At 61.5% G+C, this 57,249-nt stretch carries 53 protein-coding genes and 1 pseudogene (1 of these 54 only partly in view); 32 read left to right on the top strand and 22 right to left on the bottom strand.

Annotation, left to right across the window (positions count from 1 at the left end):
- Nucleotides 1–2,171 carry the 3' portion of a malate synthase G gene (locus AD670_RS09655; RefSeq protein WP_053131030.1) on the top strand. Its footprint begins 7 nt before the window's first position, so the window shows 2,171 of its 2,178 coding nt (coding positions 8–2,178); its start codon lies beyond the left edge, outside the window; its stop codon occupies nt 2,169–2,171.
- A 115-nt stretch (nt 2,172–2,286) separates the two neighbouring features.
- On the opposite strand, the gene AD670_RS09650 is transcribed toward AD670_RS09655, so the two are convergent.
- On the bottom strand, nt 2,287–2,733 hold the full coding sequence (locus AD670_RS09650) for a response regulator (RefSeq protein ID WP_053131027.1): 447 nt from the start codon (nt 2,731–2,733) through the stop codon (nt 2,287–2,289).
- A 246-nt stretch (nt 2,734–2,979) separates the two neighbouring features.
- On the opposite strand from AD670_RS09650, the gene AD670_RS09645 reads away from it, so the two are divergent.
- The 8 genes from AD670_RS09645 to AD670_RS09615 all read left to right on the top strand — a co-directional run bounded on the left by AD670_RS09645 (nt 2,980) and on the right by AD670_RS09615 (nt 11,834).
- Nucleotides 2,980–4,902, top strand: a complete 1,923-nt coding sequence (locus AD670_RS09645) for a putative nucleotidyltransferase substrate binding domain-containing protein (protein WP_172681461.1) — start codon at nt 2,980–2,982, stop codon at nt 4,900–4,902.
- Nucleotides 4,899–5,606: a PolC-type DNA polymerase III gene (locus AD670_RS09640; protein WP_053131021.1), complete on the top strand. Its 708-nt coding sequence runs from the start codon at nt 4,899–4,901 to the stop codon at nt 5,604–5,606. The genes AD670_RS09645 and AD670_RS09640 overlap by 4 nt, the downstream gene beginning before the upstream one ends.
- 100 nt (nt 5,607–5,706) lie before the next feature.
- A complete protein-coding gene (locus AD670_RS09635) occupies nt 5,707–6,225 on the top strand; it encodes an RNA polymerase sigma factor (protein ID WP_053131018.1) in 519 nt (172 codons plus the stop codon).
- On the top strand, nt 6,222–7,190 hold the full coding sequence (locus AD670_RS09630) for a FecR domain-containing protein (protein WP_053131015.1): 969 nt from the start codon (nt 6,222–6,224) through the stop codon (nt 7,188–7,190). Before AD670_RS09635 ends, AD670_RS09630 begins: the two co-directional genes overlap by 4 nt.
- A gap of 135 nt (nt 7,191–7,325) precedes the next feature.
- On the top strand, nt 7,326–9,764 hold the full coding sequence (locus AD670_RS09625) for a TonB-dependent siderophore receptor (protein WP_053131012.1): 2,439 nt from the start codon (nt 7,326–7,328) through the stop codon (nt 9,762–9,764).
- A 63-nt stretch (nt 9,765–9,827) separates the two neighbouring features.
- On the top strand, nt 9,828–10,931 hold the full coding sequence (locus tag AD670_RS09620) for a PepSY domain-containing protein (RefSeq protein WP_053131232.1): 1,104 nt from the start codon (nt 9,828–9,830) through the stop codon (nt 10,929–10,931).
- On the top strand, nt 10,928–11,098 hold the full coding sequence (locus AD670_RS31650; RefSeq protein WP_172681458.1) for a hypothetical protein: 171 nt from the start codon (nt 10,928–10,930) through the stop codon (nt 11,096–11,098). The genes AD670_RS09620 and AD670_RS31650 overlap by 4 nt, the downstream gene beginning before the upstream one ends.
- Nucleotides 11,099–11,204: 106 nt before the next feature.
- Nucleotides 11,205–11,834 (top strand): glutathione S-transferase, encoded by a 630-nt coding sequence (locus AD670_RS09615; RefSeq protein WP_053131009.1) that lies wholly within the window; start codon nt 11,205–11,207, stop codon nt 11,832–11,834.
- Nucleotides 11,835–12,014: 180 nt separating this feature from the next.
- Here AD670_RS09615 and creD read toward each other — a convergent pair whose 3' ends face one another.
- From creD to AD670_RS09595, 4 genes are read right to left on the bottom strand one after another with little or no spacing between them, the layout of a single operon-like run.
- Nucleotides 12,015–13,388: a cell envelope integrity protein CreD gene (creD, locus tag AD670_RS09610; protein ID WP_053131005.1), complete on the bottom strand. Its 1,374-nt coding sequence runs from the start codon at nt 13,386–13,388 to the stop codon at nt 12,015–12,017.
- 51 nt (nt 13,389–13,439) lie between these two features.
- Entirely contained in the window at nt 13,440–14,879 is a 1,440-nt protein-coding gene (creC, locus tag AD670_RS09605) for a two-component system sensor histidine kinase CreC (RefSeq protein ID WP_053131002.1), read from the bottom strand.
- Nucleotides 14,879–15,547 (bottom strand): two-component system response regulator CreB, encoded by a 669-nt coding sequence (gene creB, locus AD670_RS09600; protein ID WP_027605971.1) that lies wholly within the window; start codon nt 15,545–15,547, stop codon nt 14,879–14,881. Before creB ends, creC begins: the two co-directional genes overlap by 1 nt.
- 9 nt (nt 15,548–15,556) lie before the next feature.
- Complete coding sequence (locus AD670_RS09595) at nt 15,557–16,057, bottom strand: ATP-dependent zinc protease (protein ID WP_053131000.1); 501 nt, start codon at nt 16,055–16,057, stop codon at nt 15,557–15,559.
- 173 nt (nt 16,058–16,230) lie between these two features.
- Here AD670_RS09595 and AD670_RS09590 point away from each other — a divergent pair, with 173 nt between their 5' ends.
- A complete protein-coding gene (locus AD670_RS09590; RefSeq protein WP_053130997.1) occupies nt 16,231–17,118 on the top strand; it encodes an acyltransferase in 888 nt (295 codons plus the stop codon).
- Here AD670_RS09590 and AD670_RS09585 read toward each other — a convergent pair.
- Complete coding sequence (locus AD670_RS09585) at nt 17,115–17,687, bottom strand: DUF2780 domain-containing protein (RefSeq protein WP_053130995.1); 573 nt, start codon at nt 17,685–17,687, stop codon at nt 17,115–17,117. The two genes, AD670_RS09590 and AD670_RS09585, sit on opposite strands and share 4 nt — an antisense overlap.
- Nucleotides 17,688–17,837: 150 nt before the next feature.
- Here AD670_RS09585 and AD670_RS09580 point away from each other — a divergent pair, with 150 nt between their 5' ends.
- The 5 genes from AD670_RS09580 (at nt 17,838) to AD670_RS09560 (ending at nt 21,170) form a co-directional block, all read left to right on the top strand.
- Nucleotides 17,838–18,464, top strand: coding sequence for a sigma-70 family RNA polymerase sigma factor (locus AD670_RS09580; protein ID WP_053130993.1), 627 nt, complete (start codon nt 17,838–17,840; stop codon nt 18,462–18,464).
- Entirely contained in the window at nt 18,461–19,138 is a 678-nt protein-coding gene (locus AD670_RS09575) for an anti-sigma factor domain-containing protein (protein WP_053130992.1), read from the top strand. The genes AD670_RS09580 and AD670_RS09575 overlap by 4 nt, the downstream gene beginning before the upstream one ends.
- 135 nt (nt 19,139–19,273) lie before the next feature.
- Complete coding sequence (locus AD670_RS09570; RefSeq protein WP_053130989.1) at nt 19,274–19,687, top strand: DUF3757 domain-containing protein; 414 nt, start codon at nt 19,274–19,276, stop codon at nt 19,685–19,687.
- 148 nt (nt 19,688–19,835) lie between these two features.
- Nucleotides 19,836–20,810 carry a hypothetical protein gene (locus AD670_RS09565; protein WP_053130987.1) on the top strand — a complete coding sequence of 325 codons (975 nt, stop codon included), beginning with the start codon at nt 19,836–19,838 and terminating at the stop codon, nt 20,808–20,810.
- Nucleotides 20,811–21,170, top strand: coding sequence for a hypothetical protein (locus AD670_RS09560; protein WP_053130985.1), 360 nt, complete (start codon nt 20,811–20,813; stop codon nt 21,168–21,170).
- A gap of 42 nt (nt 21,171–21,212) precedes the next feature.
- On the opposite strand, the gene fdhA is transcribed toward AD670_RS09560, so the two are convergent.
- From fdhA to AD670_RS09520, 8 genes are all read right to left on the bottom strand, one after another.
- Entirely contained in the window at nt 21,213–22,412 is a 1,200-nt protein-coding gene (gene fdhA, locus AD670_RS09555; protein WP_053130983.1) for a formaldehyde dehydrogenase, glutathione-independent, read from the bottom strand.
- 120 nt (nt 22,413–22,532) lie between these two features.
- Nucleotides 22,533–23,390 (bottom strand): formyltetrahydrofolate deformylase, encoded by an 858-nt coding sequence (gene purU / locus AD670_RS09550; RefSeq protein ID WP_005792124.1) that lies wholly within the window; start codon nt 23,388–23,390, stop codon nt 22,533–22,535.
- Nucleotides 23,391–23,558: 168 nt separating this feature from the next.
- Nucleotides 23,559–24,191 (bottom strand): sarcosine oxidase subunit gamma, encoded by a 633-nt coding sequence (locus AD670_RS09545; protein WP_053130981.1) that lies wholly within the window; start codon nt 24,189–24,191, stop codon nt 23,559–23,561.
- 78 nt (nt 24,192–24,269) lie between these two features.
- Nucleotides 24,270–27,287: a sarcosine oxidase subunit alpha gene (locus tag AD670_RS09540; RefSeq protein ID WP_053130979.1), complete on the bottom strand. Its 3,018-nt coding sequence runs from the start codon at nt 27,285–27,287 to the stop codon at nt 24,270–24,272.
- Nucleotides 27,284–27,586: a sarcosine oxidase subunit delta gene (locus AD670_RS09535; protein WP_003194855.1), complete on the bottom strand. Its 303-nt coding sequence runs from the start codon at nt 27,584–27,586 to the stop codon at nt 27,284–27,286. The genes AD670_RS09540 and AD670_RS09535 overlap by 4 nt, the downstream gene beginning before the upstream one ends.
- A 15-nt stretch (nt 27,587–27,601) precedes the next feature.
- On the bottom strand, nt 27,602–28,852 hold the full coding sequence (locus AD670_RS09530; protein ID WP_010207084.1) for a sarcosine oxidase subunit beta: 1,251 nt from the start codon (nt 28,850–28,852) through the stop codon (nt 27,602–27,604).
- A 22-nt stretch (nt 28,853–28,874) separates the two neighbouring features.
- A complete protein-coding gene (gene glyA / locus AD670_RS09525) occupies nt 28,875–30,128 on the bottom strand; it encodes a serine hydroxymethyltransferase (RefSeq protein ID WP_053130977.1) in 1,254 nt (417 codons plus the stop codon).
- A 171-nt stretch (nt 30,129–30,299) separates the two neighbouring features.
- Nucleotides 30,300–31,028 (bottom strand): TraX family protein, encoded by a 729-nt coding sequence (locus tag AD670_RS09520; protein WP_053130975.1) that lies wholly within the window; start codon nt 31,026–31,028, stop codon nt 30,300–30,302.
- A 90-nt stretch (nt 31,029–31,118) separates the two neighbouring features.
- Here AD670_RS09520 and AD670_RS09515 point away from each other — a divergent pair, with 90 nt between their 5' ends.
- The gene (locus tag AD670_RS09515) at nt 31,119–32,159 is read left to right on the top strand and encodes a low specificity L-threonine aldolase (RefSeq protein WP_053130974.1); all 1,041 of its coding nucleotides are present in this window, start codon (nt 31,119–31,121) and stop codon (nt 32,157–32,159) included.
- 87 nt (nt 32,160–32,246) lie between these two features.
- Here the strand turns inward: AD670_RS09515 and gbcB are convergent, their stop codons facing one another.
- Nucleotides 32,247–33,347: a glycine-betaine demethylase subunit GbcB gene (gbcB, locus tag AD670_RS09510; protein ID WP_053130972.1), complete on the bottom strand. Its 1,101-nt coding sequence runs from the start codon at nt 33,345–33,347 to the stop codon at nt 32,247–32,249.
- Between the two features lie 283 nt (nt 33,348–33,630).
- Between gbcB and gbcA the strand changes: the two genes are divergently transcribed.
- The 14 genes from gbcA to AD670_RS09440 all read left to right on the top strand — a co-directional run bounded on the left by gbcA (nt 33,631) and on the right by AD670_RS09440 (nt 46,925).
- Nucleotides 33,631–34,926 (top strand): glycine-betaine demethylase subunit GbcA, encoded by a 1,296-nt coding sequence (gene gbcA / locus AD670_RS09505; RefSeq protein WP_053130970.1) that lies wholly within the window; start codon nt 33,631–33,633, stop codon nt 34,924–34,926.
- A 929-nt stretch (nt 34,927–35,855) separates the two neighbouring features.
- Entirely contained in the window at nt 35,856–36,350 is a 495-nt protein-coding gene (locus AD670_RS09500) for a prepilin-type N-terminal cleavage/methylation domain-containing protein (RefSeq protein WP_027605985.1), read from the top strand.
- On the top strand, nt 36,325–36,705 hold the full coding sequence (locus AD670_RS09495; RefSeq protein ID WP_053130968.1) for a type II secretion system protein: 381 nt from the start codon (nt 36,325–36,327) through the stop codon (nt 36,703–36,705). Before AD670_RS09500 ends, AD670_RS09495 begins: the two co-directional genes overlap by 26 nt.
- On the top strand, nt 36,692–37,207 hold the full coding sequence (locus AD670_RS09490; protein WP_172681457.1) for a type II secretion system protein: 516 nt from the start codon (nt 36,692–36,694) through the stop codon (nt 37,205–37,207). The genes AD670_RS09495 and AD670_RS09490 overlap by 14 nt, the downstream gene beginning before the upstream one ends.
- Nucleotides 37,208–37,269: 62 nt before the next feature.
- Entirely contained in the window at nt 37,270–38,772 is a 1,503-nt protein-coding gene (locus AD670_RS09485; RefSeq protein WP_053130963.1) for a lytic polysaccharide monooxygenase, read from the top strand.
- Between the two features lie 212 nt (nt 38,773–38,984).
- Complete coding sequence (gene gspG / locus AD670_RS09480) at nt 38,985–39,416, top strand: type II secretion system major pseudopilin GspG (RefSeq protein WP_053130961.1); 432 nt, start codon at nt 38,985–38,987, stop codon at nt 39,414–39,416.
- 1 nt (nt 39,417) lies between these two features.
- Nucleotides 39,418–39,882, top strand: coding sequence for a transglycosylase SLT domain-containing protein (locus tag AD670_RS09475; RefSeq protein WP_053130959.1), 465 nt, complete (start codon nt 39,418–39,420; stop codon nt 39,880–39,882).
- The gene (locus AD670_RS09470) at nt 39,879–41,063 is read left to right on the top strand and encodes a type II secretion system F family protein (protein ID WP_053130957.1); all 1,185 of its coding nucleotides are present in this window, start codon (nt 39,879–39,881) and stop codon (nt 41,061–41,063) included. The genes AD670_RS09475 and AD670_RS09470 overlap by 4 nt, the downstream gene beginning before the upstream one ends.
- Nucleotides 41,064–41,067: 4 nt before the next feature.
- Nucleotides 41,068–42,705 (top strand): GspE/PulE family protein, encoded by a 1,638-nt coding sequence (locus AD670_RS09465; protein ID WP_053130955.1) that lies wholly within the window; start codon nt 41,068–41,070, stop codon nt 42,703–42,705.
- On the top strand, nt 42,686–43,411 hold the full coding sequence (locus AD670_RS09460; RefSeq protein WP_256243888.1) for a hypothetical protein: 726 nt from the start codon (nt 42,686–42,688) through the stop codon (nt 43,409–43,411). Before AD670_RS09465 ends, AD670_RS09460 begins: the two co-directional genes overlap by 20 nt.
- Nucleotides 43,408–43,962: a hypothetical protein gene (locus tag AD670_RS09455; protein ID WP_053130953.1), complete on the top strand. Its 555-nt coding sequence runs from the start codon at nt 43,408–43,410 to the stop codon at nt 43,960–43,962. Before AD670_RS09460 ends, AD670_RS09455 begins: the two co-directional genes overlap by 4 nt.
- Nucleotides 43,963–43,968: 6 nt before the next feature.
- The gene (locus AD670_RS09450) at nt 43,969–44,505 is read left to right on the top strand and encodes a hypothetical protein (protein WP_053130951.1); all 537 of its coding nucleotides are present in this window, start codon (nt 43,969–43,971) and stop codon (nt 44,503–44,505) included.
- Complete coding sequence (locus tag AD670_RS09445) at nt 44,502–44,993, top strand: hypothetical protein (protein WP_053130949.1); 492 nt, start codon at nt 44,502–44,504, stop codon at nt 44,991–44,993. Before AD670_RS09450 ends, AD670_RS09445 begins: the two co-directional genes overlap by 4 nt.
- 18 nt (nt 44,994–45,011) lie before the next feature.
- Complete coding sequence (locus tag AD670_RS09440) at nt 45,012–46,925, top strand: secretin N-terminal domain-containing protein (RefSeq protein WP_053130948.1); 1,914 nt, start codon at nt 45,012–45,014, stop codon at nt 46,923–46,925.
- A gap of 37 nt (nt 46,926–46,962) precedes the next feature.
- On the opposite strand, the gene AD670_RS09435 is transcribed toward AD670_RS09440, so the two are convergent.
- The 6 genes from AD670_RS09435 to AD670_RS09410 form a co-directional block, all read right to left on the bottom strand.
- On the bottom strand, nt 46,963–47,733 hold the full coding sequence (locus tag AD670_RS09435) for an electron transfer flavoprotein subunit beta (protein ID WP_053130946.1): 771 nt from the start codon (nt 47,731–47,733) through the stop codon (nt 46,963–46,965).
- A 10-nt stretch (nt 47,734–47,743) separates the two neighbouring features.
- Nucleotides 47,744–48,964 (bottom strand): electron transfer flavoprotein subunit alpha/FixB family protein, encoded by a 1,221-nt coding sequence (locus AD670_RS09430; protein WP_053130944.1) that lies wholly within the window; start codon nt 48,962–48,964, stop codon nt 47,744–47,746.
- The gene (dgcB, locus tag AD670_RS09425; RefSeq protein ID WP_053130941.1) at nt 48,964–50,907 is read right to left on the bottom strand and encodes a dimethylglycine demethylation protein DgcB; all 1,944 of its coding nucleotides are present in this window, start codon (nt 50,905–50,907) and stop codon (nt 48,964–48,966) included. The genes AD670_RS09430 and dgcB overlap by 1 nt, the downstream gene beginning before the upstream one ends.
- A 92-nt stretch (nt 50,908–50,999) precedes the next feature.
- On the bottom strand, nt 51,000–53,060 hold the full coding sequence (gene dgcA, locus AD670_RS09420; RefSeq protein WP_053130936.1) for a dimethylglycine demethylation protein DgcA: 2,061 nt from the start codon (nt 53,058–53,060) through the stop codon (nt 51,000–51,002).
- Nucleotides 53,061–53,075: 15 nt separating this feature from the next.
- Entirely contained in the window at nt 53,076–53,606 is a 531-nt protein-coding gene (locus tag AD670_RS09415) for a DUF5943 domain-containing protein (RefSeq protein WP_010565965.1), read from the bottom strand.
- A gap of 52 nt (nt 53,607–53,658) precedes the next feature.
- Nucleotides 53,659–54,636 (bottom strand): dipeptidase, encoded by a 978-nt coding sequence (locus tag AD670_RS09410; RefSeq protein ID WP_010207105.1) that lies wholly within the window; start codon nt 54,634–54,636, stop codon nt 53,659–53,661.
- A gap of 219 nt (nt 54,637–54,855) precedes the next feature.
- On the opposite strand from AD670_RS09410, the gene AD670_RS09405 reads away from it, so the two are divergent.
- On the top strand, nt 54,856–55,257 hold the full coding sequence (locus AD670_RS09405) for a lysozyme inhibitor LprI family protein (protein WP_053130933.1): 402 nt from the start codon (nt 54,856–54,858) through the stop codon (nt 55,255–55,257).
- A 41-nt stretch (nt 55,258–55,298) separates the two neighbouring features.
- Nucleotides 55,299–55,714: pseudogene (locus tag AD670_RS09400) on the top strand (DUF3010 family protein).
- 124 nt (nt 55,715–55,838) lie between these two features.
- On the opposite strand, the gene AD670_RS09395 reads toward AD670_RS09400, so the two are convergent.
- Nucleotides 55,839–57,017 carry an AAA family ATPase gene (locus AD670_RS09395; protein WP_053130931.1) on the bottom strand — a complete coding sequence of 393 codons (1,179 nt, stop codon included), beginning with the start codon at nt 57,015–57,017 and terminating at the stop codon, nt 55,839–55,841.
- Nucleotides 57,018–57,249: the final 232 nt, after the last annotated feature.

The raw sequence follows: 57,249 nt of genomic DNA, 5'->3' as shown, positions 1-57,249 counted from the left end.
AACACGTTCAAGTCGGTGGCCTGCAGGTCGCCAAAGTCCTGTTCGACTTCGTGAACAACGAAGCCATTCCCGGTACCGGCATCACGGCCGACCAGTTCTGGGCCGGCGCCGACAAGGTCATCCACGACCTGGCGCCGAAGAACAAAGCCCTACTCGCCAAACGCGACGATTTCCAGGCGCGGATCGATACCTGGCACCAGACCCACGCCGGCCAGGCCCATGACCCGGTGGCCTACAAAGCCTTCCTGCAAGACATCGGATACCTGCTGCCAGAAGCCGCAGACTTCCAGGCCTCGACCCAAAACGTCGATGACGAGATCGCCCGCATGGCCGGCCCGCAGCTGGTGGTGCCGGTGATGAACGCCCGCTTCGCCCTCAACGCTTCCAATGCGCGTTGGGGCTCGCTGTACGACGCGCTGTATGGCACCGACGCCATCAGCGAAGCCGACGGCGCCGAGAAGGGCAAGGGCTACAACAAAGTGCGTGGCGACAAGGTCATTGCCTTCGCCCGTGCCTTCCTCGACGAAGCCGCGCCACTGAGCGCCGGCAGCCACGTCGATTCCACCGGCTACAAGATCGCCGACGGCAAGCTGATCGTCAGCCTCAAGGGCGGCAGCAACAGCGGCCTGCGCGACGACGCCCAGTTGATCGGTTTCCAGGGCCCTGCTGCCGAGCCGATCGCGATCCTGCTGAAACACAACGGCCTGCATTTCGAAATCCAGATCGACGCCAGCACCCCGGTCGGCCAGACCGATGCCGCCGGCGTCAAAGACGTGCTGATGGAAGCCGCGCTGACCACCATCATGGACTGTGAAGACTCCGTCGCCGCCGTCGACGCCGATGACAAAGTGGTGATCTACCGCAACTGGCTCGGCCTGATGAAGGGCGACCTGGCCGAAGAAGTGGCCAAGGGCGGCAAGACCTTCACCCGCACCATGAACGCCGACCGCGTCTACACCGGCGTCGACGGCCAGGACGTGACGCTGCACGGCCGTTCGCTGCTGTTCGTGCGTAACGTTGGCCACTTGATGACCATCGACGCGATCCTCGACAAAGACGGCAACGAAGTACCGGAAGGCATCCTCGACGGCCTGCTCACCAGCCTGGCGGCGATCCACAGCCTCAACGGCAACAACACGCGCAAGAACAGCCGCACCGGTTCGGTCTACATCGTGAAGCCGAAGATGCACGGCCCGGAAGAAGCCGCGTTCACCAACGAGCTGTTCGGCCGCATCGAAGACGTGCTGAACCTGCCGCGCAACACCCTCAAGGTCGGGATCATGGACGAGGAGCGCCGCACCACGGTCAACCTCAAGGCCTGCATCAAGGCCGCCAGCGAGCGCGTGGTGTTTATCAACACCGGCTTCCTCGACCGTACCGGTGACGAAATCCACACCTCCATGGAAGCCGGCGCGATGGTGCGCAAGGCGGCGATGAAGGCGGAAAAATGGATCGGCGCCTACGAGAACTGGAACGTCGATATCGGCTTGAGCACCGGCCTGCAAGGCCGTGCACAGATCGGTAAAGGCATGTGGGCGATGCCCGACCTGATGGCGGCGATGCTTGAGCAGAAAATCGCCCACCCACTGGCCGGCGCCAACACCGCTTGGGTGCCATCGCCAACGGCCGCCGCACTGCACGCGCTGCACTACCACAAGGTCGACGTGTTCGCGCGCCAGGCCGAACTGGCCAAGCGCGAGCGCGCGTCGGTAGACGACATCCTGACCATTCCTCTGGCCAGCAACACCGACTGGTCCGAGGAAGAAATCCGCAACGAACTGGACAACAACGCCCAGGGCATCCTCGGCTATGTCGTGCGCTGGATCGACCAAGGCGTGGGCTGCTCGAAAGTGCCGGACATCAACGACGTCGGCCTGATGGAAGACCGCGCCACCCTGCGCATCTCCAGCCAGCACATCGCCAACTGGTTGCGCCACGGCATCGTCACCGAAGCCCAGGTGATGGAAAGCCTCAAGCGCATGGCGCCGGTGGTGGACCGTCAGAATGCAGGGGATGCGTTGTACCGTCCGCTCGCGCCGGATTTCGACAGCAATATCGCGTTCCAGGCCGCGGTGGAGCTGGTGATTGAAGGGACCAAGCAGCCGAATGGCTATACCGAGCCGGTGTTGCACCGTCGGCGTCGGGAGTTCAAGGCTAAAAACGGCCTGTAAATGAAAAAGCCCTGATCGTGAGATCAGGGCTTTTTCTTTGGGGCGGTGCTGGATGTACGCGGTCAACTGTGGGAGGGGGCTTGCTCCCGATGAGGCGCGTACAGACACCGCAAAATCAGGAAGCCATCCCCAACTCGCGCTTGACCAGCTTCGCCAACTTCACGCTGTCGATCGGCTTCAACAGAAAATCCACCACGCTCAAATGCATCGCATCAATCACATCCGGCGCTTCGGCATCCCCCGACATGATGATGATGGGCAACGCGGCGCGAGTGGATTCGCGCACCTGCTTGATCAACTCCAGACCGCTGCTGGGTTTCATGCGCAGATCGGTGATCAGCAAACCGATGGAGCTGCTGGATTTCAACAAACTCCACGCGGCCTCACCACTTTCGGCAGTCATGCAGCGAATACCGTCCAACCCCAAGATCTCCGCCAACAGTTCCCGCGCGTCCTTGTCATCGTCAACAATCAACACGCGTTGTGGCGGTAAATCAGGCTCCAGCATCACGGCGCTCAGCGCCTCGCGCTCGGCATCACTCAAAATATCGTGGTCGGACATACGTTTCTCAGCAGTTTTCGTCAATCTCCCAGCACACTCGTCAGACATCTGCGGAAGGGCGATCAATGTGCACTTCGTCGGAAAGTTTGCCTAGTGGGCGTTCTACGGGGTTTGGACGATAGTCGTGTAAGGTTTTTCCTTAGTTATGCGGCATTTTCATCGACCTAGACTTACGTCCAATGGGCACCTGCCGCTCAGGAGTCGACCATGCAGGACGATAACGACAAAAAAATTGCGGTCATGGTTATGAGTAAAGCTGATGCCTTCGCCCAGGCGGGGAAAACTGCTGTATTGCAGAACATCCACGGCACCCTGCAGTTCCTGCAACGCTTCCCACCGTTCAACCAGATGGAACACGCGCACCTGGCGTTCCTGGTGGAACAGTGCCAGTTGCGCTTCTTCGGCCCCGGCGAGAGCATCCTCAAGCCCTCGGGCGGGCCGGTCGAACACTTTTACATCGTCAAGCAAGGCCGAGTCGTGGGTGAGCGCCCGGACTCAGCAGAAACCACCTTCGAAATCACCACCGGTGAGTGTTTTCCCCTCGCGGCGCTGTTAGGAGAGCGGGCCACCCGCACCGAACATAAAGCCGCCGAAGACACCTTCTGCCTGCAACTGAACAAGCCAGCCTTTATCAAGCTGTTCGCCCTCTCCAGCCCGTTCCGGGACTTCGCCTTGCGCGGCGTCAGCAGCCTGTTGGACCAGATCAACCAGCAAGTGCAGCAAAAAGCCGTGGAAACCCTCGGCACGCAATACTCCCTGAACACCCGTCTGGGCGAATTGGCCATGCGCCACCCGGTCACCTGCAGCCCGCAGACACCGCTACGCGAAGCGGTAACGCTGATGCATGAGCAGCAGGTGGGCAGCATTGTGATCGTCGACGAAGACAAGGCCCCCCTGGGCATTTTCACCCTGCGCGACCTGCGCCAGGTGGTGGCCGACGGCACCGGCGACTTCAGCCAGGGCATTGAAGGCCATATGACCCAGGCGCCGTTCTTTTTAACGCCGGACCACAGCGCCTTCGACGCCGCCATCGCCATGACCGAGCGGCATATCGCCCACGTCTGCCTGGTCAAGGACCAGCGCCTGTGCGGCGTGGTGTCCGAGCGCGACCTGTTTTCCCTGCAACGGGTCGACCTGGTGCACCTGGCCCGCACCATCCGCAATGCGCCACGGGTGGAGAACCTGGTAGCGCTGCGCGGCGAGATCGGCCAACTGGTGGAGCGCATGCTCGCCCATGGCGCGTCGTCGACCCAGATCACCCACATCATTACCCTGCTCAACGATCACACCGTGTGCCGGGTGATCGAGCTGACCCTGGCCGAAAAAGGCGACCCCGGCGTGCCGTTCAGTTGGCTGTGTTTCGGCAGCGAAGGCCGGCGCGAGCAGACGCTGTACACCGACCAGGACAACGGCATCCTGTTCGAAGCCAAGGACGCGGTGGAAGCCGCCGAGATTCGCGAGCGGTTGCTGCCCCTGGCGCAGCAGATCAACCAGAGCCTGGCGCTGTGCGGGTTCAGCCTGTGCAAAGGCAATATCATGGCCGGCAACCCGGAGCTGTGCCTGTCGCGCGCTGAATGGGCACGGCGGTTTGCCGCGTTTATTCGCGAGGCGACGCCGGAGAACCTGCTGGGGTCGAGTATCTATTTTGACCTGCGCGCAGTCTGGGGCGATGAACGGGGCTGCGAGCAACTGCGCCAGGGCATTCTTGACCAGGTCGGGGATAACCGGCTGTTCCAACGCATGCTGGCCGAGAACGCCTTGCGCCAGCGTCCGCCCGTAGGACGTTTCCGCGATTTTGTGCTGACCCGTAAAGGCGCGGAAAAGGCCACACTCGACCTCAAAGTGCAGGGCCTGACACCTTTTGTAGATGGCGCGCGCCTGCTGGCCATGGCCAATGGCATCCACGCCAATAACACCCTGGAGCGCCTGCGCCAGTTGGTGGTCAAAGAAGTGATCGAGCCGCTGGATGGCGCCGCTTATGAAGAGGCGTACCACTTTATCCAGCAAACCCGCATGCAGCAGCACCAGTTGCAGACCCGGGAAAACCAGCCGTACTCCAACCGCGTCGACCCCGACAGCCTCAACCACCTGGACCGGCGCATCCTGCGCGAATCCCTGCGCCAGGCCCAGCGCCTGCAGAGCAGCCTGACGTTGCGGTATCAGCTGTGAGTCTGTTCAGTTGGCTGCGGACGAAAAAACCGGGACTCGACAGCACGCAACAACAGCGTCTGGAGCAACTGCGCAAGCCCTCACCGCTGGGCAACGATCCGTTGCGCAGCCAGCGCTGGGTCGTGGTGGACCTGGAAACCAGCGGCCTGAACCTCAACCGTGACCAGGTGCTGTCCATCGGCGCGGTTGTGATCGAGGACGGCGCGGTGGACTTTTCCCAACTGTTCGAGCGCACCCTGCACCGCGCCGAAACCAAACTCAGCCCCAGCGTGTTGATCCACGGCATCGGCCCCAGCGCGATTGCTGCCGGCAGCGACCCGGTCGAGGCACTGTTGGACTTCATGGAGTTTGTCGGCGACAGCCCGCTGCTCGCCTTCCACGCGCCGTTCGATCAACACATGCTGGGCCGCGCGCTCAAGGACAGCCTGGGTTACCGCCTGGCCCACCCATTCCTCGATGTGGCCGACATCGCCCCGCTGCTGTGTCCCGAGGCACCGATCCGCGAAGCCGGGCTGGACGACTGGATCAATCACTTCAACCTGCACGTAGGCGAGCGCCATCACGCCAGCGCCGACGCACTCGCCACGGCGGAGCTGATGCTGATCCTGTTCAGCCGCGCGCGTCAGCAGCAGATCGACACGCCTCAGGCACTGCAAGAGCGCTTGAGCCAATGGAAACGGCGTAAACACGCGCCATCGTTTTAATGTCATCTCCCGACAGACGCCAATTGCGCCCGCTCTACGCCTCTGAGACAATCGCGAATAATTCTCGTTAGTTTAAACCTACAGTTTATTCGGTGATGCCTTGTCGTCGGTCCAGAACCCACACAGTGAGCTTGTTGGCGCGTTGTATCGCGACCATCGTGGCTGGCTGCTGGCCTGGCTGCGGCGCAACGTAGCCTGCCCGAGCCGCGCCGAAGACCTGAGCCAGGACACCTTCATGCGCCTGCTCGGCCGTGACGAGTTGCGCGAGCCCCGCGAACCACGGGCATTTCTGGTGGCCATCGCCAAGGGTTTGCTGTTCGACTACTTCCGTCGCGCCGCCCTCGAACAGGCTTACCTCACCGAATTGATGCTGATCCCGGAAAGCGAACACCCTTCGCCCGAAGAGCAGCAACTGATCCTCGAAGACCTCAAGGCCATCGACCGCCTGCTCGGCAAGCTGTCGAGCAAGGCCCGCGCCGCCTTCCTCTATAACCGCCTCGACGGGCTGGGCCACGCTGAAATCGCCCAACGCCTGGGTGTGTCGGTGCCGCGTGTGCGCCAGTACCTGGCCCAGGGCATTCGCCAGTGCTACATCGCCCTGTATGGCGAGCCGCTATGACCCTGATCAGCGCCAAACCGGTCTCAGCACGGGTGCTGGATGCGGCGATTGCCTGGCAGTTGTCCCTCGATTCGGGCGACGACAGTCCGGTGGAGCGCGAAGAATTCAGCAAATGGCTGGCCAGCGATGAAGAGCACGCCCGTGCCTGGCGCCAACTGGGCATGCTCGACCAGCGTTTCAGCGCGGCTTCGGGCCCGGCGCGCGCGGCGTTATTGCAGTCGCGCGAAGGCATTCGCCAGCGCGTGCGCAAGCTGGGCAGCGGCCTGGCGAGTATTGCGCTGATATGCGGCCTGGCGTTGTTTGCCGGCGAGCGCTATGTGCCGATCCACTATTGGCTGGCCGACCAGCGCACCGCCACCGGCGAGCAGCGCACGCTGAAACTGGCGGACGGTACGTTGATCAACCTCAACACCCACAGTGCCATCGACGTGCGCTTCGATGAAAAGCGCCGGCTGATCGTGTTGCAGGAAGGCGAAATCTTCGTCGAGACCGGCCACGACGATGCGCGTCCGTTCTATGTGCAAACCCGCGACGGCAGCCTGCGCGCGCTGGGCACGCGGTTTATCGTCAAGCGCGAAGACGACGCCACGCGCCTGAGCGTGCTGCAATCAGCGGTGGGTGCCCAGCCCGAAGCGCTGCAACAGGAACAGGTGTTCAAGGCCGGCCAACAAGTGTTGATGCGCAGCGACGGCCTCGGCCCTGCCTTTGCCGTCACCCCCGCCACCGATGCCTGGACGCGCGGCATGTTGGTGGTCGACAACGCCCGCCTGGGCGATGTGGTGCAGGAACTCAGCCGCTACCGCACCGGCTATCTGGGGGTGGATAAAAACGTCGCCGACCTGCGCATCACCGGCAGCTTCCCACTGCACGACACCACCCTGGCGCTCAATGCGCTGCTGCCCACACTCCCGGTGCAGATCGAACAGCACACGCCGTGGTGGGTGACGGTCACGGGTAAGCCTTAGGTTCTGTGGTAGCGGGGCTTGCTCCGATGAGGCCCTCAAACCCACCACAAAAAATATTTTGATCCTGCCCTATCACTTTTCGATTCTCGTTCGGCACATAGGCAATTGCGAATTACTTCCATTCAGGAGCCGCCCATGTCCCGCACGCTAGACACCTTGTTGCGCCCCAGCCTGTTAGCCGTGGCTATTGCCCTCAGCGCCCCACTGACCAGCACTGCGCTGATTGCCGCCGAACAAGCCTCCAGCGTGCGCGCCTACAACCTGCCGGCCGCACCGCTGGCCAGCACCCTGAACCAGATCGCCAGCCAGGCCGGCCTGGCACTGACCCTCAACCCGACGCTGGCAGCAGGCAAGACCTCGGCCCCGGTCCAAGGCCAGTTCGATGCACCGAGCGCACTGCGTGAAGCCTTGCGCGGCACCGGCTTGCAGCTGGAGCAGAGCAGCGCGGGGACGTACACGCTGGTGGCGGTTCCGGAGGGGGTGATGGCGCTGCCGGTGACTAACATCACAGGGCAAGGCGGCTATGAAAGTGCATGGGGTCCGGTGGACGGCTATGTTGCAACACGCACTGCGGCGGGCACCAAGACTGATACACCGATTGCCGAGCTGCCACGTTCGGTGACCGTGATCACTCGCAAACAAATGGAAGACCGATCCGTACTCAACCTCAACGACGCTTTGCGCTACACCGCTGGCGTGCAGAGTTCCGGCTACGGTTCCGATTCCCGAAGTGACTGGCTGCTGGTACGCGGTTTTGTCCCTACTCAATTCCTCGACGGCCTGCCATTACCCAAAGGCAACTACGCCACGCCAAAGATCGACACCTGGAACCTGGAACGCATTGCCGTCCTGCGCGGCCCGGCATCGTCGGTCTACGGGCAAACCCCGCCCGGTGGTTTGCTGGACATGGTCAGCCGCCGCCCCCAGGCCGAAAGCTCGAATGAGATCGAAGTACAGGCCGGCAGCAACAACCATAAGCAGATCAACTTCGACAGCACCGGCAAGATCGACGACGAGGGCCAGTTCCTGTACCGCGTCAGCGGCGTGGTGCGCGACAGCAACACCGCCGTGGATCACATCCCGGACAAGCGCTACAACATCGCCCCGAGCCTGACCTGGAATATCAACGACGACAGCAAACTGACGTTGCTCACCCAGTTCACCCGTGACGATACCGGCATCACCGGGCAGTTCCTGCCGCTGCAAGGCACCAAGCTGAGTTCGCCGGCCGGCAAGATCTCCCATCACAAGAACCTGGGTGATCCGGATTGGGAATTCTACGACCGTACCTACTACGCCCTTGGCTACGCTTTCGAAACGCGTCTGAACGATACCTGGCAGTTCCATCAGAACCTGCGCTACACCAAGAACGATTTGTCGTTCCAAGGCATCACTGCCGGTGGCGCCTTCTTTCCGAATGGCCCTGAAGTGGCGGTCGACACCGACGGCAACGTAAGTCGCTCGGCCGGCAAGGTCGATGAAAATATCGGTCAGTTCGCCGTCGACAACAACTTCCAGGCCGACTTCCAGACTGGCGCGGTAAGCCACACGCTGTTGCTGGGGCTGGACCACCAGCGCTCTACCAGCGACGCGCGCTGGTTATGGGGGTCGGCGGGTGTGCCGACCATCAACTTCAATCGTCCGGTGTACGGGCAGGACTTCTCCAAGGTCCAGTACTTCACCATGTACGACTACACCCAAAAGACCCAGCAGACCGGCCTGTACGTCCAGGACCAGATGGCCCTCGACAACTGGCGCCTGACCCTCGGCGGTCGTGAAGACTGGGTACATACCGGTACCACCTTCCATAACCTGAATGATGCGACCAACACCCAGCGTGACAAGCACTTCAGCGGCAACGCGGCGCTGAGCTACGTCTTCGACAACGGCATCACCCCGTATCTGTCCTACGCCGAATCATTCCAGGCCGGCTCAGGTACGCAAGTGGGCAGCACCGGGGCATTCAAGCCCACTGAAGGCAAACAGTACGAAGCCGGTATCAAGTATCAGCCTCCAGGCACCAAGGCGTTGTTCACCGCTGCCGTGTTCGACCTGACCCAGCAAAATACCTCAGTCACCGAGGGCAGTATCACTCGCCAAGTGGGTGAGGTGCAGGTACGTGGCCTGGAGTTGGAAGCCAGTGCCGACGTCACCGAAAGCCTGAAACTGGTGGGTTCATATACCTATAACGACAGCGAAATCACTCAAGGCGTTGCCGCTGAAAAAGGCAACCGTCTCAACCAATTACCTCGCAACCAGGCCACAGGCTGGGCTGACTACACATGGCGCAGCGGGCCACTGGACGGTTTTGGTGTGGGTGCGGGCGTACGTTACGTCGGCGATACCTACGGCAACGCTGCCAACACCGACCTGGGCCATGTAGGCTCCTACACCGTTTACGACGCCTCGGTGCATTACGATCTCGGCCGCTTGAACAGCACTATGAAGGGTGTGACCGTGGCCGTTGATGCCAAGAACATCTTCAACAAGGACTACCTGTCTACCTGCGATGGTTTCTACTGCTACTACGGCGACCAACGTAACGTGGTCGCCAGCGTGAACTACAAATTCTAAGACGGTGAGAAACCGCTGATGAAGGGCCGCCTGAACCGCGGCCCTTTTGCCTTTGGAGCCGTGATGAAAAGCAAAACCATCCGCCGCTGGTCCTTCATCCACACCTGGACCAGCCTGATCTGCACGGTGTTCCTGCTGCTGCTCGCCCTCACCGGCCTGCCGCTGGTGTTTCACCACGAGATCGACCATCTGCTGGGCAACGAGCCCGAACTGGCGCAGATGCCCGTCGATACGCCACGGCTCAACCTCGAGCAACTGGTGGCCAAAGCCCAGGCCCATCGCCCGGGCGAGGCCATGCAATACCTGGCGTGGGATGAGGACGACAAGAACGGCGTGATCGCGATCATGGCCGCCACAGCGGGCACCGAGCCCAACTCGTCCCACACCTTCATGCTCGATGCGCGCACTGGCGACGCGGTCGAGATGCCGTCGGCCAATGGCGGCTTCACCCTGTTCCTGCTGCGCCTGCATGTGGATATGTTCGCCGGCCTGCCGGGCAAGTTGCTGTTGGCGTTCATGGGCATTCTGTTTGTCGTGGCGATTGTCTCGGGAACGGTGCTGTACCTGCCGTTCATGCGCCGCTTGAAGTTCGCCACGGTGCGCAAAGACAAGTCCACGCGCCTGCGCTGGCTCGACCTGCATAACCTGATCGGCGTGGTCACGTTGACCTGGGCACTGGTGGTGGGCGTGACCGGCGTGATCAGCGCCTGTGCCGACCTGATCATCGCCGCCTGGCGCACCGACAGCCTCAGCGCAATGATCGAACCCTACAAAAACGCCCCGCCTCTGACCCAACGCGCACCGGCCAGCGAACTGCTGAACATCGCCGCCAAGGCCGCGCCCGGCATGCAGCCGGACTTTATCGCCTTCCCTGGTACGCGCTTCTCCAGCGAGCACCATTACGCGGTGTTCATGAAAGGCAGCACGCACCTGACCTCGCATCTGCTCACGCCGGTCCTCATCGATGCCAGCACCCTGGCCGTCACCGCCATTGGCGAACGACCGTGGTACATGGACGCCATGGGCATGTCGCAGCCGCTGCACTTTGGTGACTACGGCGGCATGCCGATGAAGATCCTCTGGGCGGCGCTGGATGTGCTGACCATCATCGTACTGGTGAGTGGGATTTACTTGTGGATCGTCCGGCGCAAGGCAGGCAAGGCATGAAGCCAAGGCAGTCGAGTTTCTGGAAGGTGTTTGGCATTCCGCTGGGGATTGGCCTGCTCAGTGCCGTCGGGTTGTTTGCGGCGTTGCTGGGGGATGGCGGGTGGGACTCGCTCAGTTGGGTGGGGTTGGGCATCCCCGCGCTGATCGGCGTATGGGCCCTCCTGTAGGAGCCGGCTTGCCGGCGAAAAACCAGAGAGCACCGCGTCAAAGCAGACGCGCTGCGTTATCGTTAACGTTCTTCGCGAGCAAGCTCGCTCCTACAGAGGAAAGCCCATGTCTGTGCCCAGCATGACCTTGTTCCACAACCCCGCGTCACCGTTCGTGCGTAAAGTCCGCGTGCTGCTGGCTGAAACCGGCCAGCAGGACCGCGTCGCCCTGCACGGCTGCATGCCGACCCCGGTCAACCCGGATGCGCAGCTGGTGCAGGACAACCCCGTGGGCAAGATCCCGGCCCTGCGCCTGGCCGACGGCAGCGTGCTGCACGACAGCCGGGTGATCCTCGACTACTTCGACCACCAGCACGTCGGCAACCCGCTGATCCCCCGCGACGGCTCGGCCCGCTGGCGGCGCCTGACCCTGGCCTCGATGGCCGACGGCATCATGGATGCCGCCGTGCTGGTGCGCTACGAGACCGCCCTGCGCCCGGCGGAAAAACACTGGGCGCCGTGGCTCGATGAGCAGCGCAACAAGATCCGCCGCGCCCTCGCCGAGTTGGAGGAGGACGCCATCGCCGAACTGACCAGCCACTTCGACATCGCTTCGATCAGCGTGGGCTGTGCCCTGGGTTACCTCGACTTCCGTCATCCGGACATGCAATGGCGCTTGGATCATCCCAAGCTGGCCGCCTGGTACGCCGAGGTCAGCCAGCGGCCTTCGATGCTGGAGACCCAGCCGCCCGCCTGACGTTCACACCGACCCAATGTGGGAGCGGGCTTGCCCGCGATCGCGGTATGTCATTCAGCACATCTGTTTCTGAACCACCGCTATCGCGGGCAAGCCCACATTGGACGGTGGTGGTATTGAGGAATGTAACGATCCTTGCGGCTAACTGCGCCCCCACTTGCTGATCCTCGCGCAACCCGATCATTGCACCGCCTCCAGATCAAACTGCAGCGGCTCGGCCGCCTTGCGCTTGCCCACGCCATACCAATCCAGTTTGCGCGTCAGCACCATCACCGTACCCAGCAGCCCAAACAACAGCAGCGAGCCCATCAGCAGTGCGTAGTCCTCGGCACTCAACAGCCCGTACAGCAAGCCATACAGCGCCGCCAACCCCGCCGAAAACCCCAGGCCATGGGTAACGCTGCGCAGCACATGGCACACGTAGAACCCGATCAACAGCACGCAGGCACTCGCCGAAATCAGGTAGGCCAAGGCAAAGCCCAGGTGCTCGGACAACGACAACAGCAGCAGGTAGAAAAACGCCAGGGCAACGCCCACCAACGCGTACTGGACCGGGTGCACCGCCAGGCTCTTGAGCACTTCGAAGAGGAAGAAACCGGCAAAGGTCAGGGCGATAAACAACAGCGCGTATTTGATCGCCCGGTCGCTCTTGAGGTACTGGTCCACCGGGTCGATGAAGTTCACGCCGAAGCTGCGGTTGTTGAAGTCGTTGCAGCCCTGGCCGTCCAGGCAGGTTTGCAGGGCTTGTTCGAGGTTGGTGGAAAAGAATGAGGTCTGCCAGTTGGCCGTGAAACCGTTGTCAGTCACTTCGCGCTGGGCCGGCAGGAAGTTGCCGATAAAGCTGGGGTGCGGCCAGTTGGAGGCCAGGGACACCTGACTGGTCTTGCCTACCGGTACCACTTGCAGTTGCTCGGTGCCTTGCAGGCGCAGATCAAAAGCGAAGTCCACCACAGCCGGTTTTTTGCTGTCCTGCTCTGGCAATGCCACATGCACGCCCTCCCCCAGCCAGTCCACTTGGGAGCCCGGTTCGAACTCCAGGCGCTGGCTGCCCAGCTCCAGCTTCAGCGCATTTTCGATGCCGCGAATATCGCTGATACCCACCGCCAGAAACGCCGGTTCAAAGCGGTAATCGGCAAAGTCTTCGGTGATGCCCAACTGCGCAGGCAGCTCGAAACGCCCGCTGATACGGTTGTCGGCATGGAACAGCCGCGCCTGGTAAATCCCCCGTGCGCGCAGTTCGGTCTGCACCTTGCCGTCGAGCTCAAAACGGTCCGGCAGGAAATACAGACGACCCCGCTCTTCACGGGTGACCTCGTAGCGCTTGTTGAGCTTTTCATTGAGCTTCCACTCACGCACGGTCTTGCGATACGGCACCACCATCACCGGGCCGGTGAGGCGCTGGGCGTAACTGGAACTGCGCGCGATGTCCATCAGGACGCCGTCGCGCAGTTGCTGGCGGTCACTGATGATGCCGTTGATCATCAGCAACGGAATCAGCAACAGCAGGATCAGCAGCGCAATCGCGCCAAGTTTGAAAAGCAGGCTGCGGTTCATGGGTCTCTCCCTGTTTTGATGGGGAGAGTCTGGGCAGCCTGTGTGGGGGATTTATGTGGGCAATGTGGAGACTGTGTGGAGATGCAGCACCACGTGCACGCCGCCCGGCACATTGCCGATCTGCAAGGTGCCGCCGTGCAGCTTCATGACTTCCTCGACAAAATTGAGGCCCAGGCCAGTGCTTTTGCGCCCGCTGCCAGGACGCGGCAAGGAGTAGAAGCGCTCACTGAGACGCGGCAGGGCGTAGTCGGGGATCGGCGCGGCCTGATTGAACAGGCTCACCTGCACGTCGTTGTGCAGCGTCTGTGCGCTGAATCTCAACACGCCACCGGGCGGTGTGAAGTCCAGTGCGTTGTCCAGCACGTTACCCAGGGCCTGGCGCAGCAGAAAGGGTTCGCCAAACACCTTCACATCAGCGGCAATCGTCTGTTCGACGTGCAGCCCAGCACCTTCGATTCGCGCACATTGGGCGTTGAGTACAGCGTCGACCAAGGCCGCCAGCGGGATACTCGCCTGCTCCTCCAAACCTTGGCGTTGCTCGACCTGCGCCAGGTTCAGCAGGCGTTCGATCAACTGCTGCAGGCGTGCACTTTCGCTGTCGATATTGCCGACGAAGCGCTGCTGCTGTTCGCGACTCATCTCGCCCTGCAACAGCTCGGCCGCGCCGCGAATCGCTGCCAGCGGGCTTTTCAATTCATGGGTCAGGGTGTGCACGTAATGTTCGACGTAGGCCTTGCCCTCCAACTGCGTGCGCATGTGCTCGACGGCGGTGGACAGCTGCTTCAGCTCGCCGCCGCGATAATGCGGCAGCTCGGCCCTTCGGCCTTCACTGACGGCTTCGGCGTAGGCGGTCAGGCGACGCAGTGCAACGCTCAGCCACCACGACAGCAACGCACCGAGCAACAGGCCGAGGATGACCAGGCCCGCGCCGTACCACAGCAGGCGGCGTTCAGTGCGGTCGACATACGGCTGCAACGAGCTGTTCGGTTTCGCCACGGTGACCACGCCGATGATCTGCCCGTTATCGCGAATCGGCGCACCGACGTGCATCACCGATGAGGTGGGATCATCCACTGCACTGCGACTGGAACGCGCGCCGTACTCGCCGCGCAGGGTCAGGTAGACGTCGTTCCACTTGGAGTAGTCCTGGCCCACCGCTTCGCCCGTGGAGTCGAGCAACACCGTGCCTTTGGCGTCGGTCACGTAGATACGATGGTTGACCTGGTTTTTCGGCAAGCCCCAGATGGTCGCGCCGGGCTGGCGGTTGCCATAGGCCTTGAGCAATTCGGGCCAGTGGCTCTGGCCGAGGGTGCCGTTCTTCACGTCTTCACGCAGGATTTCGGCCAGCAGGTTGGCAGTGTCCACCAGGGTTTCTTCGGTGGACTGGCGCACGCCGGGGCGGATTTCCTTCATCACGGTGCTGAGCACGAAATAACCGGTGAGGCCGATAAACAGCGCATACACCAGGAAAATCCGCAGCCCCAGGCGCATCAGCTGTTGCTCGGGCTGTAGCTGTAGCCGAGGCCGCGATGGGTCTGGATCGGCTCGGCATCGGCGGCCACGCTGCGTAACTTGCTGCGCAGGCTCTTGATGTGGCTGTCGATATTGCGCTCGTAACCGGCGTCGGCCGCCACGCCCACCGCGTCCAGCAACTGCTCGCGGCTGAACACCCGCTCGGGTTGCTCCAGCAGGCTTTGCAGCAGGCGGAATTCATGCCGGGTCAGGCTCAGGGGTTGGCCGCGATAGCTGATCTGCATGCGCTCCAGATCGACCTGGAACAGCGCCGGCGCCACACCGGGGCCGACGCGCTTGAGGATCGCCCGCACCCGCGCCGCCACTTCCCGTGGGCTGAACGGCTTGACCACATAATCGTCGGCGCCGATCTCCAGCCCCACCACGCGGTCGATCTCGCCATCCCGCGCGCTGAGGAACATCACCGGCACTTCACTGAAACGGCGCAATTGCTTGCAGGTTTCAAAACCGCTGATGTCCGGCAGGCCGATGTCGAGGATGATCAGGTCGGCGGGGGTCTGGCGCTGATGGGCCAACGCCTCCTGGCCGAGGCTCAGCCAGGTGGTGGTAAAGCCCTCGCCTTGCAGGGCGAATATCAGCGTGTCGGCTATCGCCGCTTCGTCTTCGACAATCAGGATGTGGGGCATGGGTTCAAATCAGCAGTCCGGTTTGTCGGCAGTGTAGCGACGGGCCGGGTTTACTGCTGCGCCAAATTCACGCAAGGCCTTGGCGCCGATCAGCAACGGGTAATTGAAGCTGCTGCGGTCGGTGAGGTTGACCTCGACGGTACGCTTGACGTTGCCCAGACACATTTCCAGGTCGATCACCGGGCGCTTGGCCACGGTGGCTTCGTCCTTGTCATCGTCTTCATCGGCGCGGCTCTTGATCTTGCTGATGCGCGACACCTTGTGCTCGTAGACCTTGTTGGTGGCGTCCTTGCCGCCGAGGCGGAAGCGCACCCAGTCGTCACCGTCACGGGTGAAGGTTTCGATGTCACGGGCCGACAGCGAAGCCGTCAGCGCGCCGGTGTCCATCTTGGCCTTGAAGGTTTCGCCGATCTCCGGCAACTGGATGTATTCGTAGCGACCGTAAAGGGTCGGCTCGGCGGCCATGACAGGCAGGGCAGCCAGGGCGAGGGAGGCAAGAAGCAGTTTCACGAAGTGATTTCCTCGGAAAGAAGTAGGCGGATTCTAGACCGCAAAGACAGCACTTAGTTAGTCACACCCACCATAACCGGCACATTGTGAAACATTCGTACGGCCATTTGCGATTTGGCCTCTAGACTCAGCTTGCTTATGATGGCCCGCCCACAAGATTCCAAGAGTTACTTATGCGCCGCCTGCTCACCGGCTGTTTGGTTTCACTGCTGCTGTTGCTCAACACCCTGGTCCTGATCGGACCGCTGCTGTTGTTTGCCCTGCTCAAACTGGTGGCGCCCGGTCGCTATCGGGACTACGCCTCATGGGCGGTGATGTGGATCGCCGAGACCTGGGCCGAGATCGACAAGCTTATTTTCGCCTTGTGCATCCCCACCCAGTGGGACATTCGCGGCGGCGATGAGCTGCGCGGCGACACCAGCTACCTGGTGATCAGCAACCACCAATCCTGGGTGGACATCCCGGCGCTGATCCAGGCCCTCAACCGCCGCACACCGTTCTTCAAATTCTTCCTGAAAAAAGAGCTGATCTGGGTGCCCTTCCTGGGCCTGGCCTGGTGGGCGTTGGATTACCCCTTCATGAAGCGCTACACCAAGGCATTCCTGGCCAAGCATCCTGAGCTGGCAGGGCAGGATTTGAAGATCACCAAGGAGGCGTGCGAGCTGTTCAAGCGCCAGCCGGTGACGGTGGTCAATTACCTGGAAGGTACGCGGTTCAGCGAGGCCAAGCGCAAGCAGCAGGATTCGCCATTCACACGTTTGCTCAAGCCCAAGGCGGGCGGTGTGGCGTTTGTGCTGGCGGCGCTGGGGGAACAGCTGGACGCGGTGCTCGACGTGACCGTGGTCTATCCGCAGCCAAAGATTCCGGGGTTCTGGGATTTGATCAGCGGCGCAGTGCCGAAGGTGATTATTGATATCCAGACCCGTGAGCTGGATCCAGCACTGTGGCAAGGGGATTACGAGAACGATCCAGCGTTTCGCCAGACCGTCCAGAACTGGGTCAACCAGCTCTGGAGTGAAAAGGATGCGCGCATCGAACAATTACGCGCGGAGCGCCCTTAGCTACCGGTGCCCCAGGCCTGGGCCAGTTTACCCAGCAGCGAGCTGTTGGCGCCCTGCCCGCCCAGGTATTGCAGGATCACCGGAGCAAACTGGCTGACCATCCCACTGTCCATGCCCAGTGCGCTGAACGCGGTGTTCAGGTCGTTGGTGTTCTTCACGTTACCCAGCAAGCCGTCCAGGCCGCTGGTCTTGCTGCCGCCGGTCTGGCCGAGCATCCCGCTCAAGGCCCCGAGACTGCCCAATGCGTTGTTGCCCGACAGTTGGTCGAGGCCCGGCACGCTGTTGCCCAGTTGCGAATAGTCGTTGCCGCTCAACTTGTTCTTGGCCAGGCCGAGCATGGCGCCGGTACCGCCTACGGCTTGTTCGGGGGTGATGTTCAGTTGCGAGGTCAGGGCGCTGAGCAGGCCAGCCGTCTCGGACGACGGTGCAGCAGCTGCGGCCTTGTTGTTGCCCCCTTGCATGCCGGAGATGGCATTGGCCGCGTCGCCAAGGCTGAACCCTGCGGCAAATACCGGGGTGGCGGCCAGGCTCATCAGGCAGGAAAGGGCGAAACCGCGTGAAATCTTCATTGAAGCAACCTCTGGATGTAGGGGTAAAAGCAGGCGTTTGACTGACAGTCCCGAAGGAATGTTCCCACCTGAAGAATAGTTCAGAAGCGTCCGCATCCAAATGACTCGCCGCCGCGTATATCCCTTATGCGCCGCCCGGAGTCGGATGGAATGAATGCCCAAGCTGAACTACCCTCTGCCTACCGTGCGCAGTCCCATCGCCCTGCCCCCAGAGCCTGGAGAAGCCCTATTTCCATGTCCGACGCCGACCCGCTGCAGCCTCTGCTGGCCCAATGTGCGCTGGGCGACCGCCTGGCGTTCGAAACCCTCTATCGCACGGTTTCACCCAGGCTGCACGGGGTTGCCTTGCGCTTCATGGGCCGCCAGGACCTGGCCGAAGAGGTGCTGCAGGAAGCCTTTGTGCGCATCTGGTACAACGCCTCGCGCTACGAATCGCACCTGGCCGCGCCGATGACCTGGATGGTGAACATCACCCGCAACCTGGCCATCGACCAATTGCGCAAACGCCGCGAACAGCCCCTGGCAGACGGCCAACAGGACGCGATGCTCGACGACAGCCCCAGCGCCCACGAGCAACTCGACCGCGAGCGCGAAGCCCGCGCCCTCAACCGTTGCCTGGACACCCTCGACGGCATGCAGCGCCAATCGATCAGCGTGGCGTACTTCCAGGGCCTGTCGTGCTCGGAATTGGCCAACCACATGGCCGCCCCCCTGGGCTCGGTCAAATCCTGGATTCGCCGTGGCCTGGAACGTCTGCGCAGGTGCCTGGAATCATGAACTACCAAACCACTGCCCTGCGCCGCGCGCTCGCCGCCGACTACGCCATCGGGCTGATGCCTGCCACCGCCCGCCGGCGTTTTGATGCGCTGTTATTGGCCGACGCCGCGCTGCGCGTTGAACTCGGTCATTGGCAGGATGCCCTTGCCAGCCTGACCGGTGCCCTTCCCGAACGCCCGGTGCCGGACCACGTATGGGCAGGCATCAAGGCACGCATCGAACCGCAGGTGTTGCATGTGCCGGCGAAGAAACCCTTTTGGATGAACCTGCGGCTGTTGGCGGCGGCGTTCGCGATTGTCATCGCGGTGCTGGCAGGCGTGCTGTACCAGCGCGACCTGGGCGTGGAGTACAACGCCACACTGGTCGCCGCCAACCAACAACCGGCGTTGCAGATCAAGGCGTTTGCCGATCACCTGCAAGTCGAGCCCTTGACCCTGGCCGCCGTAGCCTCGGCCCAGGACCTGGAATTGTGGGCCATTGCGCCCGGTGGCAAACCTATCTCCCTGGGCCTGGTGCCCGCCGCAGGCAAGGGCCGAATCCCACTGAACGAAGCGCAGCGAGCCCTGCTCACCGCACCGCTGACCCTGGCCGTGAGCCTGGAGCCACGCGGCGGCTCGCCCACTGGCCAACCGACCGGGCCGGTGCTGTATCAGGGCGCGCTGGCAACTCGCTGACCCTACAGTGGCAAGAGTGCTCTGAGCACCCTGCTCTTTATCAAGATTGAATCTAAGCCACTGTCATTTCTCACAGTAGATGCCCCTGAAAAACTCCCACAGCATTCAAGCTCCACTGTACTGGGAGTCTCCCTCATGAACCTCAATCGTGCCGTTTGGCTGTGTGCAATGCTCGCTGTTACCGGGAATGCATTGGCACAAACCTCTTCCTGCCCCAAGCCTGCCGACATTAAGCAATACCGGATGGACAAAGGCGGCTATCACTATCTGGCGGATGGTCCCGTGGATCAGAAGTGGATCGGCGAGAACGAGACAGCCGCAGAGTTACGCATGGCAAGCCTGGAATTCACTGCGGCAGACTACAAACCCATGAACGACGAAAGAAACAGCATGCCTGCCGTCATCTGTGATTACGTCGGGGCCGGCTACGACGCCGTGAGGCTGGTCCTGAAACCTGTGCATCAGTTCTCACCAGCGCCCGGCACGTCTTGGAACAACAACTACTGTAAAGCCAATGACAACCTGAGATGCGCGTTCAACCATCAATGAAAGTTGCACGGCGTAAGGGCTGAACTGTAGGCACCAGCCTGAACTGAGGTAGTCCGCTTCTGAAATCCTACCGACTGCCCTGCACGTCTCTTACACCCCTTGTGGCGCCTTCTTATAGTCGTGCGCCACAGTCTTGGAGGTGTACGCGATGCAGGGACCCTACGCATTTATCAATGAACGACCACAGCCTTATCCACTGCTCAAACTCAGCCTTTCGCTCAACCCAAATACCCAAACCAAGTTCGACATCCTCAACCAGCACATTCGCAACACCGTCGTGCTACCTGGACAGTTGGTCATTATCGGGGACAACCGCACCGCTGCTTGTACCGCTGAAGAAGCTCGCTTGATGCAATCGGCCGCCAACATCAAACATGCTCTGTTCGCACATTCCGCCACTGATCAATTCTTGATCAAAAACTACGATCAGTTACAAGCCATCATGTCCCATGCCTCCCTAGGGATCGGCAGCGTGAGCAGTGCCTGGAGCAAGCACCTGACGCAGATCGAGCAGACGCTCAAGGAAATCGACGAGTTGCATAAGCAGTACCTGAGGAACGGTACCGCCAGTGCGAGGAATGAATTTCTGGCCAAGCGCAGAGTGTTGTTTACCAGGCTGGATGGGCAACTGTCAGGACTGGCGCGCTTGGGTACGGGTTTGAAAAACGAAGGTTCGATTAAAAAAATGCTGGGGATTTCCAGTAAGAGTTATTGGCATCATGGGGAAATTCGCGGATATGAAGAGACGGTCAAGCGAGTAGCCAAGGCCTCGGAGATACTGAAAAAAGGCACTTATATTGGGATCGCGCTGGATGTTGGGTCGACAGCATTGGAGATAGCAGAGGCTTGTTCCACAGGACGTGAGCAAGAATGTACACAGGCAAAATATGTTGAAGGATCCAAGCTAGCGCTTGGACTCGGAGGAGCATCCTACGGCGCATCTGCAGGCTTCTATATCGGCATGGGCGCCTGCATGATTATTTTTGGCATCCCTACAGCGGGCACAGGAGCCTTGGCATGTGCAGTCATCGGTACTGCAGCAGGCGGGTTCGTTGGAAGCAAGGTTGGCAGTAAGTTAGGAGAGCACACAGGTGCACTCCTCTACAGGGCGATGGAAAATTAAATGATTCTGGAATATATCGGCATGTGCGCGGGGGGCATCATGCTACTCAGTATCCCAGTGACCTTTTACGTCATGTTTGAGAAGCTCGATACAGCAGAACGCTATCTACAGTGCAGTTCCTTTATTGTTGGGTTCAGACATACCTGCCGTTTTCTTCCTTTCGAAGGAAGACAGTCGCGCCTATTCGCCATGGCCACCGTCATTCTTATCCCGACAGTCATTGAAAGGAGGGGAATGGTACTTGTCGAGGACGTTGAAAAAATCCCCAAAACCCTCAAGTACTGGATGGTCATACCTTCACTCATCGCACTTACGTCATTTACAACAATGGTAATAAGTACGTACTTCGCTTACTTCTAGCTGCAAAAAAAGGCGCCAATGGCGCCTTTTTTAACCTGAGATTTACGCCGCACTAAACAACTTATGCGGATCAATCACAAACTTCTTCGGCACGCCCGCATCGAACTCGCCGTACCCACGCGGTGCGTCATCCAGGCTGATCACCTGCACACCGACGATCTCGGCAATGTTGATACGGTCCCACATGATCGCCTGCATCAGTTGGCGGTTGTACTTCATCACCGGCGTTTGCCCAGTGTGGAAGCTGTGGGATTTGGCCCAGCCCAGGCCGAAGCGGATGCTCAGGCTGCCCATTTTCGCGGCGGCGTCCACAGCACCTGGGTCTTCGGTGACGTACAGGCCGGGGATACCGATCTTGCCCGCTACGCGCACTACACCCATCAGTGAGTTGAGCACCGTGGCCGGGGCTTCGGCCTTGACGCCGTCGTGGCCGTGGCCGCGGGCTTCAAAGCCTACGCAGTCGACGGCGCTGTCCACTTCGGGTTCGCCGAGCAGCGCGGCGATTTGTTCGTGCAGGGGGGTGTCGGTGGACAGGTCGGCAATTTCAAAACCCTGGGCCTTGGCGTGGGCCAGGCGGATCGGGTTGACGTCGCCGATGATCACCACCGCAGCGCCGAGCAGGCGTGCAGACGCCGCCGCCGCCAGGCCGACAGGACCGGCACCGGCGATGTAGACGGTGCTGCCAGGGCCAACGCCGGCAGTGACGGCGCCGTGGTAGCCGGTCGGGAGAATGTCGGAGAGGCAGGTCAGGTCACGGATTTTCTCCATGGCCTTGTCACGGTCCGGCAGTTTCAGCAGGTTGAAGTCGGCGTACGGCACCAGCACGTACTCGGCCTGGCCGCCGGTCCAATCGCCCATGTCGACGTAGCCGTAGGCACCACCGGCACGCGCCGGGTTGACGGTCAGGCACACGCCGGTGTGTTGCTCTTTGCACGAGCGGCAGCGCCCGCAGGCGACGTTGAAGGGTACGGAAACCAGGTCGCCGATTTTCAGGTTTTCGACGTCGCTGCCCTTCTCGATCACTTCACCGGTGATCTCGTGACCGAGCACCAGGCCGGTCTGGGCAGTGGTGCGGCCGCGCACCATGTGTTGGTCGGAGCCGCAGATGTTGGTGGAGACCACGCGCAGGATGACGCCGTGCTCAATCTTCCTGCCACGGGGGTCCTGCATTTTGGGATAGTCGATTTTCTGTACTTCGACCTGGCCGTTGCCGAGATACACGACACCACGATTACCAGACATGCTTTCACCTCGCTGTTGTTTTTATGGAACTGCGTTGCCCTTTTGGGTGGGCAGCGCGTTTAAGTGCTCGGGTACAGATGCTGTTTCTTGTGTTGTTTGTGAGGGCCTCATCGGGGGCAGTCAGAGCACCACAGTCCTATTGGCGTTCAAGAACACCCGCCGCTCAATGTGATACCCCACCGCCCGCGCCAATGTCAGCCCTTCGATGTCCCGCCCCTTGGCAATCAAATCCTCGGGATAGTGACTGTGATCCACCACCTCCACACCCTGGGCGATGATCGGACCTTCATCCAGATCGTTATTGATGTAATGCGCCGTGGCGCCGACCAACTTCACCCCCTTGTTGTACGCCTGGTGATACGGCTTCGCGCCCTTGAACCCCGGCAGCAACGAGTGGTGGATATTGATGGCCTTGCCGTCCAGCTTGCGGCACAACTCCGGCGACAGCACTTGCATGTAGCGCGCAAGGATCACCAGTTCGGCGCCGGTATCTTCCACCACTTGCCACACCTGACGCTCCTGGGACGGTTTGTCGTTAGGGTCGAGGGGGAAATGGTAGTAGGGAATTTGATGCCAGTCGGCCAAAGGTTTGAGATCGGGATGGTTGGACACCACCGCGACCACGTCCATGGACAGTTGACCGATACGCTGACGGTACAGCAGGTCGTTGAGGCAGTGATCCGCCTTGGAGACCATGATCACCACTTTTGGCCGGTAGTTCGGCGCCGTCAGCTCGAAGATCATGCCAAAGGCTTCACCGCGCGTGGCTAGGCCATCGCGGAAAGCCTGTTCGTCGAAGCCATCCGGCTGGCGAAATTCCACGCGAATAAAAAACCGACCCGAGAGGCGGTCATCGAACGAATGGTGCTCGGTGACGTAGCAGCCCTGCTCGAACAGGTAGCGGGTGACCGCGTCCACCGTGCCGAGCACGCTGGGGCAGTCGGCGGTCAAAATCCATGTATCGGGTGCGCGGCTCATACTGGAATCCTCAGGCCCTTGTGGCGAGGGGGCTTGTCCCCCGTTGAGCTGCGAAGCAGCTCCAAAACCCGCCACTCGGTTATTGCAGAAAAAATGAGCTGACCTTATTGGGACCGCTGCGCGCTCCAACGAGGGGCAAGCCCCCTCGCCACAAAAGCGCCCACTCGATCAGGCTTGAACGCTCAGGCCAAATTCGGCCGAGGCGTCCTGCAACCACAACCACCAGTAATCCGAGAAGCTGCGACGAATCAGCAGCTCCCAGGTGTCTTCAGCGGTGTGGCGGATCACCAGCTGCGACTTGGCGAACACCGTGCCCACCGCCTTGCCCACCGGGAAGTTGTTGGGGTGTACGTCATAGCTGGTGGACTTCATCAGCACATCGCGCACATTCGGGCCGCTGAGTTCGAGGATCTGCTGACCGCCGCTGACGTTGACGACCTGGATATGCAGGTCACCCAGAGCGGCGCGCAGGTTTTGTTCGGCGGCGAATTCCTCACCGCCTGGCACGATCAGCAGCCACTCATCCGGGCCGAGCCATTGCAGGCTGGTTTCGCCTTTGACGATGACCTGCAGGGCGCCGGGCAGTTCAATGCCCAGGGCCTTGTGCACGCCAGCGGCGAAGGCGGCGTCATGGCCGTCCCCCCGAAGGGTCAGGTGGCCGAGCAGTTTCTTTTCGCGCACGGTCACACCGGCGTTCTTGCGGCCCTTGCCGACCAGGCTGGCGAGGTCGGCATGGTGCAGCGACGACTCGGCCTTGGCGCCGGAGGTGGGGCGTTGTTGGTAAACATTGGCTGCTGTCATAAAGCACCTGTCTTGAATTCTGTGGTGACTGTTCTGGCCTCATCGGGGGCAAGCCCCCAATGCAGGCGCCGCGGTCTATCAGATGTTCTGCCGATCACCCTTAGGATCAAAGAACACCGAAGACACAATCTCCGCTTCGATCACGCTGCCATCCGCCTGGGGCGAGAACACCCGTTCGCCGATGCGCTTCAAGCCGCCCTTCACCACACCCATGGCAAACGAATAGCCCAGGGAGTTATGCGCATAGCTTGAGGTGACGTGACCGACCATCTTCATCGGAATGGTCTGCTTCGGATCGAACACCAGTTGCGCGCCTTCCGGCAGCCACACAGTCGGGTCGATCGGCTTCAAGCCCACCAGTTGCTTGCGCTCTTCACGCACGCAGTCTTCCCGGTTCATGCCGCGCCAGCCGATCCACGAGAATGGTTTGGTGCGGCCTACGCACCAGCCCATGTTCAGGTCGTCCGGGGTCATCGAGCCGTCGGTGTCCTGACCGACGATGATGAAGCCCTTCTCGGCCCGCAGTACGTGCATGGTCTCGGTGCCGTACGGGGTCAGGTTGTACTTCTTGCCGGCCGCGACGATCTGTTCCAGCACGCCCATGGCGTAGTCGGCCTGCACGTTGACTTCGTACGACAGCTCACCGGTAAACGAGATACGGAACACCCGCGCCGGTACACCGCCCACCAGGCCTTCTTTCCAGGTCATGAACGGGAAGCCGTCCTTGTCCAGGTCGATGTCGGTGACTTCGGCCAGCAGCTTGCGGCTGTTGGGACCGGACAGGGTCATGGTCGCCCAATGGTCGGTGACCGAGGTGAAGTACACCTTGAGGTCCGGCCATTCGGTCTGTTGGTAGATTTCCAGCCACTGCAGCACACGGGCGGCGCCGCCGGTGGTGGTGGTCATCAGGAAGTGGTTGTCGGCGAGGCAGGCGGTGACGCCGTCGTCGAAGACCATGCCGTCTTCCTTGCACATCAGGCCGTAGCGCGCCTTGCCCACATCGAGCTTGGTCCAGGCGTTGGTGTAGATGCGGTTGAGGAACTCACGCGCATCCGGGCCCTGGATGTCGATCTTGCCAAGGGTGGACGCATCCAGCAGGCCGACGCTGTCGCGCACGGCCAGGCATTCGCGTTTCACCGCGGCATGCAGGTCTTCACCGTTGCGCGGGAAGTACCACGGGCGTTTCCACTGACCGACGTCTTCAAACTCGGCGCCGTTTTTCACGTGCCAGGCTTGCAGCGCGGTGTAGCGCACCGGCTCGAAGATGTGCCCACAGTGCCGGCCCGCTACCGCGCCGAAGGTTACCGGCGTGTAGTTGGGGCGGAACATGGTGGTGCCCATCTGCGGGATGGTCACGTTCAGCGAGCGCGCGGCAATCGCCAGGCCGTTGACGTTACCGAGCTTGCCCTGGTCGGTGCCGAAGCCCAGTGCGGTGTAGCGTTTGACGTGTTCCACCGACTCGAAACCTTCGCGGGTGGCGAGTTCGATGGCGGCGGCGGTGACGTCGTTTTGCAGGTCGACAAATTGCTTCGGCGCCCGTGCGGTCGCTTTCTCGTGAGGCACTTGGAACAGCGCCAGGGTCGGCTCTTCCAGACGGCTCAAGGCTTTTGGCAGCGTACCTTCCACCGGGGCAAAACCGGCGTCGCTGGCCGCGCGTACGCCGCCTTCAAAACCATCCGCCAGGGAATCACCGAGGCTGTAGACACCGTTGATACCACCGACACACACGCGTTTCTGCGGGGCTTCGCCCGGTACAAAACCGAGGATGTCTTCGCGCCAGGTCGGCTTGCCGCCCAGGTGCGAGGCCAAGTGGACCACCGGGCTGTAGCCGCCGGAACTGGCCACTAGGTCGCAGTCCAGCCACTCGCCAGGGCTGGTGACTTTATGCGCCTTGACGTCGATCGCGGCGATACGCGCAGCGGTCACGCGCTTGGTGCCACGAGCCTCGATCACGGCGCTGCCGGTGAGGATACGAATACCTTTGGCGCGGGCTTCTTCAACCAATGCACCGCGTGGGTTGTGGCGCACATCGGCCACCGCCACGACTTGCAGGCCGGCATCGAGCCAGTCCAGCGCCACGCGGTAAGCGTGGTCGTTGTTGGTCGACAGCACCAGTTTCTTGCCCGGCGCCACGCCGTAGCGGCGCACGTAGGTGGACACTGCACCGGCAAGCATATTTCCCGGCACATCGTTATTGCCGTACACCAGCGGACGCTCGCAAGCACCGGTCGCCAGGACCACACGCTTGGCACGCACACGGTGGATACGCTGACGCACCACGCCAATCGGCGCACGGTCGCCCAGGTGATCGGTGAGGCGCTCGTGAATGGTCAGGAAGTTATGGTCGTGGTAGCCGTTGACGGTAGCGCGGGGCAGCAGCACCACGTCCGGCAGGGATTTCAGTTCGGCGATGACACTCGCGACCCATTCAGTGGCCGGCTTGCCGTCGAGGCTTTCGCGGGAATCAAGCAAGGACCCGCCAAACTCTTCCTGCTCATCGGCAAGGATAACGCGGGCACCGCTGCGTGCGGCAGCCAGTGCCGCAGCGAGGCCGGCAGGGCCTGCGCCGACCACCAGCACGTCGCAGTGACGGTTGAAGTTGTCGTAGGTGTCCGGGTCGTTCTCGGTCGGCGAGCGACCCAGGCCTGCGGCCTTGCGGATGTACTTCTCGTAGGTCATCCAGAACGATTGCGGGTACATGAAGGTTTTGTAGTAGAAACCCGGCGGCATCAGCTTGCCGCCGACCTTGCCGAGGATGCCCATCATGTCGTTGTTGACGCTCGGCCAGCCGTTGGTGCTGGTGGCGACCAGGCCTTGGTACAGCGCCTGTTGCGTGGCGCGCACGTTGGGAATCTGGGTGGCTTCGGTGGCGCCGATCTGCAGCACCGCGTTCGGCTCTTCGGCGCCGGCGGCAAAGATGCCCCGTGGGCGCGAGTACTTGAAGCTGCGGCCGATGATGTCGACGCCGTTGGCCAGCAGGGCTGCGGCCAGGGTGTCGCCCTCGAAGCCTTTGTAGCTCTGGCCGTTGAAGCTGAAGGTCAGGACTTTGTTACGGTCGATGCGGCCACCGTTGGACAGGCGATTGATCTGGCTCATACCTTCTCTCCAGAGGCCTTGGCGGTGAACTGAGGCTTCTCACCGATCTTGTAGGTTTCAAGAATTTCGTAGGTCACTGTGTCGCGGGTCGCGTTGAAATACTGGCGGCAACCGGCGGCGTGAATCCACAGTTCGTGGTGCAGGCCGCGCGGGTTATCGCGGAAGAACATGTAGTCGCCCCACTGCTCGTCGGTGCAGGCATTCGGGTCCAGCGGGCGCGGGATGTGCGCTTGGCCGGACGCGTGGAATTCCTCTTCGGAGCGCAGTTCGCCACAGTGAGGACAGAAGATATGCAACATAGGGAATTTCTCCTGTTAGTGGGCGACGGCCGCAGCGCCGTGTTCGTCGATCAACGCACCGTTGTGGAAACGGTCGATGGAGAAAGGTGCCGCCAACGGGTGCATTTCACCCTTGGCGAGGCTGGCGGCAAATACGTTGCCTGAGCCCGGCGTGGCCTTGAAGCCACCGGTACCCCAACCGCAGTTGAAGAACATGTTCGGCACCGGGGTCTTGGAGATGATCGGGCAGGCGTCCGGCGTGGTGTCGACGATGCCGCCCCACTGACGGTTCATGCGCACCCGCGACAGCACCGGGAACATCTCGACGATGGCCTGGATAGTGTGTTCGATCACCGGGTACGAGCCGCGCTGGCCATAGCCGTTGTAGCCGTCGATACCGGCGCCGATCACCAGGTCGCCCTTGTCGGACTGGCTGATGTAACCGTGCACGGCGTTGGACATGATCACGCTGTCGATAATCGGCTTGATCGGCTCCGACACCAACGCTTGCAGCGGGTGGGATTCGATCGGCAGGCGGAAACCGGCGAGCGAAGCCATGTGCCCGGAGTTACCCGCGGTCACCACACCGACGCGCTTGGCACCGATAAAACCCTTGTTGGTTTCCACACCGATGCACACGCCGTTTTCCTTGCGGAAACCGATCACTTCGGTCTGCTGGATCAAGTCCACGCCGAGTGCGTCGGCGGCACGGGCAAAGCCCCAGGCCACGGCATCGTGACGGGCCACGCCGCCGCGCCGTTGCACGGTGGCACCGAGTACCGGGTAGCGGGTGTTTTTCGAGCAATCCAGGTACGGAATCTCGTCGGCCACTTGCTTGGCATTCAGCAGCTCACCATCCACGCCGTTGAGGCGGTTGGCGCTGACGCGACGCTCGGAATCACGGATGTCCTGCAGGGTGTGGCACAGGTTGTAGACGCCACGCTGGGAGAACATCACGTTGTAGTTGAGGTCCTGGGACAGGCCTTCCCACAGTTTCATCGCGTGTTCGTACAGGTGCGCCGACTCGTCCCAGAGGTAGTTGGAACGCACGATGGTGGTGTTGCGCGCGGTGTTACCGCCGCCCAGCCAGCCTTTCTCGACCACGGCCACGTTGGTGATGCCGTGCTCTTTGGCCAGGTAGTAGGCGGTTGCCAGACCATGCCCGCCGCCGCCGACGATGACCACGTCGTAGACCTTCTTAGGGGTCGGCGTGCGCCACATCTTCTGCCAGTTTTCGTGGTGGCTGAGGGAGTGCTTGAAGAGGCCGAAGCCCGAGTAGCGTTGCATAGTCATTACTCCAAAACCGCGCTCAGCGATAAACCGGGAAATCAGCGCACAGGGCAGACACGTGCTTAGCCACGTTGGCCTCGACGTCGGCGTCGCCGAGGTTGTCGAGGATGTCGCAGATCCAACCGGCCAGCTCGACGCATTGCGGCACTTTGAAACCGCGCGTGGTCACCGCCGGGGTGCCGATGCGCAGGCCCGAGGTCACGAATGGCGACTGCGGGTCATTCGGCACGGCGTTCTTGTTGACGGTGATGTGGGCGCGACCGAGGGCGGCATCCGCCTCTTTGCCGGTGAGGCCCTGACGGATCAGGCTGACCAGGAACAGGTGGTTATCGGTGCCGCCGGACACTACATCGTAGCCGCGTTTGATAAACACGCTGGCCATGGCCTGGGCGTTGTCGATCACCTGCTGCTGGTAGACCTTGAAGCCTGGCTCCTGGGCTTCCTTGAAGCACACGGCCTTGCCGGCGATCACATGCATCAGCGGGCCGCCCTGGGCGCCAGGGAATACGGCGGCGTTGAGTTTCTTTTCAATTTCTTCGTTGGCCTTGGCCAGGATCAAACCGCCACGTGGACCGCGCAGGGTCTTGTGGGTGGTGGTGGTGACCACATCGGCGTACGGCAGCGGGTTCGGGTACAGGCCTGCGGCGACCAGGCCGGCGACGTGGGCCATGTCGACGAACAGCAGCGCGCCTACTTTGTCAGCGATCTGACGGAAGCGTGGGAAATCCAGGGTCTTGGAGTAGGCGGAGAAACCGGCCACGACCATTTTCGGCTTGTGCTCCACGGCCAGGCGCTCGACTTCGTCGTAGTCGATCAGGCCGGTGTCGGTGTTGATGCCGTATTGCACCGCGTTGTACAGCTTGCCCGAGGACGACACCTTGGCGCCGTGGGTCAGGTGACCGCCATGGGCCAGGCTCATGCCGAGGATGGTGTCGCCGGCGTTCAACAGGGCCAGGTACACCGCGCTGTTGGCGGAAGAACCGGAGTGCGGCTGCACGTTGGCGTAATCGGCACCGAACAGTTGCTTGGCGCGCTCGATGGCCAGTGCCTCGACTTTATCCACATGCTCGCAGCCACCGTAGTAGCGCTTGCCCGGGTAGCCTTCGGCGTATTTGTTGGTGAGGCCGCTGCCCTGGGCTTCCATCACACGCTTGCTGGTGTAGTTCTCCGACGCGATCAGCTCGATATGATCTTCCTGACGCTGCTCCTCGGCATTCATGGCCGCCAGCAGTGCGTCGTCATACCCTTGGATCTGGTCTTGTTTGCTGAACATCGCGTCTCTCCCAGCCTTTCGTATTGTTGAGGCCCGTGCAGGGCCCTTTGATGCGATGGTAGGGCTGGCGCAGACAGGCCAAATGCCTACGGACGCCACGCAAAGGTGCGTTTACGACATTGCCGGAACAACACCGAACAAATGTGGGGGCTTGCTCCCGATAGCGGTGTGTCAGGCGATGATGTAGCGCAGGAGTAGCAGCAGGAGGAAGTGCAGCGGATAAAGGGCGTAGGCCCAGCGGCGCATTGCTGGCGGCGAGGTGCTGTGGGCATGTCGCAATAAGACCAGGCCCGCCAATGGCGCAATCAGGCATGCAGCCAACCCCAACAACGCCACCGGCGTGCCGCTATTGAGCAGGACCTGCCATTGGTTGGCGGCCACGCAGACCCATCCTGGCAACACACTGAAATACCAAGGCCGACGAAACACCAGCAGCATCGCCAGTGGCAGCAATACACCAAAGAAACCGAACATTAAGTGAGATGAGAACAAGGCGGCTATCGTGACGGCGATCAACGCCAATCCTCGATCAATAAGCGCCTTCTGCTGCCATCCTCGGGCAACCAGCAGACCCAATGCCAAGGTGGGGAGCACGTTCAACGTATCGGCATCCTCGATAAACAGCCGATACGGCACCTCGCTGATCGCGCTGAACAGCAACAGCCAGCCCAAGTAGCGCCACTGGCCGCTCACCGCCAGGTCTCTGGCCCGGTGCAGGTTCGCCGCAATCGCCAGGCAAAACCACGGGAACGCCAGGCGCCCCGGTACATAGAGGCCATCGAGGCTCAGGCCGACATAACGCAGGTGGTCGAGCACCATGCTCAGCAGCGCCAGCCACTTGAGCAAATCCAAAGCGCCATCACGGACGCGTCCGACAGGTAGGGTTTCAGAACCGTGCATAATTCCCCAGTGACTTTGCATTTACAGTGCGTGCGCACGCCCGACGTTCTTGGTTACAGTGCGCACCAACATCGACCACAGGAATGGGCCATGACCGACAAGAGCCAACAATTCGCCAGTGACAACTATTCGGGTATTTGCCCGGAAGCCTGGGCCGCCATGGAACAAGCCAACCAGGGTCATCAACGCGCCTACGGTGATGATGAATGGACCCACCGCGCCGCCGACGGTTTCCGCAACCTGTTCGAAACCGACTGCGAAGTGTTCTTCGCCTTCAACGGAACGGCCGCCAACTCCCTGGCGCTGTCCTCCTTGTGCCAGAGCTACCATAGCGTGATTTGCTCGGAAACCGCCCACGTCGAGACCGACGAATGCGGCGCGCCGGAGTTTTTCTCCAACGGCTCCAAGCTGCTCACCGCGCGCACCGAGAACGGCAAGCTGACCCCGGAATCGATCCGCGAGATCGCCCTCAAGCGCCAGGACATTCACTACCCCAAACCCCGCGTAGTGACCCTGACCCAAGCCACCGAAGTCGGCAGCGTGTACACCCCGGAAGAAATCCGTGCCATCAGCGCCACCTGCAAGGAGCTGGGGCTGAACCTGCACATGGACGGCGCGCGCTTCTCCAACGCCTGCGCGTTCCTCGACTGCTCCCCGGCCGACCTGACCTGGAAAGCCGGGGTGGACGTGTTGTGCTTTGGCGGCACCAAGAACGGCATGGCCGTGGGTGAAGCGATCCTGTTCTTCAACCACAAGCTGGCCGAAGACTTCGACTACCGCTGCAAACAGGCCGGCCAACTGGCCTCGAAAATGCGCTTCCTCTCCGCCCCGTGGGTGGGCCTGCTGGAAAACGACGCCTGGCTCAAACATGCGCGCCACGCGAACCACTGCGCACAATTGCTCAGCAGCCTGGTGGCGGATATTCCGGGTGTGGAGTTGATGTTTCCGGTGCAGGCAAACGGCGTGTTCCTGCAATTGTCGGAACCGGCGATTGCCGCATTGACCGCCAAGGGCTGGCGCTTCTACACCTTCATCGGCAAAGGTGGTGCGCGGTTCATGTGCGCGTGGGATACCGACGAAGAGCGAGTAAGAGAATTGGCCGCAGACATCCGCGAAGTCATGGGCGCCTGACAATGACTTACTGATGTACATAAAACAAATGTGGGAGGGGGCTTGCCCCCTCCCACATTTGGGATTGTGCTGTGCCTGCTCGAGCAATCAGAACTCGATGCGCACATCGCCCTTCGGCACACTGCAGCACGACAGGATGTAGCCTTCGGCTTCGTCTTCCTCGGTAATCCCGCCGTTGTGGTCCATCTCGACCTCCCCGCCCAGCTTCATCACCTTGCAGGTTCCGCAAATCCCCATGCCACAGGCTTTCGGGATCAACAGCCCAAGCTTGGCGGCCGCCGCGTGGACGGTTTCGCCAGGGGCCACACGGATGCTCTTGCCGGAGGCGATGAACTCCACCTGATGCAGGTCTGCCAGGTCGATCTCCGGTGCATCCGCCGCTTGTTCGGCCTGCTCCACCGCGTCGGCACGGGCTTCCGGTGGCGTGGCGCCGAAGGATTCCTCGTGGTAGCGCGACATCTCGAAACCAGCGACTTCCAGCAGGCGTTTCACCGCGTTCATATACGGCGTAGGGCCGCAGCAGAACACTTCGCGTTCAAGGAAGTCCGGCACCATCAGTTCGAGCATCTTGTGGTTCAGGTAACCGCGATAACCCGCCCAAGGCTCACCCAGGCCGTGCTTCTCGCAGATCAGGTGCAGGCTGAAGTTGTCGATCCGCGACGCCATATGCTCCAGCTCGCGGTGGTAGATGATGTCCTTGGGCGAACGGGCGCTGTGGATAAACGTCATGTCGACGTTGGCGTTGGTGTCGTAGAACCAGCGGGCCATGGACATCACTGGCGTGATACCGACGCCGCCACTGAGGTACAAGACTTTCGGGCTCGGGAAGTCGATGGCATTGAACAGCCCGACCGGCCCGTGCACCGCCAATTCCTGCCCTTCGTGCAGCGTGTCGTGCAGCCAGTTCGACACCTTGCCGCCCGGCACACGCTTGATGGTCACCGAGAAACTGTAGGGCACCGACGGCGAACTGGAAATGGTGTACGAGCGCATGATCGGCTGACCCTCGATCTCCAGCTCCAGGGTGACGAACTGCCCCGGCTTGAAAAAGAACAGGATCGGCTGGTCGGCCATAAAGCAGAAGGTGCGCACGTCCCAGGTTTCCTGGATGACTTTGACGCAACGGACAATGTGCCGACCATTGGCCCAGGTCTGGGTGGTTACCGGATTCAGGAAGTTACTGGACATGCTGTTCTCCACCGCCGAGGCTCGGCCTTATGGTGGCGATTCTGCGTAACGCGAGAACCACCCATTTACCTATCTGCGACATTCACATACTTATCGCGACCAGCCCCCATACCACGGGGGTTGCGCGTCGGGAACAGAGTGGGCCATGTCGCTCATGGATAAGGTTCCGTGCATCAGCAGCCCCACACTCACTCCCAACAACGACGCTTTCTTTACGCCTTGCACTGCAACAACCGTAGCCACTATTCGCCGGCCACACAGAATGGCCATGAGGACACACACGATGGACGTCACCGCAACCTTAAGCTTGGGCGATCCGCTGGAACCCGCACGCAAGGCCACCGCGCAGATGCTGCAAGAGCGCGAGCGCACCTTTTCGCTGCCGCAGCCGTTCTACTCTGATGAGCGGCTGTTTGATATCGACATGCAGGAGATCTTCCAGAAAGAGTGGTTGATCGCCGGCATGACCTGCGAGATCCCCACCAAGGGCAACTACCTGACCCTGCAAGTGGGCAAGAACCCGATCATCGTGATCCGTGGCGCCGAAGGCGTGGTGCATGCGTTCCATAACGTGTGCCGCCACCGTGGCTCGCGCTTGTGCACCAGCGACAAGGGCAAGGTCGCCAAGCTCGTGTGTCACTACCACCAGTGGACCTACGAGCTGGACGGGCGCCTGCTGTTCGCGGGCACCGAGATGGGTGCCGACTTCGACATGAAGCAGTACGGCCTCAAACCGGTGAACGTGAAGACCGCCGGCGGCTACATCTTCATCAGCCTGGCCGAGAACCCGCCGGCCATCGATGACTTCCTGTCGACGTTGAACCACTACATGGAACCCTACGACATGGAAAACACCAAGGTGGCGATCCAGACCACCTTGTTCGAAAAAGCCAACTGGAAGCTGGTGCTGGAAAACAACCGCGAGTGCTACCACTGCAACGCATCGCACCCCGAGTTGTTGAAAACCCTGCTGGAATGGGACGACGTCACCGACCCACGCGCCGACCAGGCCTTTAAAGACCACGTGGCAGCCTCCGCAGCCGCTTGGGACGCCGAGAAGATCCCTTACGCCCACGCCAGCTTCGGCCTGCGTAACCGTATCGTGCGCATGCCGCTGCTCAAGGGCACCGTGTCGATGACCCTGGACGGCAAGCAGGGCTGCGCCAAGCTGATGGGCCGGATCAAGAACCCCGACCTGGGCTCGATGCGCATCCTGCATCTGCCGCATTCGTGGAACCACTGCATGGGCGACCACATCATCGTGTTCACCGTGTGGCCGATCAGCGCCCAGGAAACCATGGTCACCACCAAGTGGATCGTGCACAAGGACGCCGTGGAAGGCGTGGACTACGACGTGGAGCGCATGCGCCAAGTGTGGGACGCCACCAACGACCAGGACCGTCGCCTGGCCGAAGAGAACCAGCGTGGGATCAACTCCACCGCCTACCAGCCTGGCCCGTACTCCAAGACCTATGAGTTCGGCGTGGTGAACTTCGTGGACTGGTACAGCGAACGCATGCTGAACAACCTCGGCGCAGCGCCGGCGCCTTACCTCAAAGGCGTGGCTGCACACGAATAACCGATACCCACCGCTCAAAACTGTGGGAGGGGGCTTAAGGCTTTTTGTAGGAGCGAGCTTGCTCGCGAAAAACTCACAGGCGCCGCGTTCATTCAGGAAGCACGCGTTATCGTTGACGTTTTTCGCGAGCAAGCTCGCTCCTACAAGAAGCGATGTACGCGACCGGCATTAGGGCCCCCTCCCACATTTGAACCTCACACTGCTTAATATTTGATCAACTCTCTCGCAGACCACTGCCAGCCTGCCCTCCAGCCTTTACCCAACAACTTATCCACAAAGCCACCCACAGCAATTGTGGGCAACTCCACTGTCCAAGCAAAATTAATTGAAGAAAATCCGTGACTTATTCAAGTTGACGGTTCCAGTGGCACATTGATCATTTATTGATCAAAACCCTACAGGCCACGTAGAACGTCACCTGTAGCGGTGCGCAAACACCTTATCCACAGAACCGCCAACAGACTTTGGGGGCAACTTCGGCAGCGCTGTGGAAAACCGCGTCAAACCTTCATATACCAAGGGTTTCAGCTCCATTCCTGGGGTTTAGCGGCAATTTGATCAATAAACAACCAGACGACGGAGAGCCTCTATTTATAAGGCCTGTAGCGGATAGCAAACATCTTATCCACAGAAGCGCCAACAGACTTTGGGGGCAAGTCCGAGCACCGCTTCAACCTTATCCACACAAAAAAGCACCTAAAAACCGTGACTTAGCTTGGTTATTTTTCGTACAACGGCTTGCAGGCGTTGATTTACGGGGGTTGTGGAGACCCACGAACACCTTATCCACAGCTACGCTCACAGCGTTTGTGGGTAAACCCACAACCTGTACAAAAAACACCCAGCATCTACACTCACCCTTGCAGTCAATTCCATGGCCTGGGTTAACGCGGAAGTCCTTGGCAGCCTGATAGGGAGGTAGAACGGTGATGTGGCAGGGTAAGCCCAGCCATCACTGCGCCAAAGGTTTTACGCTGATTGAATTACTACTGACGCTGGCCCTGCTGGCCACGCTTGCGACAGTGGCTTATCCGCTGACAGCATTGATGGGTAAACGTGATCGAGAACTGGACCTGCAACGTTCATTGCGGGAAATCCGCCGTGCTATCGATGCCTACAAAGACGCCAGTGACGATGGCCGCATTGAAAAGAGCATCACTGACAGCGGTTATCCACCCTCCCTGCACGTATTGGTCGAGGGGGTGACGGACAAGACCAACCTTCAGGGCAACAAACTCTATTTCCTGCGACGCATTCCCCGCGATCCCGTGTGCGAGTGCCCTGAACGTGCACCCGCAGAAACCTGGCAACTGCGCAGCTACAAAAGCACTGCGGATAATCCACAAGAGGGAGAAGATGTATTCGACGTTTCATCCCGAAGCACCCGGGAGAGTTTGAATGGAACGTCATACAGCCAATGGTAATCGGGGTTTTACCCTGATTGAGTTGCTGGTGGTCATGGCGATCATCGCCACCCTCATGACCCTGGTCACCCCGCAGTACTTCCGCCAGCACACCAAGGCGCAGGAAACCGTGCTGCGCCACAACCTGTCCTCGATTCGCCAGGCCCTGGACCAATACCGCGAGGACCACGGCGCCAACCCCGATTCCCTGCAAGCCTTGGTCGACCGCCGCTACCTGCGCGAGGTCCCTACGGACCCGCTGACCGGCAGGCGTGACACCTGGCATCTGCAACCATCGGACGAACAAGGCCTGGGCGATGTGCGCAGCGGCGCCCCCGGCACCGACACCAACGGGAGCGCCTATGCCGACTGGTAGACAACCCCAGCAGGGCTCGGTGTTCATGGGCATGTTGGTGACCGTGGCCGTAGTGGCCGTGATGCTGATGGAAGTCGGCACCCTGTGGTCCAGCGTGCTGCAGCGCGAACGCGAGCTGGAATTGCTTGCGCGGGGCAATGAAATCCGCCGCGCGATCGGCCTGTACTACGCCGCCGGCCACACCTACCCCACGTCCCTCGAAGACCTGGTACTCGACCGGCGCCAACCGACCATCAAGCGTTACCTGCGCCGTGCCTATGCCGACCCGCTGACCGGCAGCGCCGATTGGGGCGTGGTGGCGGGCCCAGGCCAAACCCTCATGGGCGTGTTCAGCACCGCCCAGGGCACACCGTTCAAGCAAGGCAACTTCTCAGTCATCAACCAACGTTTTACAGGACAAGGCAGTTATCAAGGGTGGGTGTTTCTGTTTGGCCCTGGGCAGAACAACCCTGCAACCCGCGTCGCTCCCCTGGGAGATCAGCCAAACGATGACGCCAATTGAATGAGCACACTGATCGTTCCAGCAGTTCGGAACTTGTTTATCTGAATTGAGGTGGACCAAGCATGAGTAACTTACAGCGCTTAACGAAATGGTTGTTAGCGGCGGTCTTGTTGGCACCGACGCTGGTCATGGCCCACGGTGCCGTGGACAAACCCATGGCACGACAGGTCTATTGCAAGACCCTGCCGGATTTCTGGTCGGGAAGCCCCAGCGATAAGGGGTGCGCGGCCCTGTCTGCAAAAAGTGGACAGTATCCAGGCCAGCAATGGAATGAAGTCGCCCATTTGATCAAGGCACCTGGTTACAACGATCCGGAGATCGTCAAAAGAGAAGTGCCCGACGGCCAACTGTGTTCGGCGGCCGACAGTAAGAAGGATGGCCTGAACAATGTCTCGGATGACTGGTACCGTACTGACGTAACACCTTCCAACGGCATGATGGACGTACGCATCATCGGTACGGCCCCGCACGTTCCCAGCTTTGTGAAGGTCTTTCTCACCAAACCGGGTTTTGACCCGACCCAGTCGCCGTTGACCTGGAATGACCTGACACTCATCCACTCCGAGCAGTTCAGCGTCGCACAAACCAACTGGGGCAACGATCCTCCCACCATTTCCGGCGCTTCTGGGTACTTCAAGTTCCCGGTGCCGATTCCTTCGACGCAAACGGGCAAAGCCACGCTGTTCGTGCAGTGGCAGCGTATCGATCCAGCGGGCGAAGGGTTCTATAACTGCAGTGACATCAACATCATCGGCGGTGGGGTTCCGGAGCAGTGGGTCAATCTTGGCCAATTCATCGATTCGATCATGAACACCCTCAAAGCCGGTGACTCGGTGCACTTCCGCATCCTCGATAACTCACCGGCGGCCAAGGAAGTGGTGGACATTACCCTGCCGATCAGCGCGAACAACCTGGCCCCCAACATCTGGGGCAAGCAGTTGGCGGACAGGATCAATCCCACCATTGCCAGAGTGGGGGAGAAAAAGGGCAACACGATCGTATTCAACCCCACCGACTCCAGCGCCAACTCGGTCTACACCACCGCCAAGGGTTACAGCCAAGCCATGTCGATCATTACCGGCGAAGGCCCAGGCCCGGTCAATCCGGCGCAACCGGTGGCACGCATCACGGGGCCGAGCACATTGAAGTCGGGGCAAGCCTTTACGTTCAGCGGCGCGGGATCGTCAGGCAGCAACGGGCCCTTGCTCTATCTGTGGACAGTTCCAGGGATGGTGGGTGCACAGAATGGAGCGACCGTCAGCGGCACTGCCTACACCGTCACGCAAGAGACGACATTCACGGCACAGCTGAAGGTTCGCGATCAGCAAAATGGCAAGACCGACCAGGCTGAGGTGGCCTTTACGGTCACGCCACCCGGAGGCGGTGAGGAATACCCAGCTTACAAAGAGGGCACGCCCTACAAAGCCGGCGACATCGTGAGCAATAACGGCAAAAACTATAAGTGCAAACCTCACCCCTACACCGCGTGGTGCGCAGGCGCCGCATGGGCGTACGCACCAGGGACGGGCACGGCCTGGGATCAAGCCTGGGAGGAAGCCCAATGACCCATTCAAAACCATATTCAGTTACTGGATAAGCATAAGAGCCAAACGTTATAGGGCGCCTCACGGCGCCTTATATCGAGCAACGCTACAGTTGAAGATGTACCTGAACTGGAAATGATCCAACGAAGTTCTACCGGCGGTGCCCGCTTGATTGCGGGCCGGGAGAGTTGCACATAACCGCCCTACCTTGGCACTCCCAACAGGGTATCTCCATGCGCATTCACTCATGTATCCACAGCCCTCAGCGCGCCTTCACCTTGCTGGAACTGCTGGTGGTTTTGCTGATCATCGCCCTGCTCGCCAGCTACGTCGGCCCGAAGATGTTCGACCGCCTGGAACTGGCCAAGGTGCAAACCGCCCAGGGCCAGATGAAAGCCCTCGCCGATGCCTTGAACCAGTACCGCCTGGACAACGGCAACTACCCCGACGAAACCCTCGGCCTCAACGCCCTCACCACCCGACCCGCCACCGCGAACCATTGGCAGGGCCCTTATGTGAAGACATTGCCGCCCGACCCTTGGGGCAACCCGTATCTCTACAAGAACCCCGGCACACCGCCCAACGATGCAGAAATCATCTGCCTGGGCCGTGACGGCAAGGCCGGCGGTGTGAACACCTACGCCGACATTGTGTACGGCCTTTGACATGCACACGCTGCGGCTGGTCCTGACGCTGCTGTGCCTCACGGGGACGGCACAGGCCAACTGCTGGCAACTGGCAGCCAGCCGCTACCACGTCGACCCGCTCCTGCTTTACGCCATCGCCAAGGTCGAATCCGGCCTCAATCCTACTGCGCGCAATCTCAACAGCGATGGCAGCGAGGATATCGGCCTGATGCAAATCAATAGCCGCCACTTGCCCGCGCTGGCCCAGTTCGGCATCACCGAACAGCACCTGCTCACGCAACCCTGCACCAGCGTCATGGTGGGCGCGTGGGTCCTCGCCGGGTTTATTCGCCAGCAGGGTTATGGCTGGCAGGCCGTGGGCGCCTATAACGCCGGGGCCAAACCGGAGCGGGAGGCGCGGCGCTCACGCTACGCCCTGGCGGTCTGGCGCTATTACGGTGAGTTGCTGCAACAGCGCCAACAACTGGCCAGGCAGACCCCATGATCGACATCAACGCGCGGATTATACGCAACGGCCACTTGCAGACCCTGCGCATGCAGGCCTCGGACCTCAGCCAGGCCCGTCAACAGTTGCAGGCCGACGGTGCCCAGGTCATCTCCCTGAAGGTGCGGCGCTCGCTGACCTTACCCAGCCGTCGTGCCACATTTGCCCTGGGCCTGTTTATCCAGGAACTGGTGGTGCTGCTGGACGCCGGCCTGGTACTGGTCGAAGCCGTGGAAACCCTGCGCGACAAGGCACCCGCAGGCATCAACCGGCAGGTCATGAGTGATCTGCTCGCCTCGATGTACGAGGGCAACTCGCTGTCCAAGGCGATGCAACTCAAGCCACAGACGTTCCCCCCCTTGTTGATCGCCACGGTGGCGTCCTCGGAACACAGCGGCCAACTGGCCGTGGCCTTGCGCCGTTACCATCATTTCGAGGCGCATTTGGCAACCGTGAAAAAGCGTGTCAGCGGCGCCCTGATGTACCCCTTGGTGGTGCTCAGCGTGGGTGCGTTGATCCTGTTGTTCTTGCTGTTCTTCGTGATCCCCCGCTTTGCTTCGGTGTTCGACGCGGTCACCGATCTGCCCGCCACCGCGCGCTTTATGGTGTGGTGGGGCGCACTGGTCGAGGCACACGGCATGGCATTGCTGTTCGGCCTGGTGGTGGCGCTTATCGGGTTGGCGTTGCTGTTTCGCAGCGCAGCGTTCAAACGCCAGGCGGCCCAGCTGTTCTGGAAAATCCCCGCCCTCGGCGCCCAGCGCACGCTGTTTATCCTCGCGCGGTTTTATCGCACGGCCGGCATGTTGCTGATGGGCGGAATGCCGGTGGTCACCGCCGTGGAATTATCCGGTGCGCTGCTGCCCATGGAACGCCAAGCCGACCTGCGCCAGGTCCTGACTGATATCCAGGCCGGCCAGCCGTTGTCCACCGCCCTGGCCCGCCATCGACTGACCACCGCCGTCGCCGAACGCCTGCTCCGGGTGGGCGAGCAAAGTGGTGAATTGGCGACGATGTGCGAGCGCATCGCGCAATTTCACGATGAAGCGCTGGAGCGTGCTATCGAGTTGTTCAGCAAGGTATTTGAGCCGTTGTTGATGCTGGTGGTGGGCGGGCTGATCGGCCTGATCGTGTTCATGCTGTACATGCCGATTTTCGAGTTGGCAGGCTCCATACAGGGGTAGCGCAATGAGCGAACAGACACGGCAATGGCAGGCCCTTGCAGAGCAACGCGGGCTGAGCTTGTCCAATTACCTGCTGGAGGTGCTGCACAAGGCGCCCGAACAGTTGGCTACGATCGCCCAGCCCCTGGGCCTGCTCGCCATTGCACCGCAAGACCTGAGTGACCACTGGCGCTTCGATCTGCTGGCCCTGCCCCAGGCGCTGATCCACAACGTGTTGCCGGTGGAATACCAGGGCCAACCGTGCCTGGTGCTGGGCGACCCGTTCACCCTGGCCAGCCGCCACTGGCTGCAGTCCTCTGCCATCTTGCGCCAACTGCCACTGGGGATGAGCCTGCCGGGGGCGGTCAAGGCCCAACTGAGCCAGGCCGAAGCCAGCCAGCGGGTAATGCAACCTTTCGGCGAGGCCGGCGACAATGCCCAGGTCAGCCCGACCGCCCAGGAGATTTCCTTGAGCAGTATCGCCAGGGACGACAACCCGGTGGTGCGCCTGGTCAACTCCATGCTGTTCGATGCGCTGCAAAGTCGCGCCAGCGATATCCATGTGGAAACCACGCCCCAGGGCCTGGTGATCAAGTACCGTATCGACGGCGTGTTGCAGCAGATGGGCCAAGCCAGCGGCATGGACATGGCGGAGCAGGCGCTGTCGCGCATCAAAGTCCTGTCGGAGCTGGATATCGGCGAGCGGCGCGTGCCCCAGGATGGTCGGTTCAAGATGAAGATCCAGGGCCGCGAGGTGGATTTTCGCACGTCGATCATGCCCAGCATCCACGGCGAAGATGCCGTGCTGCGGGTTCTCGACAAATCCCAGCGCGGCGAATCCCTGAGCCTGGCCAACCTCGGGCTGGCCGCCGACACCATCGAGCGCATCCGCGTGCTGGCCAGCGAACCCTACGGCATGTTGCTGGTGACCGGTCCCACCGGCAGCGGCAAATCCACCACGCTGTATGCCGCTTTGTCGGAGACCAATACCGGCGAGAAAAAGATCATCACCATCGAAGACCCGGTGGAGTACGAGCTGCCCGGGGTCCTGCAAATTCCGGTCAACGACAAGAAGGGCCTGACGTTCGCCCGCGGCCTGCGCTCAATCCTGCGCCATGACCCGGACACCATCCTGGTGGGGGAAATACGCGATGGTGAAACCGCTGGCATCGCCGTGCAGGCCGCGCTGACCGGGCACCTGGTGATGTCGTCGGTGCACGCCAACAGCGCGTTCAACGTGCTGGAGCGCTTCACCTACATGAACGTCGACCCGGCCAGTTTTGTCGAAGCGCTCAATGGTGTGGTCGCCCAGCGCCTGGTGCGGCGCATCTGCCCGGACTGTGGCGAAGCCGCCGAGCCCGATGCGGAAATCGTCCGCCTTGCCCACGTGCCCGACGCCCTGCTCGACCAGGCTCAATACCGCGTGGGCAAGGGCTGCGAGGCCTGTCGCCATACGGGGTATCGCGGCCGCCTGGCGCTTGCGGAAGTGCTGAACATGACTGACCCGATCAAGGAAGGCCTGCTCAACCGTAACTCGGCGTCCACCTTGCGCGAACTGGCACGCGAGGCCGGTCATGTGTTCATCCGCGATATCGCCCTGGCCCACGCCGCCCAGGGCCACACCACCCTCAAGGAGATCCACCGTGTCATTTCCCTTTATTGAACACGTGGTGCGGCTGCACAGCACCGGCGCCGAGTGGGCCGCGCGCGCGCGGTGGCGCGGGGCAAGCATCTGGCGTGCGCAGCAGCAAGGCGAGCCCCTGGCAGTGTGCGCCGAACTGCTGGAACAGACGCCCCGCAGCCAGGTGCGCTTCCTCGACCGGGCCACGGTGCTGCTGGGGTTTCCCCATGTGCACTACCTGATGCTGCCCTGGCAAACCGGCCTGTACAGCCAGGCTGACTGGCAGGACTTTGCCGAGGCCACGTTCGGCCAACAGGCGGGCCTCGACCCTGAGCGTTGGCAGGTGCAACTCGCCAACAGCGCCTTCGGCCAGCAACGCCTGGCGGTCGCGACGCCACGGGATCTGCTGCAAGACCTGCGCGAGCTGTTCAAGCTGCAACGCTTGCCCCTGCTCACCTGCACGCCCCTGCTGACGGCGGTGGCCCAGCAGTACTGGCGGCAGTTGCCTGACGACTGTGTGCTGGCGGTCGCCGAAAGCGACAGCCTCAGTTGCCTGTATCGACAGCACGGCATGGTCGACCAAGTGTGTGTGATCCCCACCCAACCCGGCAGCGCCTTGAGTGACAACCTGTTCACCGCCGACCTCCTGGCGGAGCGGCACGCGCCCCAGACACGGGTGGTCACCAACGGTCCCGCCGAACAGCGCCTGGGGCCTGTGCACCCGTGGCTGGAGGAGGCGCCGGCATGACATCCAGGCTGATCGGCCACTGGCAACGGCTACGCGCGCCCCAGGCGCCGGGCGTGGATTTCCAGCGTCCCAACGCGACGCACCGCCCCTTGGTGAGCGGGTTATGGCTGGTCGCCGCAGCCTTGCTGTTCAGTACCTGGCAGCACTGGCAACGCATGGAGCAACGACAAGTGCAGACCGACGAACTGGAGCAGCAATTCATCCAACTGACCCGCCGTCAGGAGCAATTGATCCAGGCTGCGATTCGCCTGTCGCCCCGGCAAAAACAGCAACTGGCCGCCTTCGCCCAACAGTCGGTCACCCCGTTCGCGTTGATGGATACCGTGGCCCGGGCCTGGTCCGGGGAAGTCGCGCTGACTCGTGTCGAGGTCAATACCCAGACCCAGCAAGTGCACCTGGATCTGGAAGCCAAGGCGCTCGGCGAGGCCTTCCGTTTTGTGGAACGACTCCAGGCCCAGCCCGGCGTGCGGGTAAACCTGCAACAAAGTGCGCTCAAGAGCACCGACCCGCAGCACCCGGTGCAGATCAAACTCAGCGTGGGCGCAGGGTAGCCGCCCATGGATGCCTTCACTCGCTACCTGCCACGCCTGCGCTGGCAATGGCTGCAGTGCCAGCAACGCCTGGGTTTCTGGGGGTTGCTGGCCCTGGGCGTGATCGCGGCGGCGCTGTTGATCGAAGTGGCGGTGATTCGACCGGCGAATCTCGCCGACACCCAGCGACGTCAGGAACTTGAAGCCGGGATCGCCGAACAGCCCCAGCAGGTTCAAGTCACCACGCCTGCGGTGGTGGACAAACTGCCCACCGCCGCCGACTTCGCACCGCGCCTGGAAAAACTGCTGGGCCTGCTCACACGCCACGGTTTCATCATCGCCCAGACCCAGTTGGCCTACTCCGCGCCGGGCGACACCGGCCTGCAACGCCTGGACGCGCAGATTCCGCTCACCGGGCCCTATAGCCTGCTGCGCGAAGCCCTGGCCGAGGTGGCGCGCGAGCCGGCCGTGCGTATCGAAAGCCTGACGCTGGAGCGCAAGGACATCGCCAGCGGCATGCTGAATATCGACCTCAAACTGAGCCTGCTGGGGGTGGTGGAATGAAACTGCCGCTGTATCTGCGCATCCTGTTACTGCTGACCCTGGTCAGCTGCGGCTGGCTGTTCTGGCAGGACACACCCGACAGCCCCACACAACCGCCAGCGCCTGTGGTGACCCGGCCGGACGAGGCGCCGCCAGTGTCTGCCACCGTCACTGCCGCGACGCTGGTGCCTATCGACCTGTTCCCCGCCCAGACCTGGGCACCGCCAACGCCGCCGCCCACCACGCTCGACCCGGCGCCGCCCAGGCCGCCGCCACTGCCCTTCACCGTGAGTGCGCAATGGCGCTACGAGAACCAGGCAAAAATCGTCGTGCTGAGCGGCAATGGCAGCCAGTACACCCTGTGCCACCGCTGCTCGGTGCCCGGGCGCATCGTGCCCGGCAAGATGCTCGACGCCCATTACCGGCTGGACAAGCTCACCGACACCGCCGTGGTGCTGACCTACATGCCGCTCAGGCATACCAGCACCTTACGGCTGGACACTCACTGACCGGGGCAGGACACGATCATGGCCAAACGTACGTGGATTCCCTTGAGCCTGGCCATGGCCCTGCTCAGCGCCTGCCAGACCCAGCGGGCCATCAAGGAGAGCGACGAGTTGCGCCAGAAGGGCGACATCATCCGTTCGGTCGAAGTGCTGCAAGCCGAAGCCAAACAAGCCCCTGACGATGTGCAATTACGCACCGCCAATTTCAGCAAGCTGGAACTGCTGGTCGCCCAATACAGCCGCGAAGCCAGCACTGCACTGATGCGTGGCGACGACGCCGGCGCCATCCGCGCCCTGGAAACCATCCTCAAATACGACCCCAGCAACCTCGGCGCACGCCAGGAAATCCAAAGCATCCAGGCAATGAAACAGCTGCGCCCGCAACTGGCCCAGGCCTACGAAATGAAGCGCGCCAACCCGGTGGAGGCGCTCAACCTGGTGCGCCGGATCATCGCGCAAAAGCCCAACTACCGAGAGGCCCTGGACTTTCGCAATGCCCTGACCCGCGAACTGGTGAGCGCCGATTACCTCAGCGCCGATCTCTCCGAGGCGATGCGCAAACCCTTGAGCCTGGAGTTCAGCGCGCAAAGCCTGACCACGATTTTCGAGACCATTGCTCGCCTGTCGGGGGTCAATTTCGTCATCGACAAAGACGTCAATCCCAGCGCCTCCGCGAGCATGACCGCCAGCCGAACCACCGCCGAAGACGCGCTGAACCTGCTGCTGACCACCCAGGGGCTGGACAAGAAAGTCCTCAACGCCAACACCATCCTGGTTTACCCCCGACGCCCGGACAAAGAACGGGAATACCGCGAGCTGGCCGTACGCACCTTCTACCTCAGCCATGGCGACCCCAAGGTCATCGCCGCCGAGATCAAACAGGTGCTCAAACCCAAGGAGGTATTGGTGGATGAACGCCTGAACGCGGTGATTGTGCGCGATGGCCTGGACACCTTGAGCGCGGTGGAAAAACTGGTGGAAGCCATTGATATCGCACAGTCGGAAGTGACCATCGATATCCAGGTGCTGGAGGTCAGCCTGACCGACGAACTGAACCTGGGCATCCAGTACCCGGAGAGCATCGGCCTCTCCGTGGGCAACTTCGCCAACGTACCTGCCGGGCTGGCGGGCACTCCGCTCAGCGCGTTACGGGGGATCAATGGCGACAACATCCTGCTCGATGCGGGCAGCACCTCGGCACGCATCAATATGCTGCAACGCAGCGGCAACACCGTCACCCTGGCCAACCCCAGGGTACGGGTGCGCAATCGCGAAGAAGCCCAGGTGAACATCGGCGACAAGATCCCGGTGGTCACCACCACCACTGCCAACCAGATCACCACCTCGTCGGTGTCCTACCAGGACGTGGGGCTGCAGATCACCGTCAAGCCGAACATCAGCCTGAGCGATGAGGTGAACCTGGAGTTGAACGTGGAAATGAGCCATATCACCAAGCGCATTCCCGGCTCGGAAAACGTACCGGCGACGTTCGAGCTCGGCTCACGGTCCACCAAGACCCTGCTGACTGCGCGCAACAATGAAACCCAGATCGTCTCGGGGCTGATCCGCACGTCGGACGTCGACGAGGGCTCGGGGTTGCCATGGTTGAGCCAGATCCCGTGGATCGGCAAGAAGCTGTTCGGCACCAACCAGAATACCCAGCAGAAAACCGAGATCATCCTGCTGCTGACCCCGAGGATCGAACGCAACCTGGACCTGCCGATTTCCCAGATCAGCACCTTCCACAGCGGCACCGAGGCGCGCAGTTCGACCCAGGGCATGATCCTGCGCGACACCACCGAAAAAATGATCCTCAAGCCCATTGGGGGCGACCCCACACCGGCGCTGCCCCCGCCGATGCAGCAACCGGATGCCACTTGGCAACCCTTGCCGCCACCGCTGCCGGACCTGGTGCCCAAACCTGCGCCCCAATGAAGCCCCCTCCCACATTGGTTTTGCAGTGTTTATGGGGTTAGCGCACCACGCCTTCTTCGATCAGCAACTTGAGAATGGCTTGGGCGCCTTCCTCGGCGCTCACACCTTTGAGCACTTGCCCACCGCCACCACTGGCTTTGGCCGTGGCCGCTTTCATACGGTCGGCGCCGCTCTTGGCCTTGATCACCTTGAGGCGCTTGGGCCGGGGCTTGGCCGGTTGCAGCAGCGCAGCGGTGAACAACTCGTCTTCTTCGATCTCGACCTCATGGGCCGCCAGTTCACCGCGCTGAGCCGGGCCGTAGGCACTTTGCCGCGGCTTGGGCGCGGCGTTGTCCACTGTGGCCAGAAACGGCAGGCGCACCTTCAAGCGTCGGCGCTGACCACGGGGCAAGGCTTGCAGCACATGGGCCACCCCGCCGTCGATGGACTCCACCTGTGCCAACCCCACGATCAGCGGCCAGCCCAACTGCTCGGCCAGCAGGAACGGCAACATCCCCGAGCCTTCGCCGGTTTCCGCCTGGCTGCCGGTGAGCACCACTTGGGCACCCGCCTCGCGCAGGTAGTCACTGAGTACCGGCAAGGCGTCGCTACCCGCCGGTTGTTCCAGCACATGCAGGTGCGACAGCCCCATGCCCAGGTAACTGCGCAGGGTCGGTTCGGCGATGTTGCCGGCGTGCAGCACCTGTAACTTATCCCCAGCCATTTGCAGGCCGAGTTCGACGGCGCGTGCGTCCTGTTCGGCGCGGCGTGGCCGCCCGGAGGTGGGGTGGGCGCCGATGGACACCAGGCTGATTACATTCGTGGTCATGGTCATGTCCTCAAGCCGCATCGCGCTTGGCGCCGTTGCGGTAGGCCTCGACCGCATCGATCAAGGCTTGCAGAATCGCGGCGCTTTCGCCGATCACCGACAGGTCGGCACGCTTGATCATGTCGCAGCCCGGGTCGAGGTTGATCGCCACCACCTTGTCGCAGGCGCCAATGCCTTGCAGGTGCTGGATCGCCCCGGAAATCCCCACAGCCACATACACCCGCGCCGTCACCCAGGTACCGCTGGCGCCGACCTGGCGATCACGCGCCATGAAGCCGTCGTCCACCGCCACCCGCGAGGCGCCTTCGGTGGCCCCCAATGCGGCGGCGGTCTGGTGGAACAGCGCCCAGTCCTTCACGCCATTGCCGCCGGAGAAAATAAACTCGGCCTCGGCCATGGGGATCGCCGCCGGGTCCACCGCCACCGCGCCGAGGTCTTCGATACGCGGCAGGCTGCGCGCCAGGGTTGTGGATAACTCCACGGGCAGCACTTCATGGCGTGTGTCGCTGACCGGATCGGCGCATTCGGCCGCCGCGAGAATCAGGCGCGCCAGTGGCCGCGCCAGGTCTTCCTGGCCGGCACCGGCACGGCCGATGCACGCCTCGCCCTTGATCTGCCACACGCGAGTGGCCGGGCGCTCCTTGAGGCTGGCAGCAAAACGCCGACCCAGCTCGCCGCCACCGCTGCGGCTGTCGGGCAGCAACCAGTGGCGCGGGTTGAATTGGTTATCCACAGCGCGCAAACCTTGCACCCGTTGTTCCGGCGAATAACCGTCGAACTCATGGCCGTCCAGCACCAGCAGGCGATCGACGCCAGCTGTGGCAAACGCGCTTTCCTTGTGTTCGCCAAACACCACCGCCAGCACCGCGCCGTCGCTGCCGGCGAGTTGCCGCGCCAGGCCGAGCAGGTCGCGGTCGTGGCTGCTCAAGCGGCCGCCGACCATGTCTGGCACCACGTTGATGTAGAACGCCGGCATAGGCACCTGATGCAGTGGCAACTGCACCTCCACCGCCGCCGTACGCTTGGCCGCACCGCCCTGCTGAGCACCGCTGCGGTCGATGCGCTTGATGCCGTTGGGGCCGATAAAACCGACGCCATGCACGTTCTTGCGGATAACACCGTTCGGCCCCATCCAACTGTGTTGCACCGGTTGCATCGCCGCATGCAGCGGGTGCAGGCGGTTGCGGGCAATCCATTCGGCCCGTGGGTCGCGGCGGATAATGTCGCTCATCAGTGCACCTCCGCAGGTTCACGCTTGTTGGGAGCTTTGGCCGGTGCGACGTCTTCCAGCAAGGCGTCGGCCACCAGCTCGGCGATGTCCTTGATCAACGGGCGCGGTTCAACCACCCCTTCGAGCATCGCCGTGCACTGCGGGCAACCCACCGCCACCAGCTCGGCACCGGTCTCGCGGATGTCTTCCATGCGCATATCGGGGATACGTTGCTTGCCCGGAATATCAGTGATGGGCGCGCCGCCGCCACCGCCGCAGCAGCGCGAACGGAAGCCCGAGCGTTGCATTTCCTTGACCTCGATACCCAGCGCCCGCAGCACTTCGCGCGGCGCCTCGTATTCGCCGTTATAGCGGCCCAGGTAACAAGGGTCGTGGTAGGTCACGCTGTTGCCTTTGTGCTGGCCCAGGTTCAGCGCGCCCTCGCCGATCAGCTCGGCCATGAAGGTGCTGTGGTGCTGCACGTGGTAGTTGCCGTTGAAGGCACCGTACTCGTTTTTCAGCACATGGAAACTGTGCGGATCGCAGGTGACGATGCGTTTGAAGCTGTACTTGGCCAGCGTCTGGATATTGCGCGAGGCCAGCAGTTGGAAGGTCGCTTCATCGCCCAGGCGTCGCGCCACGTCGCCGCTGTCGCGTTCTTCCAGGCCGAGCACGGCAAAGTCGACCTTGGCGGCTTTAAGCACTTTGACGAACGCACGCAAGGTGCGTTGGTTGCGCATGTCGAAGGCGCCGTCACCGACCCAGAAGAGTACGTCGGCGCTGCCTTTGTCGCTGAGCAGCGGCAGGTTCAAGTCCGCCGCCCAGTTCAAGCGACCGCCCGGTGCAAAACCGCCGGGGTTGTCGGTGGCGATCAGGTTTTCCAGGACTTCGGCGCCCTTGTTCGGCGTGGCGCCTTTTTCCAGGGTGAGGTAGCGGCGCATGTCGACGATGGCGTCGACGTGCTCGATCATCATCGGGCACTCTTCCACACACGCGCGGCAGGTGGTGCACGACCACAGGGTCTCGGCGTCCACCAGGCCGTTGACGATCGGCTGGTGCGGGTTGCCGCTGTGCTCGCCAATCGGCTTGCCTGGATAAGGGCTGCCGGCGAACTTGGCATCGGTGCCGCCGGCCAGGCCGACCACCATGTCCTGGATCAGCTTTTTCGGGTTCAGCGGCTGGCCAGCAGCAAACGCCGGGCACGCGGCTTCGCATTTGCCGCACTGCACGCAGGCGTCGAAACCGAGCAGTTGGTTCCAGGTGAAATCCTTGGGTTTTTCCACACCCAGGGGCGCGGTTTTGTCGCTCAGGTCCAGCGGTTTCAAACCGGTGGAGCGGCCGCCGCCAAAGCGTTCGGCGCGACGGTGCCAGGCCAGGTGCAGCGCACCGGCGAAGGCGTGTTTCATCGGGCCGCCCCAGGTCATGCCGAAGAACATTTCGGACACGCCCCACAGCACACCCACGCTCAGCAGCGCGGCCAACAGCCAGCCGCCGAAGTCAGCGGGCAGGATCCCGGCTACCGGCAGCGTCACCAGGAAGAAGCTCACCGAGAACGCCATCAGGCTTTTCGGCAGGCGCATCCACGGGCCCTTGGACAGGCGCGACGGCGGGTTGCGCCGCCGCAGGTAAACGAAGGTGGCGCCGACAAACATCAACACCGACGCCAGCAGCAAGGCGTAGCCGAGGATACGGTTATGCAGGCCGAAGCCGTGCACCAGGATCGCCAGCAGCGCCGACAGCACAAAGCCCAGCGCCGTGGCGACGTGGGTGTTGGCGATGTATTTATCGCGGGCGACCACGTGGTGCAGGTCGACCATGTAGCGCTTGGGCATGGCCAGCAGACCGCCCAGCAGGTCGACCTTGGAGGCACGCCCGCGACGCCACATGTTCACCCGGCGCAGGACGCCAAGGACGGCAAGGCCCAGGGCGGCGAATAAGAGAATAGGCAGCAAGGTGTTCAACATGGTGAAGCTCCCACAGACCACACAAATCTAATGCGAAACTGGCCCGAATGTGGGAGGGGGCTTGCCCCCTCCCACATTCGGGCCCTGTGGTGTCAGAAATCCTTGCACAGGCGCAGGGCGTCATAGATGGCAGCGTGGGTATTACGCTGCGCCACACAGTCACCGATGCGGAACAGCAAGTACCCATCGCCCGTCTCGCTCAGGCACGGCTGCGGCTTGATCGCGAACAGGGCTTCAACGTCGATCTGGCCCTTGTTGCGCGAGCCTTCCTTGAGCCCGTAGTAGATGGCTTCGTCCGGACGCACGCCGTTCTCGACGACCACCTGATCGACCACCCGCTCCTCTTTGGCACCGGTGTATTCGTTCTCCAGCACCGCCACCAGCTTGTCGCCCTCGCGGTAGACCTTTTCCAGCATCATGTCGCCGGTCATGATCACTTCCTTGGGGTACATGCTGCGGTAGTAGGTCGGGAACGACGTACCGCCGATGGCCACGCCCGGCTTGATGTCATCGGTGACGATTTCCACCTGGCAGCCTTTGTCGGCCAGGAAGTCCGCCACCGACATGCCGGTGAATTCGCAAATGGTGTCGTAGACCAGCACGTTCTTGCCCGGCGCAACTTTGCCGTCGAGCACGTCCCAGCTGCTCACCACCAGGCCTTCGGCAGCGCCCCAGTGTTCGTTCTGCTCGATAAACGGATGCCCGCCGACGGCCAGCACCACCACGTCCGGACGCAGGTCCAGGATGGTCTCGGCATCGGCGGCCACGCCCAGGCGCAGGTCGACTTTCAAGCGTGCCAGCTCCAGCTGGAACCAGCGCGTGATGCCAGCGATCTGGTCGCGTTGTGGCGCCTTGGAAGCGGTGGTGATTTGCCCGCCGATAAATTCTTTCTTCTCGAGCAGGGTCACGTCGTGGCCACGTTCGGCGGCAACGCGCGCGGCTTCCATCCCAGCAGGGCCGGCACCGACCACCACCACCTTGCGTTTCGGCCCGGTGGATTTTTCGATGATGTGCGGCACGCCCATGTATTCACGGGAGGTCGCGGCGTTCTGGATGCACAGCACATCCAGGCCCTGGTACTGGCGGTCGATGCAGTAGTTGGCGCCAACGCACTGTTTGATCTGGTCGATCTGGCCCATCTTGATCTTGGCGATCAGGTGCGGGTCAGCGATGTGCGCACGGGTCATGCCGACCATGTCCACATAGCCGCCTTCGAGGATGCGCGTGGCCTGGTTCGGGTCCTTGATGTTCTGTGCGTGCAGCACCGGGACCTTGACCACTTCCTTGATACCGGCCGCCAGGTGCAGGAACGGCTCCGGTGGATAACTCATGTTGGGGATAACGTTGGCCAGGGTGTTATGGGTGTCGCAACCCGAACCGACGACGCCGATGAAATCGAGCATGCCGGTGTCATCGTAATACTTGGCGATCTGCTTCATGTCCTCGTGGGACAGGCCGTCCGGGTGGAACTCGTCACCGCACAGGCGCATGCCCACGCAGAAGTCATCACCGACTTCGGCGCGCACGGCTTTCAACACTTCCAGGCCGAACTTCATGCGGCCCTCAAAGGTGCCGCCCCATTCGTCGGTACGCTTGTTGACCCGTGGGCTCCAGAACTGGTCGATCATGTGCTGGTGCACGGCGGACAGTTCAACACCGTCCAGGCCACCGGCCTTGGCGCGCTTGGCGGCGCTGGCGTAGTTGCCGATCACACGCCAGATTTCTTCCGGCTCGATGGTCTTGCAAGTGGCGCGGTGCACCGGCTCACGCACGCCGGACGGCGACATCAGGGTCGGCCAGTTAAAGCCATCCCAACGCGAGCGACGGCCCATGTGGGTAATCTGGATCATGATCTTGGCGCCATGCTTGTGCATGGCGTCGGCCAGGTTCTGGAAGTGCGGGATGATGCGGTCGGTGGACAGGTTCACCGAACTCCACCATTCCTGGGGGCTGTCGATGGCGACCACCGAGGAACCGCCACAGATCGCCAGGCCAATGCCGCCCTTGGCTTTCTCTTCGTAGTACTTCACATAGCGGTCGGTGGTCATGCCGCCGTCGGTGGCATACACCTCGGCGTGGGCGGTACTGAGCACGCGGTTGCGGATGGTCAGTTTGCCGATCTGGATCGGCTGGAACATTGCTTCGAAAGCCATGGCACGGTCCTCGGCTTACAACGGCTTGACGGTGAACAAGCCGTCATCGTGGCCCTCTTCGGAGCCTCCGTAGACTTGTTCGGCCACGGTACGGATGTTGCTGCCACGCGCTTGCAGAATCTGGTCCATGGCGCCGGCAAACCAACCGGTGAACATGTAGTCGACTTTGCGTCCGACCTTGCCGTACACGTAGACAAATGCCGAGTGTTCGAGCTTGACGCTGGCGGTGCCTTTGTCGAGGTCGATGTCCTGGATCTTGAACAAACCCCAGCCGCGTTGCGACAGGCGCTTCATGTAGTGTTCGAACACTGCGACGCCTTCCAGGCCGTGGCATTCGGCTTCTTTTTCACACCAGTGCCAGGCGGACTTGTAGCCGGCCTTGTAGAGAATTTCGGCGTAGGCCTCGGCGCCCAGCACTTCTTCGATGCCCATGTGGTTGTTGACGAAGAAATGGCGCGGTACGTACAGCATCGGCAGGGCGTCGGAAGTCCAGACACCGGTTTCGCTGTCGACTTCGATAGGCAATTGCGGGGCGATCTTGGCCATGGAAACTTAACTCCAGAAAAATTCGTTGTGGTGTTGCCCGTGGATATTTGGCTTATTCGCCCCAAACGTCCTTCAAGACGTTGACCCAGTTCTCGCCCATGATCTTGCGGACCACGCGCTCGGGGTGGCCGCGCTTGAGCAGGGTCTCGGTGAGGTTGGGGAACTCGCCCACGGTGCGGATGCCCAGCGGGTTGATGATCTTGCCGAAACTGGTCAGGCGGCGGGCGTAGCCCTTGTCATGGGTCAGCATTTCGAAGAAATCCTGGCCATGGCCCTGGGTAAAGTCAGTGCCGATACCAATGGCGTCTTCACCGACGATGTTCATGGTGTATTCGATGGCTTCGGCGTAGTCGTCGATGGTCGAATCGATGCCCTTGGCCAGGAACGGCGCGAACATGGTCACGCCGACAAAGCCGCCATGGTCGGCGATGAACTTCAGTTCTTCATCGGACTTGTTGCGCGGGTGCTCTTTAAGACCGGACGGCAGGCAGTGGGAGTAGCACACCGGCTTCTTCGATTCGAGGATGACTTCTTCGCTGGTCTTGGAGCCGACGTGGGACAGGTCGCACATGATGCCGACGCGGTTCATCTCGGCGACGATCTCGCGACCAAAGCCCGACAGGCCGCCGTCGCGCTCGTAGCAACCGGTGCCGACCAGGTTCTGGGTGTTGTAGCACATCTGCACCACACCCACGCCGAGCTGCTTGAAGATCTCCACATAGCCGAGCTGGTCTTCAAACGCATGGGCGTTCTGGAAGCCGAAGATGATGCCGGTCTTGCCCTGCTCCTTGGCCTTACGGATATCGGCGGTGGTTTTCACCGGGATCACCAGGTCGCTGTTCTCGCGGATCAGGGTCTGGCTGGCAACGATGTTATTGATCGTGGCCTGGAACCCTTCCCATACCGACACGGTGCAGTTGGCGGCAGTGAGGCCACCTTTGCGCATGTCCTCGAACAGGTCGCGGTTCCACTTGGCAATGATCAGCCCGTCGATAACGATGCTGTCGGCGTGCAATTCGGCTGGGCTCATCAGGCGTCCCCTTATTGGCGATTCATGCGCCGAATCGTCTGCCGGCGCTTTGGGGCCAGCATATGCCCAGGGGCCGACAGAACCGGGTGCAAAAACGACAGGGGAATTGCCGAAAGCGTCAATCCGCGACAAAGGCCTACAAGACTGCTCTGACTGGTGACTGTTCTTTGTCTTACGCTTGAGCCAGAATTCCTGCATCACCTGATATGAGACGGCGCAATGAAATCGATTTTCCTGGCTTTGGCACTCATCGCAACCGGCGTCCACGCGGCAGAAGACACTGACAGCACGCCATGCGATGGCATCGAAAACGACAAACAAACCCTGGAATGCGCCACTTACAACAAAACCACCGCCGAACAATTGTTGAAAGACAACTACCAGGGCCTGCTGGAACGCATGGGTTCGACCTATGGCAGCGACAAGACCAAGCTGGCCGACATTACCGCTCGTCTGAAGGATGCCCAGCAGAAGTGGGAAAAACTGCGTGACGCCGATTGCGCGGTGGACACCTTCCCGGCCGTGAACGGGACCAAGGCCTATGCAATTGATCAGAATGACTGTTTGGCGCGGATGAGTGATGAGCGGTCGGAGTTTTTGGAGTCGATTGGCCAGGAATAAGCGACAATCCCCGCCACTTTCTCTTTGAACCAAGGCCCTTCATGACTATCTGCGGCATCGAAATCAAAGGCAGCGAAGCCATCATCGCCCTCGCCTCCCTGGACAACCAGGCGCTGACCCACGTCGCCCTGGCGACCAAGAAAATCGCCCTTGAAGACGACGATGAAGCCGCCAACGTCAAAGCCTTCGCCGCGCAGGTGAAGGCGTTCGTACAGGAAAACGCCATCCAGCGCGTCGCCATCAAGAAGCGCAGCAAGAAAGGTGAATTCGCCGGTGGCCCGACCACGTTCAAGATCGAAGGGGTGTTTCAGTTGCTGGGGGGGTCGAGGTGACACTGCTGTCGCCGCAGACCATCAATGCGCAGAACAAGAAGCACAACTTCGATCTGCCGGCGACGCTGAACAAGTATCAGCATGAGGCCTTCAAGACCGCATGCTCCGCCCTGCTGAAGAAATAAGCCACGCCGAAATCCACTGTGGGAGGGGGCTTGCTCCCGATGGTGGTGGATCAGCTTGCTCATGCATTGGCTGACATATCGCTATCGGGAGCAAGCCCCCTCCCACACTGGGTCTGTGGTGTGTTCAGTGGGGTGTATGGCGCTTGTGCCGCAGCCAGTCGCCGAACGTTTTGTCCTCCAGGGCATAACCGCCCCGACTCGACTTCCACACCAACTCCTTGTCGCGCAAGGCATCGATACAGGCCTGGATGGTCTGGGTGCCCGGCACCACGTCGCTGCCCATCTCTTCCAATGCCTTGCTGACAGCCGTGAGAGTGCTGTCGGTGAATGGCGCGAAGGGCTGGTTGTTTTGAGAACGCTCCACCATCACCTCCAGCACGGCGCGCTGTGGGATGGTCAGGGCGTTCCAGGCGCTTTCGAACTCGGTCCACACGCCTGCGCGCAGCAGTTCGGCACGACTGTGCAGCAGTTGGCCCAGGTTGCTTGCCTCGCCTAACTCCAGTGCGACTTCACCAATAATGGTGCGCAGCATCTCGGGGCGACGGCCGACCAACTCAAACGCCTCATCAATATCAGCCGCGTTGAACTGGTTGGTCTCGGCCAGGTGCGCATTGAGATGCGCGGTGTAGGCCTGGGTGAACTCCCTGCCCAGCAACGGGAACGGCGTGATGCTGGAACCGAAGAACGGTTGGCTTTTGCCCAGTACCAAATGGGCCAGCTTGTCGCGGTTGGAGCCGGTAAACACCAGGCGCAAGCCGCTGCCCTCCTCGTCACGGCCTTGGTTGAGCTGATCCCGGGCAGCCTTCAACGCGAACATCGCATTGATACCTGTCTCGGTGGTTAACGCGTGCTGCGCTTCGTCAATCACCAGCACAACGGGTTTTTCTGCAGCACTGTGGAGCAATTCCAGGGCTTGGGTCAGCGTCGCACCGACAGGCAATTGTGGCTTGGTAAAGTCCCAGGAGAGCGTACGCAGAAAGCTCAGTTTCTCGATGCCAATGTTTTTGGCCATTTTCCGAATGCCCTTTTCATAGGGCACCAGAGCAGCAGCAATCGCACTGGCAATCAACTCTGCAGGATCTTTGTCTTTGTCGGCCCAGAGATCCACATACACCGCCAGCCAGCCCCGGAGCTGACATTCCGGAATCAGGTCTTCGCGCAGAAAGGTGCTTTTGCCGGTGCGACGGGGCGCCGCCAAAAACAGGCCAGAGGTGAAATCCTGAAGACCGGCCCCTACCAGGCCATCGGCAATACTGCTTGCCAGGGTGGGGCGGCGGAATACAAAGCCGCTGTGCTTGGACATGGATTTATACTCAATTATGGGAAGGACTATAAATTATAGTAGCGAGTATAATTCACTATAATTGCCCGTCAAACCACCTCCCGTCGCCGATTCCCGAAGGCAGCCTCACAAACTGAGCAAAATTTCGTCAGCATCTCCGATCCAGCTCGCCCTTCCAATGAGCAGCCAGTAATCGACATGAAGAACCGGAGGACAAACACACTAGTAATAATGTGGTGACCGGTTATGTACT

This window comes from Pseudomonas sp. MIACH (genome assembly GCF_001269925.1).
In the GTDB taxonomy this organism is placed as follows: Bacteria; Pseudomonadota; Gammaproteobacteria; order Pseudomonadales; family Pseudomonadaceae; genus Aquipseudomonas.
Note: the sequence above shows the minus strand (reverse complement) of the source record. Positions and strands in the feature narration are given on the sequence as shown.

Bases quoted from the DNA above. Each gene is read 5' to 3' on its own strand.
- AD670_RS09650 (WP_053131027.1), bottom strand. From the start codon at position 2,733: ATGTCCGACCACGATATTTTGAGTGATGCCGAGCGCGAGGCGCTGAGC.
- AD670_RS09645 (WP_172681461.1), top strand. From the start codon at position 2,980: ATGAGTAAAGCTGATGCCTTCGCCCAGGCGGGGAAAACTGCTGTATTG.
- AD670_RS09630 (WP_053131015.1), top strand. From the start codon at position 6,222: ATGACCCTGATCAGCGCCAAACCGGTCTCAGCACGGGTGCTGGATGCG.
- AD670_RS09625 (WP_053131012.1), top strand. From the start codon at position 7,326: ATGTCCCGCACGCTAGACACCTTGTTGCGCCCCAGCCTGTTAGCCGTG.
- AD670_RS09620 (WP_053131232.1), top strand. From the start codon at position 9,828: ATGAAAAGCAAAACCATCCGCCGCTGGTCCTTCATCCACACCTGGACC.
- AD670_RS31650 (WP_172681458.1), top strand. From the start codon at position 10,928: ATGAAGCCAAGGCAGTCGAGTTTCTGGAAGGTGTTTGGCATTCCGCTG.
- AD670_RS09615 (WP_053131009.1), top strand. From the start codon at position 11,205: ATGTCTGTGCCCAGCATGACCTTGTTCCACAACCCCGCGTCACCGTTC.
- creD (WP_053131005.1), bottom strand. From the start codon at position 13,388: ATGAACCGCAGCCTGCTTTTCAAACTTGGCGCGATTGCGCTGCTGATC.
- creC (WP_053131002.1), bottom strand. From the start codon at position 14,879: ATGCGCCTGGGGCTGCGGATTTTCCTGGTGTATGCGCTGTTTATCGGC.
- creB (WP_027605971.1), bottom strand. From the start codon at position 15,547: ATGCCCCACATCCTGATTGTCGAAGACGAAGCGGCGATAGCCGACACG.
- AD670_RS09590 (WP_053130997.1), top strand. From the start codon at position 16,231: ATGCGCCGCCTGCTCACCGGCTGTTTGGTTTCACTGCTGCTGTTGCTC.
- AD670_RS09585 (WP_053130995.1), bottom strand. From the start codon at position 17,687: ATGAAGATTTCACGCGGTTTCGCCCTTTCCTGCCTGATGAGCCTGGCC.
- AD670_RS09580 (WP_053130993.1), top strand. From the start codon at position 17,838: ATGAATGCCCAAGCTGAACTACCCTCTGCCTACCGTGCGCAGTCCCAT.
- AD670_RS09575 (WP_053130992.1), top strand. From the start codon at position 18,461: ATGAACTACCAAACCACTGCCCTGCGCCGCGCGCTCGCCGCCGACTAC.
- AD670_RS09570 (WP_053130989.1), top strand. From the start codon at position 19,274: ATGAACCTCAATCGTGCCGTTTGGCTGTGTGCAATGCTCGCTGTTACC.
- AD670_RS09565 (WP_053130987.1), top strand. From the start codon at position 19,836: ATGCAGGGACCCTACGCATTTATCAATGAACGACCACAGCCTTATCCA.
- AD670_RS09560 (WP_053130985.1), top strand. From the start codon at position 20,811: ATGATTCTGGAATATATCGGCATGTGCGCGGGGGGCATCATGCTACTC.
- fdhA (WP_053130983.1), bottom strand. From the start codon at position 22,412: ATGTCTGGTAATCGTGGTGTCGTGTATCTCGGCAACGGCCAGGTCGAA.
- purU (WP_005792124.1), bottom strand. From the start codon at position 23,390: ATGAGCCGCGCACCCGATACATGGATTTTGACCGCCGACTGCCCCAGC.
- AD670_RS09545 (WP_053130981.1), bottom strand. From the start codon at position 24,191: ATGACAGCAGCCAATGTTTACCAACAACGCCCCACCTCCGGCGCCAAG.
- AD670_RS09540 (WP_053130979.1), bottom strand. From the start codon at position 27,287: ATGAGCCAGATCAATCGCCTGTCCAACGGTGGCCGCATCGACCGTAAC.
- AD670_RS09535 (WP_003194855.1), bottom strand. From the start codon at position 27,586: ATGTTGCATATCTTCTGTCCTCACTGTGGCGAACTGCGCTCCGAAGAG.
- AD670_RS09530 (WP_010207084.1), bottom strand. From the start codon at position 28,852: ATGCAACGCTACTCGGGCTTCGGCCTCTTCAAGCACTCCCTCAGCCAC.
- glyA (WP_053130977.1), bottom strand. From the start codon at position 30,128: ATGTTCAGCAAACAAGACCAGATCCAAGGGTATGACGACGCACTGCTG.
- AD670_RS09520 (WP_053130975.1), bottom strand. From the start codon at position 31,028: ATGCACGGTTCTGAAACCCTACCTGTCGGACGCGTCCGTGATGGCGCT.
- AD670_RS09515 (WP_053130974.1), top strand. From the start codon at position 31,119: ATGACCGACAAGAGCCAACAATTCGCCAGTGACAACTATTCGGGTATT.
- gbcB (WP_053130972.1), bottom strand. From the start codon at position 33,347: ATGTCCAGTAACTTCCTGAATCCGGTAACCACCCAGACCTGGGCCAAT.
- gbcA (WP_053130970.1), top strand. From the start codon at position 33,631: ATGGACGTCACCGCAACCTTAAGCTTGGGCGATCCGCTGGAACCCGCA.
- AD670_RS09500 (WP_027605985.1), top strand. From the start codon at position 35,856: ATGTGGCAGGGTAAGCCCAGCCATCACTGCGCCAAAGGTTTTACGCTG.
- AD670_RS09495 (WP_053130968.1), top strand. From the start codon at position 36,325: ATGGAACGTCATACAGCCAATGGTAATCGGGGTTTTACCCTGATTGAG.
- AD670_RS09490 (WP_172681457.1), top strand. From the start codon at position 36,692: ATGCCGACTGGTAGACAACCCCAGCAGGGCTCGGTGTTCATGGGCATG.
- AD670_RS09485 (WP_053130963.1), top strand. From the start codon at position 37,270: ATGAGTAACTTACAGCGCTTAACGAAATGGTTGTTAGCGGCGGTCTTG.
- gspG (WP_053130961.1), top strand. From the start codon at position 38,985: ATGCGCATTCACTCATGTATCCACAGCCCTCAGCGCGCCTTCACCTTG.
- AD670_RS09475 (WP_053130959.1), top strand. From the start codon at position 39,418: ATGCACACGCTGCGGCTGGTCCTGACGCTGCTGTGCCTCACGGGGACG.
- AD670_RS09470 (WP_053130957.1), top strand. From the start codon at position 39,879: ATGATCGACATCAACGCGCGGATTATACGCAACGGCCACTTGCAGACC.
- AD670_RS09465 (WP_053130955.1), top strand. From the start codon at position 41,068: ATGAGCGAACAGACACGGCAATGGCAGGCCCTTGCAGAGCAACGCGGG.
- AD670_RS09455 (WP_053130953.1), top strand. From the start codon at position 43,408: ATGACATCCAGGCTGATCGGCCACTGGCAACGGCTACGCGCGCCCCAG.
- AD670_RS09450 (WP_053130951.1), top strand. From the start codon at position 43,969: ATGGATGCCTTCACTCGCTACCTGCCACGCCTGCGCTGGCAATGGCTG.
- AD670_RS09445 (WP_053130949.1), top strand. From the start codon at position 44,502: ATGAAACTGCCGCTGTATCTGCGCATCCTGTTACTGCTGACCCTGGTC.
- AD670_RS09440 (WP_053130948.1), top strand. From the start codon at position 45,012: ATGGCCAAACGTACGTGGATTCCCTTGAGCCTGGCCATGGCCCTGCTC.
- AD670_RS09435 (WP_053130946.1), bottom strand. From the start codon at position 47,733: ATGACCACGAATGTAATCAGCCTGGTGTCCATCGGCGCCCACCCCACC.
- AD670_RS09430 (WP_053130944.1), bottom strand. From the start codon at position 48,964: ATGAGCGACATTATCCGCCGCGACCCACGGGCCGAATGGATTGCCCGC.
- dgcB (WP_053130941.1), bottom strand. From the start codon at position 50,907: ATGTTGAACACCTTGCTGCCTATTCTCTTATTCGCCGCCCTGGGCCTT.
- dgcA (WP_053130936.1), bottom strand. From the start codon at position 53,060: ATGGCTTTCGAAGCAATGTTCCAGCCGATCCAGATCGGCAAACTGACC.
- AD670_RS09415 (WP_010565965.1), bottom strand. From the start codon at position 53,606: ATGGCCAAGATCGCCCCGCAATTGCCTATCGAAGTCGACAGCGAAACC.
- AD670_RS09410 (WP_010207105.1), bottom strand. From the start codon at position 54,636: ATGAGCCCAGCCGAATTGCACGCCGACAGCATCGTTATCGACGGGCTG.
- AD670_RS09405 (WP_053130933.1), top strand. From the start codon at position 54,856: ATGAAATCGATTTTCCTGGCTTTGGCACTCATCGCAACCGGCGTCCAC.
- AD670_RS09395 (WP_053130931.1), bottom strand. From the start codon at position 57,017: ATGTCCAAGCACAGCGGCTTTGTATTCCGCCGCCCCACCCTGGCAAGC.